Origin of the sequence: Paenibacillus sp. FSL R7-0345 (genome assembly GCF_038595055.1) — a bacterium.
Classification (GTDB): Bacteria; Bacillota; Bacilli; order Paenibacillales; family Paenibacillaceae; genus Paenibacillus_AQ.
The window spans coordinates 6382501-6440171 of sequence record NZ_CP152002.1; the positions used below are offsets into that span (position 1 = coordinate 6382501).

The following is a 57671-nucleotide window of genomic DNA, read 5'->3' on the forward strand; positions in this document are numbered from 1 at the left end:
TGTTTCCCTTTTGACAATGGATCTTAGCACTCACTGTCTGACTCCCGGCAAGAAGTTAATGGCATTCGGAGTTTGACTGAGCTTGGTAACCCTTGCGGGCCCCGCACCCAATCAGTGCTCTACCTCCATCACTCCATTCACCGAGGCTAGCCCTAAAGCTATTTCGGGGAGAACCAGCTATCTCCGAGTTCGATTGGAATTTCTCCGCTACCCCCACCTCATCCCCGCACTTTTCAACGTACGTGGGTTCGGGCCTCCAGTGCGTGTTACCGCACCTTCACCCTGGACAGGGGTAGATCACACGGTTTCGGGTCTACGTCCACATACTAAATCGCCCTATTCAGACTCGCTTTCGCTGCGGCTCCGGCTTCTCACCTTAACCTTGCATGTTAAACGTAACTCGCCGGTTCATTCTACAAAAGGCACGCCATCACCCATAGATCGGGCTCTGACTTTTTGTAAGCACACGGTTTCAGGTTCTATTTCACTCCCCTTCCGGGGTGCTTTTCACCTTTCCCTCACGGTACTGTTTCACTATCGGTCGCCAGGTAGTATTTAGCCTTGACAGATGGTCCTGCCGGATTCATACGGGGTTTCACGTGCCCCGCACTACTCGGGATCCGTCTCGGAGAGAACACAGTTTAGGCTACAGGGCTTTTACCTCTATCGCGGGCCTTTCCAGACCTCTTCGCCTACCATATTCCTTTGTAACTCCATGTGAGACGTCCCACAACCCCAGGAGGCAAGCCCCCTGGTTTAGGCTGTTCCGCGTTCGCTCGCCGCTACTGACGGAATCACTATTGTTTTCTCTTCCTCAGGGTACTTAGATGTTTCAGTTCCCCTGGTCTGCCTCTGCACACCCTATGTATTCAGATGTGAGTAACTGCGAATTACCACAGCTGGGTTTCCCCATTCGGACACCCCCGGATCAAAGCTTGCTTACAGCTCCCCGAGGCAGTTTCGTTGTTCGCCACGTCCTTCGTCGGCTCCTGGCGCCTAGGCATCCTCCGTGTGCTCTTATTAGCTTAACCTCGATTTTTCCTTCGGAAAATATCGGACATTGAATTGCTTCAAAGCCTTTATTTCCATTAGGATCATCGTTAGCACCGCCATTAATATTAAACTTGTTTACACAAGTTCAGCTTAAAGGAATGTTCTAAAACGCAAATTCGTTTCGGTATCCAGTTTTCAAGGATCAAGACATAACAAATTGATGAAGTTTGTTGGTGGAGCCAAGCGGGATCGAACCGCTGACCTCCTGCTTGCAAGGCAGGCGCTCTCCCAGCTGAGCTATGGCCCCTCAAATTCCATCAAAACTGAGCAAATGGATACGCGTTAATCAAAGCTTTTGGAAGCTTAGCTTCCGATTTGAATGTCATCATTGCAGATGACGATTCTCCATAGAAAGGAGGTGATCCAGCCGCACCTTCCGATACGGCTACCTTGTTACGACTTCACCCCAATCATCTACCCCACCTTCGGCGGCTGGCTCCCTTGCGGGTTACCCCACCGACTTCGGGTGTTGTAAACTCTCGTGGTGTGACGGGCGGTGTGTACAAGACCCGGGAACGTATTCACCGCGGCATGCTGATCCGCGATTACTAGCAATTCCGACTTCATGCAGGCGAGTTGCAGCCTGCAATCCGAACTGAGACCAGCTTTGCTGGGATTGGCTCCACCTCGCGGCTTCGCTTCCCGTTGTACTGGCCATTGTAGTACGTGTGTAGCCCAGGTCATAAGGGGCATGATGATTTGACGTCATCCCCACCTTCCTCCGGTTTGTCACCGGCAGTCACTCTAGAGTGCCCAGCACTACCTGCTGGCAACTAAAGTCAAGGGTTGCGCTCGTTGCGGGACTTAACCCAACATCTCACGACACGAGCTGACGACAACCATGCACCACCTGTCTCCAATGCTCCGAAGAGGGGCACTATCTCTAATGCTTACATTGGGATGTCAAGACCTGGTAAGGTTCTTCGCGTTGCTTCGAATTAAACCACATACTCCACTGCTTGTGCGGGTCCCCGTCAATTCCTTTGAGTTTCAGTCTTGCGACCGTACTCCCCAGGCGGAGTGCTTACTGTGTTAACTTCGGCACCAAGGGTATCGAAACCCCTAACACCTAGCACTCATCGTTTACGGCGTGGACTACCAGGGTATCTAATCCTGTTTGCTCCCCACGCTTTCGCGCCTCAGCGTCAGTTACAGCCCAGAAAGTCGCCTTCGCCACTGGTGTTCCTCCACATCTCTACGCATTTCACCGCTACACGTGGAATTCCACTTTCCTCTTCTGTACTCAAGCCACCCAGTTTCCAGTGCGACCTCAGGTTGAGCCCAAGGTTTAAACACCAGACTTAAATAGCCGCCTGCGCGCGCTTTACGCCCAATAATTCCGGACAACGCTTGCCCCCTACGTATTACCGCGGCTGCTGGCACGTAGTTAGCCGGGGCTTTCTTCTCAGGTACCGTCACTCCGGTAGCAGTTACTCTACCGGACGTTCTTCCCTGGCAACAGAGCTTTACGATCCGAAAACCTTCATCACTCACGCGGCGTTGCTCCGTCAGGCTTTCGCCCATTGCGGAAGATTCCCTACTGCTGCCTCCCGTAGGAGTCTGGGCCGTGTCTCAGTCCCAGTGTGGCCGTTCACCCTCTCAGGTCGGCTACGCATCGTCGCCTTGGTGAGCCGTTACCCCACCAACTAGCTAATGCGCCGCAGGCCCATCCCTTACCAGCAGATTGCTCCGCCTTTCATTCTCTTCTCATGCGAAAAGAGAAATTATCCGGTATTAGCTACCGTTTCCGGTAGTTATCCCAGACTAAGGGGCAGGTTGCCTACGTGTTACTCACCCGTCCGCCGCTAAGCTTATCCCGAAGGATAAACTCCGCTCGACTTGCATGTATTAGGCACGCCGCCAGCGTTCGTCCTGAGCCAGGATCAAACTCTCCAATAAGGTTTTTCCGAGCAGCTACTTCACCCGAATGACTCCGAGGAAATAACCATCCGAAAACTATCGAAAAGAGCGATTGCTCATTTTGAAACTGACGATTCATTAAATGAATCTTTGTAAAAATTAACGCGTTCCATTTGTTCAGTTTTCAAAGAACTTGCTTCCGGCATTCAACTTTCGTTTCTTGCCCGGAATTAGATAATATCATGTTTTCGTAATTCTTGTCAACTTATTTTTTTCTCGGCCCGTTTACTCGGCGTTGATGTCTCATAAGCACAAGAGATAATATATCATGCTGATTAAAGGATTGCAAGCCTTTTTTACAAAATTACGTTTCCGACTGTTTACGTCAGGTCCTCAGCATAATTTGATTCCCAGGAAGCCCTGACAGTGGCTACAATAGAATCTGTATTGCTTTTGCAAGCTATCCCCTAACTTCACTTGTATGGAAAGGATTATCGATGAATACTAACCTCAGGCAGGGTAACCCTGCATCTGCTCTTGAGACCCAAGAGCAGCGCAATCAGCAGCAGGCCACCATTTACAGAATATTGCTGGCTGTCAGCTTTGTTCATTTATTCAACGATTCTATTCAGGCAGTAATTCCGGCACTCTTCCCTACCCTCAAGGATAATCTGCATCTGTCCTTCACCCAGATTGGCTGGCTTGCCTTTGCCCTGAATATTACCTCTTCACTGATTCAACCGGTAATCGGGTTCGCTGCTGACCGTAAGCCAAGACCTATTCTGCTGCCGCTTGGCATGTGCTGTACGTTTGCAGGCGTCTTACTTTTAGCTTTTGCCGACAGCTACATTCTGGTGATTATCTCTATTATATTTGTTGGACTGGGATCAGCTGCCTTCCATCCGGAAGGCATGCGTGTAGCCCATATGGCGGCTGGTCAGCGCAAGGGCCTCTCACAGTCGATCTTTCAGGTCGGCGGGAACGCCGGGCAATCTCTGGGGCCTTTGCTGAACTACGCGGTATTCATTCCTTTCGGGCAGATCGGTGCGCTTGGGTTCACTCTTTTTGCCGCTGCGGGGATTGTCATTCAGACTTATATCGCCCGGTGGTACCGTGGAATGCTGAAGGCCGGATATACGTTCCGTAAAAAAGCCTCATCAGGTGCGATTGATCCTGCACGGCGGAAAGCAGTACTTATGGCTACCCTGATTCTGGTCTTTATCGTCTTCGTCCGTTCCTGGTACGGGGCATCGATCGGGGGCTATTATGCTTTCTATTTAATGGATCATTACGGCATGGAGCTTGACAGCGCCCAAATCTATATCTTTTTGTATCTGGCTGCTGGAGCTGTCGGCACATTCTTTGGCGGACCGCTTGCCGACCGCTTTGGACGGCGTAATCTGATTCTGCTTTCTATGGTAGGCACAGTACCGCTTGCGCTTATTCTTCCGTTTGCGAATGCTTTTTGGGCGGCTGTGCTGCTGATTATCTCCGGATTTGTTTTATTGTCCAGCTTCTCGGTTACCGTTGTCTACGCACAGATGCTGTATCCGGGAAATATCGGGACGGTTTCAGGCTTAATCACCGGACTTGCCTTTGGCCTTGGCGGGATCGGCTCTTTAGTCATCGGTAAGCTCATTGACCATACTGACATCACTACCGTGTTTGTAGCCTGCGGCTTTCTGCCGCTGCTCGGATTGGCCGCACTTCTGCTTCCCGGCGATAAGAAGCTGGAGCAATGGGCGGCTGAGTAACTTTTCTTTGAAATACCTGATTTTATGATATGGCCCAGCCTTCTCCCGACAAGAGAATACTGGGCTTTTTAATATCCTTTATATCGTACATCAGAGCCTGCGGCGGATCTTGCACGGCAGATTATTCAACCGCTGTTTTTTGCGGTACAATTAATTAATTCAAACTTGAAGTAAACTGGTAGCATTTGAAGCTGAAGGAGTGATATCCATGAAAAATAGGCTGGCTGGCATCCGTAAGGGGTATGGCAAAAAGCTCGTTTCCATTCACCGCTGGAATGCCTGGCTGGTGTTGTTTCTGGCTGTGAGCGGATTGCTGCTGGTAGGCGGCTTTTGGCGCGAGATACTGGGTGAGGGCAGAGTATGGCTGAAGTGGGCACATATCGGCTTCGGTCTGGCACTGCTTATCCCCGTTATTTATTATCTGCTGCTTGCCGCTAAGCACTGGAAAAGACTAGACGGAAAAACTGGCCAAAAGGCAAATGTCCTTTTCGTGCTGGTGCTTCTAATCGGTTGGCTTATATCAGGAATTGTGCTCTGGCAGTTCAGGCTTGCCGGTCCGCGAGCGGCAAATGCGGCGCTTTTGATTCATGATCTGCTGACCTGGATCGGGCTTCCAGTCATCATCTATCACTCTATTACCCGGGTGAAGTGGCTTAAAGAGCCGCGAAAGCGTTCATTGGTTGCCGAAACAGGAGGTCCTGCAGGCTCGGATACTGCTACTGACGTAAAACGTCCTGCAGCCGGACGTACTCCTCAGCCTGTATACACACGGCGCGGCTTCATCAAGCTGGCTGTCGGGGCAGGTCTGGCAGTTACGGTTGGACCGACCTTTGTCCGGTGGATCGGCAAGTCTCTCCAGTTGCCCGGTACTGCAGACTATGCTGCCAATAATGCTAACGCGCTTATTCCCGACCCCGTTCCGCTGTCAGCTTCCTCTCCGCCAATCGGCGGCGGTGCAGAGGGCAGCTTCCGGGTATACACGGTGACCGATATTCCGGCGTTTGATAACTCGAACTGGTCCTTTACGATTGATGGGCTGGTCGACAAACCATTCACCTGGAACTGGGAAGAGTTCGTGAAGCTGCAGCGTGAGGTATCGGTCAGTGATTTTCACTGCGTAACTGGCTGGTCCGTATATAAAAATACCTGGGAGGGCCTCCCATTGTATAAGCTGCTCGATATGGCTGGAGTGAAAAGCGAAGCGGTAATGGTCAAGCTCTACTCCGGCGACGGCGTCTACACCGACTCCCTGACCTTGCCGCAGGCCCGCATGGAAGATGTAATGGTCGCAGTAATGCACGACGGCGTACCGATCCCCAATCAGCTTGGAGGCCCTGTACGCCTGGTGACCCCTCAGATGTATGCCTACAAATCAGTTAAATGGCTTAACCGCATTGAGTTAATTGCGGAGGATCATGTCGGATACTGGGAACAGCGCGGTTATGATAAGGATGCCTGGCTGCCTGGTGCCAAGCGGGTATAGTTTATTCAAATAAGAAAGCCCTGTAATTCTTTGCCGTTAAGCATAGAAATTACAGGGCTTTTTAAGTTCGCAGGCTTTCCAAATTACTCTAAAGCAGCTACAGTTCCAGCAGCCGGATCAGTTCATCTTCGTCCTCGATGACCTGAATGCCGAGCTGCTGGGCTTTGGCCAGCTTGCTGCCTGCCTTTTCACCGGCAATGACCAGATCCGTCTTCTTGGAGACGCTGCCGGACACCTTGGCCCCCAGGGCCTCCAGCCGCTCTGCCGCCTCTTCACGGGTCAGCTTCTGCAGGGAACCGGTCAGAACAACCGTCTTGCCGCTGAAGAAGGAATCGGTACTAACCTGGCGTGGCGCTTCCGGTGCTTTGGCCTGTACGCCCAGCTCCAGCATCCGGTTAATACTCACCACTACAAAAGGATCTGCAAAGAAGTTTACGATACTCTCCGCCACAATTCCGCCGATGTCCGGCAGACCGGACAGCTCTTCTGCGGTTGCGTTCATAACAGATTCCAGGCTACGGTAGTGATCGGCCAGCATCCGTGTGGTTGCCTTGCCTGTGTTTGGAATACCCAGCGCATACAGGAAGGAGGCCAGATCCCGGCCTTTGCTCTCCTCAAGCGCTTTAAGCAGGTTGTCTGCCTTCTTCTCCCCAAAGCGGTCCAGCTTGACCAGCTGCTCAAAGGTTAGCTCGTACAGATCAGCCGGCTCACGCACATTCAGCTCTTCATGCAGCTGGCCGGCTGTCTTTTCGCTAAAGGTCTCAATGTCCATTGCATCCCGCGACGCGAAATGCGTGATCCGGCTGACAATCTGCGGTTTGCAGTCCAGCTTATTGTTGCAGAACAGGTGCGCTCCGCGCATTTCCAGCGGGAAGCCGCAGGATGGGCAGTTTTCCGGGAAAATAATCTCTTCGCCGTCACTCTCTTCCGTTACTTTGCCGAGAATTTCCGGAATAACATCATTGGAGCGGCGGATGAAGACACGGGTCCCCAGCGCATGCTTCAGATTTTTGCGTTCGATGTCGCCTACATTATTAAGTGTGCAGTTCTGCACGGTAACACCGGCAAGCTCCACTGCTTCTACACGGGCCAGAGGAGTTACCTTACCTGTGCGCCCCACGTTCCAGCTGACCGATTCCAGAATGGTCGTTGTTTCTTCCGCCTCGAACTTGTAGGCTACTGCCCAGCGCGGGAACTTATCCGTATAGCCCAGCGCTTCGCGGATCCTGAAATCAGTCACCTTAATGACTGCTCCGTCGATCAGATAATCCAGACCGGCACGCTTTTCCTCGATCTCCGCCAGCTGCTCGGTAACATCATCGAATTTATCATAATAGGTAAGATAAGGGTTCACCTTAAACCGGTTATTCCGCAGAAAATCCATCATCTGCTGATGATCGGCAAACTGCACCCCGTCGGCATAACCCACGTTATAAAAGAATGCGTTCAGCCTGCGTTCCGCGGTCGTCTTAGGATTCAGGTTGCGCAGTGCACCTGCTGCCCCGTTGCGCGCATTCTTTAGCGGCTCGGCCGCACGTGTGTTGTAATCGGCCAGTACGGACAGATTCATAATCCCTTCACCCTGGACTTCAATCAGGCCCTCCTTGAACGGGATGGTGAGCGGCACAGACTTGATCGTCTTGACCTGGGCAAGAATGCCTTCACCGGTTACCCCGTTGCCCCGTGTCGCAGCCTGCACAAGCCGTCCGTCCTGATATGTGAGGTTAAGCGTTAAACCATCAAATTTCAGCTCTACCGCATAGCAGGGCTCAGGCAGAGGATTGTCCGGATTTTTCGTATTATAGTCATTTACCAGCTTGAGTACACGGGTATTCCAGCTGCGCAGCTGTTCAATATTCTGCGCCTTGTCCAGGCTCCACAGGGACGCAAGGTGCCGGTGCGGGGTGAACCCCTTCAGCAGCTCGCCTCCAACCCGCTGGGTAGGGGAGTCGGGCAGAACTAGGCCGCTCTCTGCTTCCAGCTGAACAAGCTTATCGTAGAGCACATCATACTCCTTATCGCTGACTAACGGGGCATCCAAGGTGTAATAGTGGTAATTGTATTTATTCAGCTCAGCAACAAGCTCTTCCATGGTATGCATAACGTCCATCCGGGCATATCCCTCCGTTATAAGGATTGTATCTAGCAATAGAAATAACAGTTCTATATCTCTTTATTTTCTAAAATCGCCTGCGCTAACCCTGCGGTTACTCGACTTTGGTGATTGGCGCAAATCCGGCGAGCAGCCGTTTCACTCCAACCGGCGCCGGAAAAGCAATCTGCAGCTCCGTATCGTTGCCGGTACCCTTCACGGACACAATGGTGCCGGTGCCCCATTTGCCGTGGGCTACCTTGTCGCCGGCCTTGAACTCGCCGGCCGCCGCCGCAGCAGCCCCTCCCGTAGCGCGCTGCGCGCCGCTGCCGGTCGTTACCGTCACGCGTCCTGCCCCAGGGACAGCGGACGCGGTGCTGCCGCCCAGGCTGGCGCTTTTCCCGCCAGCCTGCGAAGTGCCGGCACCGCCTGTGGCCCGGCTGCCGAAGTTCCCCCGGCCGCCGCCGCCGAAGCCGCGGCCGCCATAGGCACCGCCCACCTCCGCGCCGCCGCGCCGGAAGCGGTCCGATTCCCGGACGGTGTCTTCCTTCAGCTCCTCGGGAATCTCCTCCAGGAAGCGGGACGGCGGGTTGGCCGTCGTCCGCCCGAACAGCGTGCGCATTCTTGCACAGCTGAGGAACAGCTGCTTCTCTGCGCGCGTAATGCCTACATACGCCAGCCGGCGTTCCTCTTCCAGTTCATCATTGTCCTGGAAGGCACGGCTGTGCGGGAACACGCCCTCCTCCAGGCCGATGATGAATACAGTCGGGAACTCCAGACCTTTGGCACTGTGCATCGTCATCAGCACAACCGCGTCGCTGCGGTCCTCTTCGTCGTTGTTCATGCTGTCGATATCGGCAATCAGCGCCAGATCCGTCAGGAAGGAAACCAGCGACTTGTCTTCGTTATTTTTCTCAAACTCCATCGTCACGGACAGGAACTCATCAATGTTCTCCAGCCGGGCGCGGGATTCCAGCGTATTCTCATTTTGCAGCTCCAGCCGGTACTGGGACAGCTCCAGAATCTTCTCGGTAAGCTCGGTTACCGACAGGAACTCCACCATCCGGTGCAGTGCTTCAATCATGTCATAGAATTCAACCAGCGCATTGCGCGTCCGGCCGGCAAAGCCGAGATCATCCACAGTCTGCAGCACCCGGAAAATCGAAACATTCCGTTCAGCCGCCGCCACAGCCAGCTTGCCAATGGTAGTATCCCCGAGTCCGCGCTTAGGTACATTGATAATCCGCGCCAGGCTGATATCGTCATCCGGGTTGGATAGGAGCCGCAGATACGCAAGGATATCCTTAATTTCTTTACGGTCATAGAACTTGATCCCGCCCACGATCTGATAAGGAATGTCGGACTTAATAAGAATTTCTTCTATTACACGGGACTGGGCATTGGTACGGTACAGAATGGCATGATTCTGGTACGCCTGTCCCTGCTTAACATTCTTACTGATCTCTCCGGTGATGAAGTATCCTTCGTCATGTTCGGTATCACCGCGGAAAACCTTGATCTTCGCACCTTCGTCCGAATCCGTCCATAGCTTCTTCGGTTTACGGCCTGTATTCAGTGCGATAACGCCGTTCGCTGCATTCAGAATATTGGAGGTCGAGCGGTAGTTCTGCTCCAGCAGAATGGTGGTTGCTTCCGGGTAGTCCTCTTCAAAGTTAAGAATGTTGGTAATGTCCGCTCCGCGCCAGCGGTAAATCGACTGGTCGCTGTCGCCGACTACGCAGATCCGGTGATGGCCGTCAGCCAGCATCCGGCAGAGCATATACTGCGCCCGGTTCGTATCCTGGTACTCATCGACATGGATGTACTTAAATTTCTTCTGGTAGAAATCCAGCACCTCAGGTACTTCTTTAAACAGCTGGATTGTCTTCATAATCAGGTCATCAAAATCAAGCGAGTTGTTGCTTCTCAGCCGCTGCTGGTATTTGGTGTATACTTTTGCCACCAGGCCTTCAAAATGATCGCCGATCTTCTGTTCATACTGCGCCGGTGTTATCAGTTCATTCTTCGCTGTGCTGATTACCGCCTGTACCGCTTTGGGCTCAAATTTCTTGGTATCGATATTCAAATCCTTCATACAATTGCGGATAACAGACAGCTGATCAGAAGAATCAAGAATGGAGAAATTAGAGGTAAAACCGATCCGTTCAATATCCTTACGCAGAATTCTTACGCACATGGAGTGGAAGGTGGATACCCAAATATCCCGGCCCTCCTCTCCGACCAGCTTGGAGACACGCTCCTGCATCTCACGGGCCGCTTTATTCGTAAAGGTGATCGCCAGGATCGCCCACGGCGGCGCCATACGGTTCGCAATCAGCCAGGCAATCCGGTGGGTAAGCACACGGGTCTTACCGCTGCCCGCTCCGGCCATAATTAAAAGCGGCCCTTCAGTCGTTTCTACAGCCTTACGCTGCGGAGGATTCAGCCGGCTTACGGCATCCTGTATGTTAATAAGTTGCATGGGTGACATGCTCCTTTCAAATAGTTGTCTTCAGCGTCTTCTTAACCGCCTGCACAGTAAGCAGCGCCTGCTGTACATCACGGTATATAATATTGCCCACAACGACGGTATCGCAAAGGGCTGCGGCCTGCTCAGCCTCAGCTTCCCCGGTAATTCCGCCCCCGTAAAAAAGCTGGCTGTGCTCGACCGACTCCCGCACTTCCCGGACAACATTCATATCACCGAACGTCCCGCTGTATTCAAGGTAAACGACCGGAAGTCCCATCAGCTTGTCCGCAATCTCCGCATACGCAGCAGCGGCACGGCCGCTCAAACTACTGTCAGCATTTGTAAGTCTTGCCACTGAGGAGTCTTCGTTTAAAACAATGTATCCTTCCGTCAGCACCATCTCCCACGGAATCAGACTGCCAAACCGCTCTATGGCTCTGCGGTGATGTCCGAGAATCCAGTCTGTGTGCGGCGTATTCAGCACCATAGGAATCATGTACAGGTCAAAGCCGGGAACAGCCGCCTCAAGCTCTGAAACCTCCAGTGCACAGGGAAGCTCATACCGCCGCAGCCTGGAGAGCAGTCCGGCCGTATTCTCATAAGTGACGCCGGTAGAGCCTCCTACCAGAATGGCATCCGTTCCGGACCGGCAAATAACATCAAGATCCCTGTCTCCAAGTTCACGGTCCGGGTCCAGCTTGAATACATGCCGCCAGGGCTGTATCATCTGCCGCATTTCGTTCATCCGTCGTCCATCCTTACTGTTTAAAAATACGAACACTTTTTCGCCTTTTAATTATAGTATATAACCGTCAGTTCACCAAGCTGATTTAATAAAAATCCGGCTGGAATTTATATCTCTATTTCAACTTGCAGGTAATCAGCGTACGCCCCGCATCCGGCCCAAGTCCTCTTCTGACACAAAATCCGTATAAAACCCGTCGACGCCCATCCGGGACAGCCTCGTGATTTCGTCCTCATCGTTAACGGTATGCACATAGACTCGGGCTCCCGCCTGTTTTAGCTTATGAACAAAGCTCTTGGTTGCTCTGGTCACCGGCATCGTAATCTCCACACCCGTTTCCTGTGCAAACTGAACCACCTGTTCATCACTGTCGTAGGACTGATATAACGTAAAGATCACTTCCGGAAAATCATAAACCTTCTTAACCACATCAAGCATATCACGGCTATAGATTTGAGGTACAATCCGCGAAAGCAGCGCAGGATCTTTACGGTTAGCAGCTTCTACGATGTGTTCAAACTGTCTGGTTACGAGCTCCGGCTCAAGCTCCTTTGTATCAGTCACGATGTAAGCATCCGGATAAGCCGCCATGAGGTCCATGATTTTATCGATATCCAGCGGGGAATAAAGCGTCAGTATCGGGCTGTCCATCACTTCCTCATAGCTGAGTACAGCACCCTGCTTGGCGGCCGGCAGCACATCGAGCTGACCAAGCAGCCGGCTCATATTCCCGGTCCATTCATGGCGGGCAACCAGCTTATCATCCGTAGTGAGCAGCAGATCCGTTTCAAATACACGGGTACCCTGTTCGTAGTTGGCAACAAAAGCATCCAGCGTGTTCGTATAGGTATGATTATTAATCCCGCCCATCGCATGGGCAATAACCTTGTGTGCAGTAAAACCGGTTGCCGGCTCCTCTTCCTGAGGCCAAAGCGTAATTACCAGCAGCAGGACGAGGGCGGCAGCCATGAGGATATATGCAGTCCGTTTTCTTTTATCCATAATAGAGGGTTTCCTTTACTGAAGATAGAGTAGAAAAAGCAAAAACGGCTGTGGCCTTATAGCAAGGAATTCAACCGTTTCTATGGGATCGTTATAAAATTAGTAGGCATTTTTGAAGCCGTTGCGGATTGTTCTGAAAATAATCCGGATATCAAACAGCAGTGACCAGTTCTCGATATAAAAGATGTCATGCTTGATCCGCTCCTCAATCGAGGTATCCCCGCGCAGACCGTTGCTCTGTGCCCAGCCGGTAATCCCCGGACGCACATGATGCTTAACCATATACTTGGGAATCTCGTCACGGAACTGCTCCACATAATACGGACGTTCCGGGCGCGGACCTACGACACTCATCTGCCCAAACAATACGTTAAAAAACTGCGGCAGCTCATCCAGGCTCGTTCGGCGGATAAAGGTCCCGAACCGCGTGCGGCGCGGGTCATCCTTGGTACTCCAGCCTGTGTCAACTTCAGAGTCCGTCTGCATTTTCATCGACCGGAACTTATACATCATGAAATTGCGGCGGTTCAGGCCTACCCGTTCCTGCTTAAAGATGACAGGTCCCGGTGATGTGAGCCGCACCCCAATGGCCACGATCAGCATAATCGGCGACAGCATAAGGATGGCGAACAGTGAGAAAACAATATCAAACGACCGCTTGGCCAGCCTGTTCCCGGCCATATCCAGCGGAATATCACGTACGTTAATCATCGGCATTCCGGCAAAATTATCGAAATACGGGCGCGCCGGAAGATAGTCAAAGAAGTCAGGGATGATCAGCGTCCGCATACCGGCTTTTTCGCAGGCAGCTATGATGGCAGGATATTTGGAGTGGGCATCCAGCGGCAGCGCCAGAATGACCTCATCGACCGGCAGCATTTCCAGGATCCCGGACAGCTCATCCACTGTGCCCAGAATCGGTTTGTAGCGCTGCTCCTCGATCCCGTCCCATTTATGGAAGTCATCCAGAAACCCGATCGTTTCATAACCCAGCTCCGGATACTGGATCAGGTTATTGTAGAATCTTTTGCCCAGAGAGCCTGCACCGATAATCAGCACAAACTGGCGGTTGTAGCCTTTTTCGCGTAATGATTTCAGCATCGTCTTCAACACATAGCGGTATAGCATAATGGACAAAATGTTAAAGCCCATATAAATGGCCAGATACTGGCGGGAAACATCAATTTCCTTCAGGAAGAACATCACGCCAAGCAGAATGAAAATCGCCATCACATGTACCTGGAAGATCTTCAAAAATTCATCGACAAAACGCTTCTTGCGCTTCGGCAGATAGAGTGAGAGCACAATCCCGATCAGCACGGAAATGGCACCGTACATAATGCTCCAGTAGGCATAAGATTCCACCGGGAGCGTGTTATAGGACTCCAGCCAGCCGCTGCGGAATTTCAGCCACCAGGCCGCCAGAAAGGACAGCTGGATTACCAGAAAGTCAGCAACCATATAAAGCTGGGTCAAAAACTTCTGATTACGGCGGATCATAATCTCACCTCAGCCTTCGATTCAATCTTTGGTCCCGCTTCTGCGGAAGCAGTAAGACTCTGTGCCGGAGTAGGCACCGGACGCGGTGCTCTCAGGGCATTGACGGCAAGTGACAGCATAAACTTGACGGCGACTCCGGCATACACCGTACCATTAACTATACTGTTGTACTGCCTGCTATAATGCTTACGGTGGAATAAGATCATCGCTCTGTGAAACTCATATACGATCTTGAACGGTCTGCGCCGCGCACTGCCGCCCTTCAGATGAATGATATGGGTCTGCGGATAATAATGAATTCCCCAGCCCGCTTCCTTAATCCGGTAGCACCAGTCCAGATCCTCACCATACATAAAGAATTCCTCATCCAGCCCGCCCACCTGATCAATCGTCTTACGCCGGACCAGCATAAAAGCCCCGACCAGGCAATCAACAGGATAAGCCTCATCCGGGTCCAAGTATCCTAACTGGTAACCGTTAAATCTGGGTTTGTCCGGAAACAGCTTGCTGAAGCCAAATGCGTAATAAAAAGAGGCGGCAGGTGTCGGGAACCCTCTCTTGCAGGCCTTATCCAGCGAGCCGTCCGGCAAAATAACCTTACAGCCCGAAGCCCCCAGATCGGGGCGGGTATCCATAAAGGCCACCATCGTCTCCAGCGTATCCCGGCGGATCACCGTATCCGAGTTCAGCAGCAGCACATAACGTCCGGAGGCAACCTCCATCCCCTGATTGTTGCCGCGGGCAAATCCGACATTCTCCTTATTCGCAATCAGCGTCACATCCGGAAACTCCCTGCTGATCTGCTCAACCGAATCATCGTGCGAGTTGTTATCTATTAAAATAATCTCATAGGAAAAGTTCGTATCCGACTCATACACCGACCTGATGCAGTCCATCGTCAGGCGGCAGGTGTTGTAATTGAGGATTAAAATACTTACATCTACATTCACTGCACTACGCTCCTGACAAATATAGTAATCTATCGACAACATTATAACATAAAAACCTCCCTGATAGGCAGCGGCCGGTTAGGGAGGTTTTTACAGAATTATTTTGGTTATTCCAGATTCGATGCTATTCATTAAGGAATTATATGCTAGCTTCTCTTACCAGCTGCCTTCTTCTGTACATATCGGCGTTTATCCTTCAGGCTGGTCAGCTGTGCCCGGAATGAGGACCAGGCTTTAATCAGGCCGGGTTCTTTAAGCAGCATATATCCATGTGCAGCAAGCTCATACGGTAGGGAGCGAATGAAGGTCTGAAGCAACGTGCGGGAGGGCTCATTCTTATAGATCATCTTATAGCGATTAATGTAGGAAATTCTGCGGATAAATATTGACTTGCCGCCCCGTCCGGCTGTCTTCCAGCCCCGCTCATGATAACCAATTGCTGCTGCATCAAAGTAAGCCTGCCAGCCGAACAGCTGAGCCCGCCATGCCACATCCACATCCTCTTTGTAGGCAAAGAAGTCTCCGTCAAAAAACTCTCCCTCAACGCTGATATCCTCAATCATCCGCCGGGAATACATTGCGGCTGCACCGGATACTCCGAATACGGCACCTGATTCCGTCCAATTCTCTGCCGGTTCTCCAGCCCCACGGTCGAATGCACGCCGGGCTTTGTTCATCCGCAGTCCTGTGCTGTCTACCAGGGTAGGGTCTGCCTTCAGGAGCAGCTTGCCTGTGGCACTGCCGATTTGCGGATTCTTTTCCATCTGGTTGACGAGTCTGGATACGTAGTCAGCGGCCAGGGCCAAGTCCGGGTTCAGTACTAGCACATAATCAGTATCAGTAGCAGTTATGGCCTGGTTATGGGCAGGGGCGAAGCCGGTGTTGACTTTTTTTTCAATAAGGATGAGCTTGGGCTTGGGCAGATCTGCACTGCTGTAAAATTCAGCCACCTTGCCAGCCGAGCCATCTCCGGAGGCATTATCCACTACAACAATGCTATGAATAGGATAATCCTGGGCAAGCACTGCGGTAAGGCATTCTGTAATATCATCTGCACTGTTATAGGTAACGATATGTATACTGACCGTTTTATGATTTAGCATGTCATAATAACCTCGAATCTTTGACATCATTTATAGGTTTGCTCAACCCATTATAACGAAAAAACAAAAAAACTCCCAGACCGCAGCAGCGGACCGGAAGCTCTATAGTTGAATCCCCCGTTGATTGGACTACTCTTTCAATTCCAGCAAAAAATCTCTAAGCCCTTCACGCCAAGGCCGGATATCCTGGAACCCGTTCGTCCGGATGGACAGGTGCTCCATCACAGAATAGCGTGGACGCGGCGCCGGACGGGGAAACTGCTCAGTACCGCAAGGCTCAAGCTTGGCAGTGAACTTCAGGCCGAGAAGGTCTTCCGCTTCTGCGAAGATCGCTTGTGTGAACTCATACCACGTGCAGGCTTCGGAGTTGGATGCGTGATAAACGCCATATTTTTCAGTCTGAATCAACTCAGACAGAAAATTGGCCAAATCCACAGTGTAGGTTGGAGAACCCTTCTGATCATCAACAACCTGCAGCTGCGGTTTTTCCTGGCCGAGCTTCAGCATGGTTTTTACAAAGTTATTGCCGTATTTACCATACACCCATGAAGTACGGACAATAAAGAACTTGGAAGATAAAGACTGTACCAGAATCTCTCCGGCCCGCTTGGACTTGCCGTAAATGCTCTGCGGATCGGTATTATCGTATTCGTGGTAAGGCTTGCTGCCCATCCCGTCAAAAACATAATCGGTACTAATGTATACCAGCTTTGCACCATTTTTTTCAGCAGCTACTGCCACGTTCCGGCTTCCGGTAGCATTAATCAGATAGGCTGCATCAATATCGGTCTCTGCCGCATCTACCGCTGTGTGGGCAGCGCAATGAATAACAGCATCCGGCCCGAAGCCGCCGATGACCTCCACACACTGCTCCAGATTAGTGATATCCATCTCCTGACGGTCACAGCCCAGCACCTCATGCCCCTGCTTTTGCAGCAGCAGAACGAGATCCTGCCCAAGCTGTCCCGCAGATCCGGTAACCAGCACTTTCAACTTAGGCATTACAGAGAATCCCCCAGACGGCTGCCGTATTGAAGCTCGGCATATTTCTGGTATTCCCCGGACTGGATACGAGTCCACCATTCTTTATTATTGAGGTACCATTGAATGGTTTCTTTGATGCCTGTCTCGAATGTGTGCTTTGGCTTCCAGCCAAGCTCATTTGTAATCTTAGCCGGGTCAATTCCATAGCGGCGGTCGTGGCCAGGACGATCCTGCACATAGGTAATTAAGGATTCAGGTTTGCCCAGCTCCTCCAGAATCGTCTTCACAATATGCATATTAGTCCGCTCATTATTGCCACCGATGTTGTAAACCTCTCCGATAACGCCATTATGAATGACAAGATCAATCGCGCTGCAGTGGTCTTCTACATACAACCAGTCACGGATGTTAAGCCCGTCACCATAAATCGGCAGCGCTCCATCATTCAGCGCGCGGGAAATCATCAGCGGAATCAGCTTTTCCGGGAACTGGTAAGGACCATAGTTATTCGAGCAGCGGGTAATATTCACCGGTAATCCGAAAGTCTCATGGTAAGCACGCACCAGCAGGTCTCCGCCAGCTTTACTAGCTGAGTAAGGACTGTTTGGAGTAAGCGGTGTTTCCTCAGTAAAGAGGCCCGTAGCGCCCAGTGTTCCGTATACTTCGTCCGTGGATACCTGGACAAACTTGGTTACGCTATATTTTTTGGCTGCATCCAACAGCACCTGTGTACCCAATACATTCGTCTTCACAAAAACGTCCGGCTCCAGAATACTCCGGTCCACATGCGACTCGGCGGCGAAGTTGACTACAACGTCAATGCCATCGCCAATCAGCTTATCCATCGCTTCCACATCTGTAATATCAGCTTTGACAAATGTGTAGTTTGGGTTTCCTTCGACTGATTTCAAATTTTCAAGGTTTCCTGCATACGTCAACGCGTCCACGTTAACAATCTGATACTCTGGATGCTGCTGCAGCATGTATATTACAAAGTTGCTGCCGATAAAGCCGGCTCCGCCGGTGACTAGAAGTTTCATGGGTTAGACCACCTTTAAATTATAAATAGAGATACTTTAATCGAAGTTCAGCTCAGCATCCTTAAGCACCGGATGTCTCTGATCCTTGTCAGACAGCACAGGATTGGATACCGGCCAATCAATACCTAAGGCCGGATCATTCCATAATATGCCGCGGTCATTCTCAGGGGAATAGTATTCGTCCACTTTGTAGAGGACTTGGGTGTTCGGAACGAGTGTACAGAAGCCATGGGCAAATCCTTTAGGCACCAGCAGCTGCTGCTTATTATATTCACTGAGAATTACACCGACCCATTGCCCAAAGGTAGGTGAGCTGCGCCGGACATCGACAATTACATCATAAATGACACCGGAAAGGACACGAATCAGCTTAGTCTGAGCTTTCGGGTTCAACTGGTAATGCAAACCTCTAAGCACTCCAACCTCTGCTGACAACGATTGATTATCCTGGATAAAATTAAACTTTACCCCGGCCTTCTGCATTACTTCTTCATTATAACTTTCCATAAAAAAACCCCGGTTGTCGCCATGGACCACCGGTTCGAGAATAGCAGCACCTTGCAAATGTAAGGATGTAACCTTCATAAGATAAGTCCCCCATACCTATAGTTTCAATTTACCGAATTCTTCACCAAACGTAATTTCCTGAGCTAAATTATTAGCTTTCGCAAGAGAAGTATGCGTACCTGCATCGGTCCACCAGCCCTGAAGAATATCGAATGTCAACTCTCCACGATTAATATATGCATTATTTACATCAGTGATTTCTAGTTCACCGCGTGCGGAAGGTGTTATCGTCTTAATTATTTTAAACACCTCGTTATCAAACATATAAATTCCCGTTACTGCGTAGTTTGATTTGGGTTTGGCAGGTTTCTCTTCTATAGATATAATACGTCCATCCTGTAATTCCGGAACCCCGAAGCGAGATGGATCATTGACATGTTGAATCAAAATTTTCGCTCCGTTTTTTTGTTCACGGAAATTATCAGCGAAAGCCGAAATATCATCTTCAAATACATTATCACCAAGAATAACAACCATTTGATCCTGACCTACAAACTGCTCTGCAAGATCAAGGGCTTGAGCAATTCCGCCAGCTTCATCCTGCACTTTATAGGTAAAGGTAACCCCCATCTCCCGACCGCTTCCGAGCAAATTAACAACATCACCCATATGTTCCTTACCAGTGACAATAAGAATATCTTTTACCTCAGCTTGCTTTAATTTGTATACAGAGTGAAAAATCATAGGATATTTGCCTACGGGGAGAAGATGTTTATTTGTAACCTTTGTTAAAGGATATAGGCGTGAGCCTGTACCTCCTGCTAGAATTATACCTTTCATATTTCAGCCTCCAAATTAAATATAAGCTTTTCTTCTTTCTCTTTATAATATTTACAAAGGTCACCGATTCCATCTTCTAAAGAATATTCAGGAGACCATCCCAATATTTTCTTTGCCTTTGAATTATCTAAGCAACTTTCTCTTATGTCTCCAACTCTTTCCTGATCAAAAATAGGGAGGATATCTGATGACATATTTCTTTTCAATAACGATAGCAGATAATTTATAGTAGATGTCTCACACATACTAAGATTCAATATTTCCCCATCGCCTAATTCTAATGCTTTAACATTGGCATTTACTATGTCACTCACATAAATGAAATCACGATACTGTTCACCATCTCCATGAATAATTGGAGCCTGCTTGTTAGCAAGTCTGTTGATAAAAATTGAAATAACCCCGGCTTCACCAATAGCACTTTGTCTAGGGCCATACACATTACTGTATCTAAATATAGTGTACTTAAAACCGCATTCTTCCGAGTATATCTTAATATAATTCTCTGGGGTATATTTAGATATACCGTAGAAAGATAACGGTTCAATAGGATGTGCTTCATTTACGGGTAGATATTTAGGAGTTCCATAGACTGCTGCTGAAGAAGCATAAATAATCTTTTTCCCTCCGAATTTCTTCATATTTTCTAATATGTTCAATGTACCTCTGATATTAATATGTTGATCATTCAAAGGGTTTTTCATTGAACTCCCAACGTCAATTTGAGCAGCATGATGAATAATAACTTCTGGACGTTCATAAGAAAAAACAGTAGATACCTCCTCAGAGTTTATGTCCATGTCATATATTTTTGAGTAAGCATTAACGTTTTCATGTGCTCCTGTAGAAAAATTATCAACTCCGACAACCTGATGATTTTGCGCCACTAAAGAATCAACAATGTGAGATCCAATAAATCCTGCAGCTCCAGTTACTAAAATTTTCATTTATCTAGTCCCCTCAAACATTTCTATCCTAATAGTATAAACTTCTCTAATATATCAATAGTAGGCTCCCACTTCCAATTATCTGCAGTAACCTTCCCATTTACAACCAATTTTCTTCTTAGCTCTTCATCTTCAATTAACCTTTTGACTGCTGCTTTAGCACCTGCAACATCTCCCATCTCTACTACTAATGCGTTATGTTCATTTATAATGTATTCATCGTACCCACTAACTTTGCTGACTACACATGCTCCGCCGCAGGCCATCATCTCAAGTGGAGGCCCAAAGAAACCTTCTACTCTACTCATTTTCAGAAGAATATCACAACTGGAATAAAATTCCCGCATTTTAATCATTGGAACCTTTTCAAAGAAATGATCACATCTCCATTCCTCTTTTGGTTTCCCCGCGGAGCTAATACACCAAATTTCACAATCCAAATCTTTTACAGCTAAAAAGGCATCCTCCATACCTTTAAATGGAATATCAATTGGTCCCTCTAATAAAACCCTTATTCTATCTTTTTTCGGAATTATTGGTATATCATGGTGTACAATTTCTTCATCTAAACCATTTGGTACATATACTGAACTCTTACCAAAGCTTTCTAACAACCATTTTTGAATCCATTTAGCTTCAGTCATGAGTTCATAATTTAATTTATAAGATTCTAACGCTCGCTTGCTATCTAGTGATCCAGCGGGGTAAAATCTGCTTTCATCTGATTGAACAAAATATATTTTTCTGGCAGCTGGTATTTCTGCAATAGTATAAGCTGTACTCCAACCTGTTGCTATTACAATATCAAGATTCTCAGGTGCTTCTTCCAGCCCAACAATCTGTACTTTTTGTTTTGGGAACCAACTAATCTCCTTTAAATTATCTTCTGTTATTAGAATGACATCATAGCCTCTATTTAATAATCTGTTGGCATGCTGGCATATTACAGCAATACCTCCAGATATTCCACATCCAGGGATAACATATGCAATCTTTGGTTTAAGACTAATTGTCTTTTTATGTTCTTCATTCATCAGATCAACCCAAATATTATCCTCATCTTTAAAGCTCAATTCTAAATTATTTTGATGCAACCTTAAATTCGTTAATATTAAGGGAATTGACTTAAACTTATACCCATTATATGCAAGCCTAAGCCATAGTTCATGGTCTTCTCTATATTTCATTGATGTTTTCAAACCGCCAACAGCTTTTACAGCGGCTAACCTCACCATTACTGTGCTTTGGCAAGGGACGCAAACTTCCAACAATTTTTCATAGTCACAATCAGGACTAAATACTTCTTGTCCATCTTGTATATCTATACTTCTTGTCCCATCTACCTTAGCTCTCCATCCTCCATAAACCACATCAGCCTTATATTTTTCAATATATTGCAGTGACAATTCTAACCTGTTACTTTCAGCGATATCATCACTATCCTGAAATGCCAAGAATTGTCCCCTAGATTCAACTATTGCTTTGTTTCTTCCTCTAACTGCGTTACCACTATTATTAAAAAATTTAAATATTCTAACTTTGGGATGTGTAGCGTATTCTTCAACAATAGACAAGGTTTCCTTAGGCGACCCGTCACATACTAGTAATAGTTCAAAGTTCTCGTAACTTTGTTGAAGGATAGAATTAATACTCTCTCTTAATACATCTGTACGATCATAAATGGGAATTACCACACTAATTAGTGGATTGTCATTATCAATCGATACTTTACTTTTTAAATCTTTTTTAACAGGACTGATCTTCACAGAATTTCTATAAACAATCTTTTTTAATGCCCACTTAGGATTACGCAAGGCTTTTTTTGACAACCTTTTTACATTCCTAATTTTCAATATAGCTTTCCATGCTCGCGAAGTATAAATTTGGCTTAGTTGCTTGTCCTTCTCTGCACACAACTCAAGAAGGTATTTAGAATTATTTTCCTTTTTATCCATTTCTTCCATTGTTTTTTTCTTATCTTCATTAAATTCAAGTTGTAACATTTTAATTTCATTGCTAAGTTGAGATACTTGAGCCCCTAATTCATTCGACATTAGAGTGGCTTCATTAATTTCCTGCTGTAAAGCTTGATTTCTTAGAACATATTCATTTACACTTTTAGATAATTCGTTTATTGTTTCTGTGCTTTTTTCAATACCAGCCTTAGTTTCTTTATTTACTTCTATTAAATAACGAATATTCTTTTCTTTATTAACTATTTCTTTTCCCGAATACATATATCCTGAGAAAAGGTATTCTGAAATTATTTTATATGAATCTTGTTTAACAATAACTATATGCTGAATGCCAGTATATATATTTATTATTTGATCTACAATAACCTGAATATCATGATACTTTTCAATTAATTCCAAATTCTGTTGCACAGTATCTTCAATATAAGCCTCTTTAATTCTCTCCACTATTTCCACTGGAGTAAAATCCCTCTTAAAGGCACGACCTGAAAAATTATTTTTTCTTATTTCATAATAATTGTTACTCGTAACAATATCATCTCCACCGTTATAATCAAAAACGAGTGGAATTCGTCCACAACTCATAGCTTCCAGGATCCCTCTACCTAAGGAGACGACAATGTCTGCATCAAGAATCTTATCTTCTACATTCCAAAGGTTACGAACTGATTGGCCGATTATTTCTAATTTCAAATTCATTTCAGAAGCAACTTCTAATAATACTTCTTCAACTTTTGGAGTAAAGCGGTTGGAAAGGAGCAGTAAATTTCGAGGGATTTTATTAATAGGACTCTTTGGATAAAAACGTTTTCTATCAATTCCATTCCTCACTATTTCAATGAGACTTTCAGGGATATTCCAATTAGTTATTAAACTGCTCTTGACCTCTTCGCTAACAGCTATATATTTTACGACTGAGGGAACTAGGATCGGTTGTTCCTGCCAAGGGATAATTCCATTAGCCGTAAACACCATTGGTACTAAAGGGTATCTTATATAGGCAAGGATAGCCTCCATCTGATGCTGAGCATGTATAATCTCTATATCATCAGGTAGTTCCATCAGGTTATCGACTACTACAACACCTAAATCAATGAATCTACCTGCTATATCGCCAATTCTAGACGTATATAAAAAAACTTGATGATTTCTAGAAATTAATTCTTTTAGTATTGTATAAGTCAATGTTTCTGTGCCACCTGAATACTGTAAATCAGCAATAGTAAATAATATTTTCATTAAACTCTCTCTCCTAGTCTAAGGACTGATATTTATTGCGTTTTCAAACAAAACAGTTCCCCATTCGTATAGAGGCATATCAAAATCAGATTTAACATGAATTGCTTTTCCTCTACGCTTTATCCATTTAGCTCCATACGGTTCGAATGGAAAATGATTAATATAATATTCGCAGGTTTCTTCCCAGTGTTGTATAGAAAGCGATTTTCCATAGTGTTGGCAATAGAACCGAGTTATGATTTTTTCGTTTGAGGTATATACTGGCTCTCTTGAATCCAAACCACGGAATTTTATATTCTCATTTAATCGCCACATCATAATTATATCTCTTCTTTCCGGTCCAAAAAAACGTCTAAAATTTAGTAGCTTCTTTCCGGAAGTTATAGGCTCATAATCATTTTGAGTCAAGTAGGCATCGAACAACTGTATTTTCACAATATCAACATCAATCGCCTCGTCACTATCTATGAACCCTTTAATGTCGCCTATATAGCGCTCATCTGCATCTGCGCAAAACACCCATTCAGGCTGATATGTCGAAGCCAAGTGAAGCAACTTATTTCTGTGTTCAGTTTCACAACTAATCCGTTCACTCGGTTTGGTCTTCCACTTATAGTTTCTAACAACAGCCAAAACTTTAGGATGATCTTTTAATATGTTAAAAGAACCATCGGTGCTCGCATCATCATAACAGACAATTCCATCTGCAAACATGCTTAACGAATCTAGAGTATCTTTAAGTATAAGGGCTTCGTTTCTAATTCTAATTATCGCTATTATTCTCACAACACCTAAATCACGTCTATAAGTAAAAAGCCTCTCATTATCTACCGTTAGATTAGACTCATTTAATAATCCCATTGGTGTTTACTCCTAAACATTCCATCAGCAATAGGAATCCCATTTTTGTTTCTTTTTGCTTCAACAGAAAATTTCGCCACGTAATCTTTTCGATCATATGGGAACATGGATAGTTCATCTGAAATACTAACAGTCACATAATATTTACCTCTAACAAAATCATTATTCGGAATAGTTAAAACAATTTTTTTATGGGTCGCTTCAAAATAGATGTCATCACGCACTGTATTATATAATGTAACAACAGCACCCGATGTATTATGAATAATAACACCTATACCATAATTGATAATATTCTCAACAAATTCTAGTTCAATAGAAACAGTAATATCGTCGTCAATAAAGTATTGATCTTTATTAACTTTAACATCTTTAATTATAATTTTGTTATTTGAAGTGTCGGGTTTAGCGTTATCGACGGTAAAGAGTTCCTCCTTCTGTTCATTTATATAATCTTGATATTCTGTACAAACGTCCTCTGCTCTGCCCATCATTTTAATTTTTCCATTTTCAATCCAAATGGCTCTGTCACAAAAGTTCCGAACACTAGAAATGGAATGGCTCACAAAAAAAATAGTTTTCCCTTCATTTCTAAATTGCTTCATTTTAGTAAACGACTTCTCTTGAAAGTGTGCATCTCCAACAGACAGAGCTTCATCTACTATCAATATATCCGGGTCAACATTAATCGCCACGGCAAAGGCTAATCTCGCAAACATACCGCTCGAATATGATTTCACTGGCTGAGTCACAAATTCACCAATATCCGCAAAATCCAAGATAGACTGCATTTTAGCGTCCATATCTGCTTTACTATATCCCATGATAGTTCCATTCATATATACATTCTCAATGCCAGATAATTCCGGGTTAAACCCCGCTCCTAATTCCAAAAGTGCAGATACTTTCCCATTAACTCGGACTTCTCCAGTCGTCGGTTGTAGAACTCCAGTTACAATTTTTAAAAGAGTAGATTTCCCCGAACCATTCTTGCCTAAGACACCTACCGTTTCCCCTTTCCCAACAGAGAAACTGATGTCATTTAAAGCCATAAAATCTCGGTGGAGTTTCTTTCTTAAAGGATGAAAAACCTCCTTAATTCTGTCAGTTGGCTTTTCGTAAATTTTGTATACTTTCGAAATTTTATTCACTTCAATTAATTTAGAATTATCAAATTCTTTCATATAAATGTCACCTCAAAGGATATCTGCAAAATGATGTGATAATTTTTTAAAGATTTTCGAACCTAAAGTTAAGATTAGCAAAAGTGTTCCCCAGAAAGTAAATGTGAGATACAAGTCCTTCTCCCAAAACCAATGATCATACAAAAAAGTGTTTCTATAGCCTTCAACTATATAATACATAGGCATTAACTTAAAAAGAGGTTGGAGTTTTTCAGGCAACATATCTATAGAATAAAAAATTGGTGTAAGCCAAAAAGCAATTTGCAAAAAAACGGAAACGATTTGAGCAGTATCTTTAAAGAAAATAACCACGGACGACGTAATCCAAGATAGGCCCAGTGAAAGAAAAAAATTAGCTACTAAAAAGTAAATTAGCTGCAGTTGATGTATATCAGGATATATACCATAGGCTAGAAGGAGGCAGAAAACAAAAAACACAAAAAATAAGTGTACATAAAAAGAAGAGAGCACTTTTACAGTAGGTAATATACTTACCGGGAATACTATTTTTTGAACTAAATAGCTATTTTCAGTAACTGAATTCGTAGAACTAGCCCAACTTTCTGAAAAGAAAAACCATGGAATGATACTTGAAACAAAATAAAGTATATACGGAATGTCATTTACAGGCGCCGACCTGAATCCAACCTGGAAGATAAACCAATAAATCAAGATCATTATAGTCGGTTGTACGAATGCCCATATTGCACCAAAATACGAACCTACATATTTTGACCTGAAATCTTTAAATGACAAATCTAATATTAGCTTTTTGTTTCGATATTGATCCTTCATACTTTCTAATAAGACCATTATTTCCTCACCTTTTTATTAAATTTCCGAAAATGATAAATACTCCACTTAAGGTTAGTTAAAATTATACTACTAAAGAAAGTAAATGGATTAGATTTGTATTTAGCTATTTTCATAGGATTTTCACAATATCTCAAAAGGTCTTCCATCACATTGCTCCATTTCAGTTGGCCATGAATATTGTCAAGATTCGATTTGTAGAAATCCAACTTAGTCATATCATTTGATAGATTTAAAATAACATCAGCTAATTCATTAGGATTCTCATAATCAACATTCACTCCAACATTCTTCTTCTCTATCAATACATCCGAAAGATAATCCCCCATCGTCGACACAATAGGGAGTGAACACCATATATAATCCAATACCCTTGTTCTGTGTGAATATCGAGTTTCTAATATATCAAAATGAGTTACAAGACCAATATCACTGTCTAGTAAATAGTCCTGTCGTTTGTTATATGGAATCCAATCTCCTAGTATAACATTTTTCCCCAAAACATCATACCTTAAACAGAGTTCTTTTAACTCCGCATTTTGTTTACCGCCCATTATAAAAAGCTTGACTTTTTCATTTTTAGTTTTGATTATTGAAAATGCTTTAATAACCGTCTCTATATCTAACCACTTCCAACTCCCCCCAGCCCACTGTACAATAAAATCATCATTAGAAAACCCCTCGGTTTTATCTCGTAGTACCCCTGGAGATGTTTGTTGCGGAACCTCTGAAGGTATTCCAAAGGGAACTATTCCAATAATGTCCGATATCTTTTTCCGTTTATAATAATTGTTCACATCAATCGCACCAACAATACTCAAAGACCCAATCCAATAATCAATCTGCCTCTGATTTGAACATATAAAAAAATCACCTGCTAATAATTGTTCCCTTAATATCTTCAGATCAATTCTATACAGTATCTTACCTACAAAATCCTTTTTTCTAATTTCTAAATTTTCTAAAATAAAGGGATCATATAGATCAATAACCAACACCTTTTTTGTGTTTTTAATAGAGGGATAATGGAATAAAGTTAGCCCTTGTGTGATTACTATATCGCACCAATTTAACATTTTTTTAACATTTTTTTTGTTTAGCATATAACAAGGAAGCGAGCGGGTAAATTCGTTTAATTCGGATAATAATACAATCACATCGTGTTTTTTCCCCAACTCAATTAAAAAGTTATAGTACCTTATGCTGGGACCTGCCATCTTATCATCAAAATTCGTGGGGGGTATGAGTAATATTTTCATTTCGTTCTCCTCATAAAACTCTAATTACAATTGCAGTTTAATATTTATTCCCCATACCAAAGCTTAATAAGCTTATACTGTATAAGTTAAGTAGAAATAGAATATACCCATATGCTAAAATATTGTCGTACCTACAGGAAAAGGAGATTAAAACGTGTCGAACCCAGTATACGGTAAAAATGCAGACCAGTCGAGAAATGTTGAAAAAATATCCAGCCCCATGTGGGCATTGGCTGTTGCTTTTATTTTGTTTCTGATCTGGACCCCGTTCCAGGTTGGGTTGTTTAACGGACAGCAGCTGGATTTTGAAAAGCCGATCTACATAGCTTCACTGCTTAGCAGCTTGTTGCTGCTTATCTGGATGGGCTTGTACTTTACAAAATTCAAGCTTGAGGAGCAGCGCGATTTAGTTGTAATTGCTGCGTTGTTACTTCCTATAACCTATGCCTTGTCGCTCTTTGGCGCAGCTTCGCATTATATGGCGATGAATCTTCTGCTTATTCAGAGCATGTATATTGCAATATTCATTATAGCGTTATATCTGCTCAAGCAAAAGCGACTAAATGTTGTCATACAGAATGCGGTTCTTGCCATTTCCTATTTCATTGTGATGTTTGGATTGATTAACTGGCTTGGAGGCGCGAAATTTGCCGGAGGAATGGTCGGCTGGTTCTCAAATACGGTGCGCGACGGTAAATATTTGGATGCCGTAATGACCGACTCCAACGGTCTTCGTCTAACCTCCATTTTCCAGTATGCAAATACGTATGCAGCCTTTCTAATGGCTTTTCTGTTCGTTGCTGTATTCGCCCTGATCCGCTCCAAGAAGTGGTACGGCACACTAACCCACGGGTTCATGCTAGTACCGATCATTGTATCACTGCTGCTCACTCTGTCCCGCGGTGGACTTGTCATGCTGCCTGTCGTGTTTATACTGCTGCTAGTTCTGCTAAAACCAGCCCAGCAGATTCTCTGGATCATTCATTTGGCAATTGCCGGTATTGCTGCGTTGGCAGTAACTAACCCTCTGACTACGCTGGGAACAGAACTGAATACAGCATTTACGTCCGGAGCTGCATTAAAGGGATGGGCTTATCTTATTATTGCTTCTCTCGTAGTAGCAGGGCTGGGGTGGGCAATACAACGTTTTGTAGCACCCCGGCTGGAGAACAAGCTAGGCGTTTGGGGATCGCGTAAAGGCTCTGGTCTCTGGCTTCCGCTTGGTTCACTCATTCTTGTGGGAATCGTTGCGTTCCTGCTGATCGGGACAAGCGTACGCAGCATTCTGCCTGCGAACATTGAAACCCGGCTGGAAAACATCAATTTTAAGCAGCACAGTGTATTGGAACGGTTCACTTTTTATAAGGATGCTATGAAAGTAGTTAAAGATTATCCTATTCTCGGAGCTGGCGGTGGCGGTTGGGCGTCCCTTTATGAACAGTATCAGAACAACCCATATACAAGCCGTCAGGCACACAACTTCTTTTTGCAGTACTTGATTGAGGTTGGGATTGTCGGTTTCATCGTGTTTATAGGCTTTATCGGATATGTGCTCTACAAATATATCCGCGGCTACTTGAAGCGTGAAAGAGACGACTTTGCCAATGGTTACTTCTATTACATTATTGCACTGTCCATTCTGATCCATAGCTTGCTGGATTTCAACTTAAGTTATGCGTTTATGGGCATCTTGGTCTTCCTGAGCCTTGCCGGTATGGGAGCTTCAATGGATAGTAAGGTACTGCGCCGTAACTGGAATAAGACTGGACTGCGGGTAGGTTATCTAGCGGTTGTTGCCGTTGGGACTGTCTTCCTTCTGTTCCTTTCCATTAATTATTTAAGCTCCAGTACTTCAGCAATGAAGGCTAAGAATCTTGTCGGTGTCAGTCAGTCCTATGAAGAGATCAAAGCACCGCTGGTGAAGGCACTGGACAAACGTTCGTACCATCCTGAATCGGTAATATACCTTTCATCCATGGATCAGCAGGTCTTTACGCAAACGCAGGATACCCAGTATCTTGATGAGGCTTATAACTTTGTAACTAGCGCGCTGGATGATGAGCCTTATAACAAAGATTTGTTGAAACAGCTTGTCGGTATTTACGATCTCAAGGGACAAGCCGATCTTGCATTTGCCGTATATGAGGATAATGCTTATAAGTTCTACTGGGATATTGATTGGTACGATGCTATTATCAGCCGGTCCTTCACTTTGGGCTATGCCGCCTATGAGCAAAAGGATGACGCCAAGAAACAAGAATATGTTACTAACGGTCTTGAAGCTTATAAGCACGTGACCGATGGAGTTGAACATCTTAAAACGCTGCCGCCTGAACAGCTGCAGGGCCGTCCGTTCTCCGTTACACCTAGCATCGCACTGAATTCCGGAAAGCTACAGCTGATGTCCGGGGATGATGAGCTTGCAGCTGCAACTCTCAAATCAGGTCTCAGCGAAGATTACGCAGATACTACTAACCGCGAAATCGCCCGTTGGTACCTGGCTGTGCTGAAGCGCAGCGGCGGACAAGATCAGGCTATTTATGATTTGCTGATTGCTGCTGATGCAGCGGAAGCAGCGGCAATTGATTCAATTGCTGCAATGCAGTTCTAATACGGATACTCACAAAAAAGGGACAAGGCTGATCATACAGCTTGTCCCTTTTTGTAACCTGTGCTTATGATGTTAGGATCATAAATTTACAACTTAGCAGTCTTCGCAGCTTCATTATTAATAACTTCTTTGAGATAATCCAGCAACCCTTCCTTTAACTCCTCATGCTGAAGCGCATAATGTATGGTCGTCTGAATAAAGCCCATCTTCTCGCCAACATCATGCCGTCTGCCCTCGAAATCATAGGCAATAATCCGCTCTACATCGCTCAAACGTGCGATGGCATCTGTAAGCTGGATTTCTCCGCCTACCCCGACCTGCTGTTCGCCCAGCATATCGAAGATACGCGGGGTCAGGATATAACGTCCCAGGATCGCCAAATTGGACGGAGCGTCTTCACGCTTCGGCTTCTCAACCAGCCGGTTGGCTTTGTAGACGCGATCTGCCAGCTGAGTGCCGTCTACGAGGCCGTAGCGGGATACTTCTTCCCACGGTACAGGCTGCACCCCGACAATGGAGGACTTATATTCTTCGTAGACTTCGATCATCTGCTTCAGACACGGTTTGTCCGCTTCGACGATATCGTCACCCAGTAGTACTGCAAACGGCTCATTACCGATGAATTTACGGGCGCACCAGATGGCATGTCCGAGACCGCGGGGCTCTTTTTGACGGATATAATGGATGTCAGCCATTTCTGAAGATTTGCGCACAGACTCGAGCAGCTCCCACTTCTGCTTCTCCGCCAGGTTAAACTCTAACTCAAACGAATTGTCAAAATGGTCCTCAATCGCCCGCTTGCCCTTACCTGTGACGATAATGATATCTTCAATCCCGGATGCAACGGCTTCTTCGACAATATATTGAATCGTCGGCTTGTCTACAATTGGAAGCATTTCTTTGGGCATCGCTTTAGTGGCAGGCAAAAAGCGGGTGCCCAGGCCAGCCGCCGGAATAATCGCTTTACGGATTTTCATGACATAGCTCCTTCTGTTTCAGTTCTTTAGCGCCGCTACAGTTCTCGAGAAACTTGGCATAATAAATTCAATTATAGCAGTTCAGGAAGTTTTTTGGCAGTTAAATTGTTATATGCTAGGAACAAAGACTGTTTATTCAAAAATAGCCAGGACACACTCACGTCCAGCATAAAATGCTCCTGAGTGGCCCTGGCTTTATATAAGGATCCGGACTTACTTAGCGTTAACCAGCTGTCCGCGTGTTACACCAAGCTGGTTGGTCGCCTTGAGACTCTTCCATACTTGGGTGCCAGAGATTTCTCCGCGCAGTGCACGGGTGTAGAGGCTGATAACCTCTGCCACCTGCTCCGGCGTTTCTTCCAGGAACTCTACACGGAAAGAAGAGACACCCAGATCGCGGAAATTGTTCAAATACTCTGCACCGGACTGTTCCACGGCGTTGTATACAGTGTTACGGCAGCCTTCGTCCACACGGACGGGATGAGACATGCCGATCCGGTCCTGCAGGGAAGCACGCTGCTCTTCACAAGGACGGCCACAGTTCGTGTAGTTGGTGCCTTCACTCATGAAGGTACAGTACACACAATGCTCTGTATGGAACATCGGCAGATGCTGATGAATCACGACCTCCATACGCGAGGTATCACTGCGTCCGAGCAGATCGACCATCTGCTGAATGTTCAGGTCATAGGAAGGCGTTACTGCATCCAGGCCGGATTCAAGGAACAGGTCTACGGCTTTGTGGTTGGCAATGTTCAGCGAGAAGTCACCGATCAGGCGCGGATGCTGTGCATCCGGGTGCTCCAACCGGTGCTTGAGATAGTAGTACAGCGCGCCTGTATTGCGCACCAGCACGGCATCCGGCTGCAGGCGCAGGATATTGGCGTGGTAGCCGTTCTCGCCCGGCATATGGATGCGCGGCGTGGCCAGCGCGATGCTGGCTCCCGCAGCCCGTACAGCGTCCACCGCTGCCGGGAACTGCTTGATGAACTCGAAATCGGCGTAAATGTTCGTTACGCCGGCTTCGAGTGCAGCCTGCACCTGCGGCAGGCTGCGGCACAGCGCGGTAAGCTCCGCTTCACCGCGCAGCCCGGCGTCGCCCCTGCGGACAGCGTCGCCGTAGACCTCTACCGCCCGTTTCACGTAGACGGGCGGCTTCGGGCGCTCGCCGGCAAGCAGCTCCACCGCCTGGCGGCGGATGCTGTTGAGCTCGCGCATAGGCACGATCACGTCTCCTTCCAGCTGCGACTCAAGCGCCTCAAGCTGGAACACGGTCCCGCCGAGGCGGCCGAATTGTTCTTCCAGCAGGGCGGTATCCATCGGACGCTTCTGTGCGGCTTCCAGCAGCAGCTCCGAGTTCACTTGGACCGTGACGTTCTTCTGAACGTCGGTCCACCAGGTCGCCAGCGGCTCGCCAACGCGGCCTTCGACCTTCACCTGTACCGGGAAGACGCGGTACGGCTTCTCGGTTTCGTAGGACTGACGCAGCGACTTATCGAGCGCCGGGTCATTGGTCTTCCAAATGCGGTCGCCGACGTGCAGTCTGCGTAAGTCTACGTCATTGCGACCAGGCACGATATCAACGATCCAGCCTTCACCGGCTTCGCCCTCAAGCTTCACGCCTTTACGGCGCAGATCGTAGACGCGTCCGCCTTCTTCCTTTTTGGTCGGATCACCGGCATCAAAAACAATCCCGTCCCCGCGCTTAAGCGGAGCATGGATACGGCAGACTACGCCATCGCGCAGAATCTGCTCGACTGTGCCCATGTACACGCCACGGCTTTTCGGAAAAGTCCCGTCCACCAGCTTCTTGTTGTTCGTCCCTTCAAGGAAACCATGCGTAAAGCCGCGGGAAAAGCTCTGCTGCAGCTCACGCATATCTTCCTTGGAAGTCGGTGACCAGTTCCCGTCAAAATAACGGTCAATCGCTTTGCGGTATTTACTGACCACGTTAGCCACGTATTCCGGGGTCTTGAGCCGGCCTTCGATTTTGAAGGAGGTTACTCCCGCCTCAATCAGCTCAGGCATCAGGTCAATCGCCGCCAGATCCTTGGGAGACAGCAGATACGTCACATCGCCCATCGGTTGAATAACACCATCCACCATCAGATCATACGGCAGACGGCAGGCCTGGGCACATTCACCACGGTTCGCGGACCGGCCGCCCCACATTTCCGAGGTCAGGCATTGACCTGAATAGGAGACACACAGGGCACCGTGCACAAACACTTCCATCGGCAGCCGGGCCTGATCTCCGATCGTCTTGATCTGCTTCAGGTTATTTTCACGTCCGAGTACCACACGCTCCATACCCCAAGGCTTAGTAAATTCCACCGCTTCCGGGGAAGTAATCGTCATTTGTGTTGAGCCGTGAATCGGGAAGTCGGGGGAGATTTCGCGGATCATCCGCACCAGCCCCAAATCCTGCACAATTACCGCGTCTACACCTGCATCAATACAAGCGTCGATCAGTTCCTTGGCATCTGCCAGCTCATTTTCAAACACCAGTATATTAAACGTCAAAAAGCCCTTCACTCCATAGCTATGAAGAAACGCCATAATCTCCGGCAGCTCGTCCATGCGGAAGTTGTTGGCTCTCGCCCGTGCATTAAACTTCTCTACGCCAAAAAAGACCGCATCCGCACCGTTCGCCACTGCTGCACGCATACACTCCCAGTCACCGGCCGGAGCCAACAGCTCCACGTCTTCTCTGCGTATTCCTTGCTCGTTCATTTATATCCTCCCAAACCGCTGTTTCGCGGGTCATTTCCTAACCATTAACTTATTAATTGTATCAAATATCACATCACTGCGCTATCTGTTTACCAACATTTGAGCTCATGAATGTGAAAAAGACACCTTTGTCTACGCCTGCAGCGTTTAAAGGAGTCTTTTGCGTATACAAGCATCTAAAGGTATTCTGGCATTTCAGCAAGACAGCGTTACTTTCAGCTGAACCAATTCATAATCATCGCATAATCCGAAACAGCAAACACCAGCAAACTGACCACACCAAAAGCAATCGCAAATTTATTTTTCTGGGGAGCACGGAGCAGACGGATGACACCGATAAAAATCAAAATAGTAAAGGCAATCATAAACAGATCAAAGGTATGAAATTTAGACGGTTCTTGTACGGCAGCTTCTGCCAGCAGCATGGCTTTACCTCCTCAAAAGGGTTGACAAGCAGGTTCATCTAATCCATATCTACCCTTATGTTATCGCTACCAATTGAGCGGCGCAATAGGAATTCGTTAAAAAAGCTGTAATTGTTGTAAAAAATTATTTTAAGTCACTATTCTCCGATGAAAAATGTGATTTTTGAAGTTGACGCTCACTCAAATGTACTCGAGCCACTATTAGATTTTCTTTTTTAACTATGGCTGCAAAAAGAAAGAACGCCGCAAGCGGATCCCCGCCTGCAGCGCTCTATGTTAACGTTATTTCATCTGTCCTGCAAAAGCAGTCCGACTCATTGCTCTATACTGTCGTCTCCGACTCCTGCAGCTGCATTGCTTCCGTCCGTGCGGTATCACGGATCAGAATCGGCTTCAGGTATCTGCCGGTGTAGGATTCCTCGACGGTAATCAGCTTCTCCGGTGTTCCGGTTGCCAGAACCGTTCCGCCGCCGCTTCCGCCTTCAGGTCCCATATCGATGAGATAATCCGCGGTTTTGATGACATCCAGATTATGCTCAATGACCAGAACGGATTCGCCGGAGTCGACCAGGCGGTGCAGCACCTCCAGCAGACGGCCGATATCGTCCACATGCAGCCCGGTAGTTGGCTCATCCAGAATGTAGAGCGTCTTGCCGGTGCTGCGGCGGTACAATTCGGAAGCCAGCTTCACGCGCTGTGCTTCGCCGCCGGACAAAGTCGTCCCCGGCTGTCCGATGTTGATGTAGCCGAGGCCGACATCCAGCAGGGTCTGCATTTTGCGGTGGATTTTCGGAATGTTTTTGAAGAACTCGGTTGCATCCTCCACAGTCATTTCCAGCACATCGGCAATGCTCTTACCTTTATATTTGACCTCCAGTGTCTCACGGTTGTACCGCTTGCCTTTGCAGACTTCGCACGGCACGTATACATCCGGCAGGAAGTGCATTTCAATCTTGATAATCCCATCCCCGCGGCAGGCCTCGCAGCGGCCGCCCTTCACGTTGAAGCTGAAACGGCCCTTTTGGAATCCGCGCACCTTAGCTTCGTTGGTCTTCGAGAACAGATCACGGATGTCATCGAACACACCGGTATAGGTGGCCGGATTGGATCTCGGAGTGCGTCCGATCGGCGACTGGTCGATCTCGATAACCTTGTCCAGATTCTCAAGGCCACGGATTTCCTTGTGCAGACCCGGGCGTACTTTTACCGCTCTATTCAGCTGGCGGGCAAGACTCTTGTACAGAATCTCGTTCACCAGTGAGGACTTGCCGGATCCGGAGACACCGGTCACAGCGGTAAAGACGCCCAGCGGAATCTTTACATTCACGTTCTTCAGGTTATTCTCTTTAGCGCCGCGGATTTCGATCCAGCGGTCATCTGTTGCCCGCCGCTTGGAGGTTACCGGAATGAACTTGCGTCCGCTGAGATACTCGCCGGTCAGGGAATTCGGGTCATCCATAATTTCCTGCGGTGTACCCTGGGCAATTACGCTGCCGCCATGAATCCCCGCACCTGGGCCGATGTCGATAATATAATCTGCCGCCATCATCGTATCCTCGTCATGCTCTACGACAATCAGCGTATTTCCCAGATCCCGCATATGCGCCAGGGTGGAAATAAGCCGGTCATTATCCCGCTGGTGCAGGCCGATACTCGGCTCGTCCAGAATGTACAAGACGCCCATCAGACTGGAACCAATTTGGGTTGCCAGCCGGATACGCTGTGCTTCGCCCCCTGAGAGTGAACCCGCCGCACGGCTGAGCGTTAGATAATTCAGTCCGACGTTAACCAGGAAGCCGAGCCGGCTGCTGATTTCCTTGAGGATCAGGTGGGCGATGGCTGTTTCTTTTTCATTCAGCACCAGATTCTCAAAAAAGGCCTGACAGTCTCCAATGGACAGATCCGTTACATCCGCTACGTTCCGTTCGTTAATGGTAACCGCAAGAATTTCTCTTTTCAGACGTTTCCCTTTGCAGACATGACAAGGTTTGGCGCTCATGAAGCCTTCGATAAACTCGCGGATGCCTTCCGAGGCAGTATCCCGGTAACGCCGTTCCAGGTTCGGAATGATCCCTTCAAAGGCGACAAGGGCATCCTTTTTCTGGCCAAAATCATTCTCATACCGGAAGCGGATCTTCTCGCTGCCTGTTCCGTGCAGCAGCTTGTTCATCTGATCCGGCGTCAGCGTGCTCACGGGCACGTTCTGCGGTATTTTGAAATGCTCACAGACTGATTTCAGAAACTGCGGATAGTAATTGGAGGTACTGCCTGTCCAGGCCAGAAAAGCCCCATCCTCCACCGATTTCTCAGGGTCAGGAATCAGCAGCTCCGGATCGACTACCATGTTCATTCCTAGGCCGTCGCATTCCGGGCAGGCGCCGAAAGGACTGTTGAAGGAGAACATCCTCGGAGCCAGCTCCTCAATACTGAAGCCGCACACCGGACAGGCAAAATTCGAACTAAACAGCAGCTCCTCCTGGCCGATGATATCAACCAGAATCTGGCCTCCGGACAGCTTGAGCGCTGTTTCCAGAGAGTCCGTCAGCCGGGTCTGCACATCGTCCTTGATGACGATACGGTCGACTACAACCTCGATGGTATGCTTCTTGTTCTTCTCCAGCTCGATCTCTTCGGTGACCTCACGCAGTTCTCCATCTACACGTACGCGGACAAAGCCCTGCTTGGAAATGTCGCTGAACAGGCCCTTATGCTCGCCTTTGCGGCCGGAAATAACCGGAGCCAGGATCTGCAGCCGGGTTTTCTCCGGGTATTGCATAATCCGGTCCACCATTTGTTCAACCGTCTGCGACGTAATCTCAATCCCGTGATCCGGGCAATGCGGATGACCGATCCGGGCGAACAGCAGGCGCAGATAATCGTATATTTCGGTTACTGTTCCTACCGTTGAGCGCGGGTTACGGCTGGTTGTCTTCTGGTCAATCGAAATGGCCGGGGACAAGCCGTCAATCGAATCGACATCCGGCTTCTCCATCTGGCCAAGGAACTGGCGGGCATACGCAGAAAGGGACTCTACATAACGCCGCTGCCCTTCGGCATAGATCGTATCGAACGCCAGCGATGATTTGCCGGAGCCGCTAAGTCCCGTCAGCACAACGAAGCGGTCCCGCGGGATCGTTACGTCGATATTTTTGAGATTATGCGCTCGCGCGCCTTTGATTACTATACTTTCGTTCGCCAACGGTAAAACCTCCAATTTCAAATGCGGAAATATTTTGGGAAAACATTTTCGATCCCTCCCAAACCCTCCCTTAGCCAAGGGAGGGCCCCAAGGGTTGCACCCTCTGGACACCCGCAAGGTTTGGCGAAGGAGTAGGGTTGGGGAGACTTAGTTACTTGGGTGCCGGGATCGCTTGTCCCTGCGGGACCGCTGGAACTTCGGCGCTCCGGGGGGGCTGTCCCTTCGGGATGCGCCAATTGCTTCAACTGCGGAGCTGTCCCTTCGGGATGCGCAAGTGCCTTAACTGCAGGGCTGTTCCTCCGGAATGCGCCAAGAGCTTTAACTGCGGGCTGTCCCTCCGGGATGCGCAAGTGCCTTAACTGCAGGGCTGTTCCTCCGGAATGCGCCAAGAGCTTTAACTGCGGGCTGTCCCTCCGGGATGCGCAAGTGCCCTAACTGCAGGGCTGTTCCTCCGGAATGCGCCAAGAGCTTTAACTGCGAAGCTGTCCCTCCGGGATGCGCAAGTTCCTAAAGCATTAGTGCTGTCAGCTTATCTAAAAAGAACGGCTATAATGAGCCGTTCTGTTGAATACATGGTGTGTCCTTACTCTGCACGCAGCTCCAGCAAAGCATCGCGAAGCTCGGCGGCGCGCTCGAATTGCAGATTCTTGGCAGCGTCCTTCATCTCGGCTTCCAGGCGCTGCATCAGGCTTTGCTTGTCTTTCTTGTTCAGCTTGCCGCCGGCACCGGTGAGATAATCGGCCTTGGATTCGGACACTTTGGTGGCCTCGATGATCTCGCGGATCTTTTTGTTAATTGTCGTCGGTGTAATGCCGTGTTTCTCATTATAAGCAATCTGGATTGCGCGGCGGCGTTCGGTTTCGCTGATCGCCTTCTCCATGGAATCCGTTATACGGTCGCCGTACATGATGACCCGGCCTTCCGAGTTACGGGCGGCACGGCCGATCGTCTGGATCAGCGAACGCTCTGAACGCAGGAAGCCCTCTTTGTCAGCGTCAAGAATAGTAACAAGGGATACCTCCGGAAGATCAAGGCCCTCTCTTAACAAGTTAATACCCACAAGGACATGGAATGTACCGAGCCGGAGATCACGCAGGATCGCCATCCGCTCCAGTGTCTTAATGTCGGAGTGCATGTAACGGACCTTAATACCAATTTCTTTAAAGTAATCCGTCAGATCCTCTGACATCTTCTTGGTCAGTGTAGTCACCAATACCCGTTCGTCCCGTGCCACACGTTCACGGATCTCATTGATCAGATCATCGATCTGTCCTTCCGTCGGCCGGACCTCGATAATTGGATCAAGCAGGCCGGTAGGGCGGATAATCTGCTGTACCATTGTATCGCAGTGTTCCATTTCATATGGTCCCGGTGTGGCTGAGACATAGACGATCTGGTCTACTTTGTCTTCAAATTCCTCAAACTGCAGCGGCCGGTTGTCCAGGGCGGACGGCAGGCGGAAGCCATGCTCAACGAGCACGGTTTTGCGCGCCCGGTCACCGTTATACATCGCCCGGATCTGCGGGAGTGTAACATGGGACTCATCAATTACGATCAGCATGTCATCCGGAAAATAATCCAGCAGCGTATACGGGGTCGCCCCGGGTTCACGGAAGGTCAGCGGTCCAGAGTAGTTCTCGATCCCCGAACAGAAGCCGACTTCCTTCATCATCTCAATATCGTATCGTGTCCGCTGCTCCAGGCGCTGCGCTTCCAGCAGCTTGCCGGCATCACGGAGCACCTCCAGCCGCTCCTCCAGTTCACGTTCAATATTAACCAGAGCGACTCGCATGGTCTCTTCCTGGGTAACAAAGTGTGAGGCCGGAAAGATGGCAATATGATCGCGCTCACCGATCAGCTCTCCGGTCAGCACATCAATTTCAGTAATCCGCTCAATCTCGTCACCGAACAGCTCGACCCGGATTGCGTGCTCACCCTGGGAAGCCGGGAAGATTTCGACAACATCGCCGCGGACACGGAATGTGCCGCGTACAAAGTTGAGATCATTGCGCTGATACTGGATATCCACCAGCCGGCTCAGAATCTGGTTACGCGGCTTCTCCATTCCGACACGCAAAGAGAGCAGCAGGCTGCCGTATTCCTGCGGCGATCCGAGACCGTATATACACGATACGCTCGCCACAATAATGACGTCACGCCGTTCAAACAGCGAGCTGGTTGCCGAGTGGCGCAGCTTATCTATCTCTTCATTTATGCTGGAATCTTTCTCGATGTAAGTGTCAGAGGAGGGAATATAGGCTTCTGGCTGGTAGTAATCGTAGTAGCTGACGAAGTAATCAACGGAATTGCTCGGGAAAAACTCCTTGAATTCACTGGCAAGCTGTGCGGCCAGCGTCTTATTATGTGCAATGACCAGTGTAGGCCGGTTAAGTTTAGAAATCATCTGTGCAATGGTAAAGGTCTTGCCTGTACCGGTTGCTCCCAGCAGCGTCTGGTGCTTCTTGCCCTGCCGGATGCCGTTCACTAATTCTTCAATGGCATGAGGCTGATCGCCCTGGGGTGTATACTCGGACTCCAGTTTAAAAGTCTTCGTACTGACGACAATATCACTCATTTGCCCGTCTCCCCTCTATCGTCTAAAATATATTAATGTACTATAATTGTGGTCTGTTTGCGCTAATCCCATACGGTTTAAAAAATATGGAAGATAAGAATGCGTGTTCCCGTTTATTATACAGTGTTGCCTACATGGATGCAAACCATAATATATAGAATGCTAAGGAGACTGATCCCATGGATATTACCTCGATTATCGGCCTCCTGGCCGGACTTGCCGCGCTGATTGGCGGTTTTTTTCTGGAAGGCGGAACCCTGTCCGGACTGCTTCAGCCGAACGCCGCACTGATAGTGTTCGGAGGCACGCTGGCCGCAGTACTCGTCAGCTTTCCCGCCTCCCGGCTGCGCTCTGTACCGGCTGCGCTGCGCTTCGCGTTTGGCAGACAAGCCGATACCAATACTGAAAGAGCCGCAGAGCTGGTGACCATGGCGGCAACTGTCCGCCGGGGCGGTGTCCTGGCACTGGAGCGGCAGGCCGAGGATCATTCCGACCCCTATACCCGTGAGGGCTTGCTGCTGATTGTGGACGGTGCTGACCCGGACCAGGTGCGGCAGATTCTGGAGCTTGATATGGATGCCAAAGAACTCAAATACGGCAGCTACGCCAAAATCTTTGAGGCAGCCGGGGGCTACGCTCCTACAATGGGCATTATCGGTACCGTCATGGGTCTTATACATGTGCTGGGCAGCCTCTCCGACCCGTCCACACTTGGTTCCTCCATTGCCGTTGCCTTTACGGCGACCTTGTATGGTGTAGCGAGCGCTAATTTAATATTTTTACCCATCGCTTCCAAAATCAAATCCCGCAGCCAGACGGAGCTGGCCACCATGGAAATGCTGCTGGTCGGTATCCTCGCCCTGCAGAACGGAGATCCTCCGCATCTGGTGCGCAAGAAGCTGAGCTCCTTCGTCCCGGATGATGCCGGCGCAGATTCAGACGGTCTGCCAAGAGGTCTGCTATGAGGCAGAGAAACCGGCGTGTACCGGGATTAGACGGGCATGAACCGCGGGACCGCTGGATGATAACCTATGCAGATCTGATTACGCTGCTGCTGATTTTTTTCGTCGTCATGTATGCTATGAGCAGTCTGGATACGGAGAAGTACAAGATTGTAACCGGCTCATTGTCCGAAACCTTCCGCAGCGGCAACCCTGTACTCGAAGGCGGGAGCGGTGTGCTGGACGGAGAAGACGGAAGTCAGGATACCCCAACTGCAGGAGGGCAAAACGAAGGAAGCAACAGCGGGAACGGTGCGGCTGATTCCGGTAACGACGGAACAGGCAATACAGGCACCGGCTCCGGAACAGCACCTTCAGCAGAAGGACAGGATGGAGATCAGCCGCCGTCCGCGCGCGAGCTGGCCTTCCGCGAGCAGGAAGCCAAGCTGAATGCGCTTATGGACGTGATCACCACCTATGTAGAGGATAACAACCTCGGTGACCAGATTTTTGTGGCGGACAAGCCGCAGGGCATTGCCATTACGCTTAGCGACCGCTTCCTGTTTGATGCCGGACGAGCCGAGCTGAAGCCGCCGGCTTTTCCGGCGCTGCGCCAGCTCTCAGGATTGTTCAGCGGGATTGGCGCGTCGATCAGCATTGAGGGGCACACAGACAATACACCGGTATCTGCCGGCTCGCAGTACAACGACAACTGGGAGCTTTCCGGAGACCGCGCCTTATCGGTACTGCGCTTTTTTCTGGACAATGAGGGGCTTGACCCCGGAACCTTTCAGTATGCTGGATATGCCGACACCCGGCCCGCTTACGATAACTCTACCGCAGAAGGGCGCCAGAAAAACCGCCGTGTGGAACTGATTGTGCTCCGTCAGCTTCAGGAGGAAGAATAGCAGATTCATTTCACCCAAGAGATCAGCAGAGTTTAATATCTAAATTTTGCTGATAGGGAGTCTGAAATTGAATGAATAAACTCCATGAAATAACAACTGAATCCTCACGATATTGGGGTATGATCCGACTATATATCTCTTTGCTGCTCACTGCTTTTGTCTCAACCTGGATTACTTTGGGGATTGGTTTTACATCCAATGTACTAATTATGTTTACTTCGCAGGATTTTTTCTGGGAGGAAATGGCCTACAGCTATCCCGTCAGCAAGCTGGTCTGGATGGCAGTGCTGTATGTGCTGGCCGGAGGAACGTTTGCCTTGGCCTGGTATGTCTATTGGCGGACACTTTCCAGTCATTCGGAGACCAGAGTCATCCGCTGCTTTCCACTGCAGCTACTGTTTGCTTACGTACCGCTGCTACTGCTTTTTTTGCAGATAAACCCTGTTTATAACCCGGATCAGATGATTCCCTTAGCCGCTGGCGAAGTGAAATATTTCCTCTGTTTAGGTATGTCTGCAGTACTGCTATTTCCGTTTTACTCTATTTTCACCTACCGTTTTGTGCTGCATGTCAACGCTTCGCCAAGCCGTACTATTAGGCTTCCGCTCCTCCTCATTTCATTTGCACTAATTGGCATCGGTCTGCTGCCGCTGTTATGGCGGCTCGCCCCATATCTTTACCCTGAGCTCAACAACTTCCCAAACCTTTATTAAGGACAGCTGTGTAAACAGCACAAAGAGACGAAATCGACGCGGCTGATTAAACCGCGCAGCAATTTCGTCTGCTATATTACAGGTACTCCTCCTTCTAAGAAGGCGAGAGCACCTGTTTTTTATTTGCACAAATGGTATGTCCTTTATTCCCCGATCAGTTCCCGGTAAGCAGCCGCATCCAGCAGTCCGGAGGCAGCCTCGCTGAACTCGCCGTCAAGCTCAAGCTCAAAAATCCAGCCGCCGCTGTAAGGCTCATCGTTAAGCAGCTCCGGGCTGGCTTCCAGTGCATCGTTGATCCGGGTCACCTTTCCCGAGACGGGTGAATATAATTCGGAAACTGTCTTTACAGACTCAATGCTGCCTACGCTGTCGCCTGCCGAAATAGCAGCCCCTACTTCAGGAAATTCCACAAATACGATATCCCCGAGCAGATGCTGGGCATGATCTGTAATCCCGACCCGTACTACGCGTCCTTCACCCTGCTGAGCCCATTCATGCTCTTCACTGTAACGCAGGTTGTCTAACACTTCACTCATTTCAAGCCGCCTCATTTCCGAATTTGGTGTTGTAAATGTAGTTATAGACTAAAATACGTGCTTGCGCAATGTCAATATAACTGACAGGAAATTTAATTTTGTCATCTTTTTGACGTTTTTTATGTTGACGGGCGGCTCAATACCCGGTTTAATGGAGACATTAGAAGTTCATATGGTTTGCGAATGATGGCATAGGGAGAGACTGCCTCCCGAAGACAGCGCCGAAGGAGTAAGCCCCGCGCGGGTGAATCTCTCAGGCAAAAGGACCTGTGCCGGACGCATCTCTGGAGAGCATCAGTCCCTGCATCCGCAGCGCACTGATCACCAACGGGGAAACCTGCCGAAATAGCTCCGGGCGGGGTAACTCTCAGGTACAAAGGACAGAGCGGAACGCTATTATGCACGTTAAGTGCGTATTTTAGTGACCGCTCTGTCCTTTTTTTGTTGTCTATCGGAACAGCCGCTTTGGCTTGTGTGTAATCAGATCAGGGGAGTGAGCACATGGATGCTTTGAAGAGAACGCCTTTTTACAGCCTTTATTCCGCTTATGCGGAGGCCAGATGCATCGATTTCGGCGGCTGGGAGCTGCCGGTGCAGTTTACAGGGATCGTCAAGGAGCATGAAGCGGTCCGCCAGCAGGCCGGATTGTTCGATGTATCGCATATGGGGGAATTCATGGTCAGCGGGAGCGGCTCAGAAGCCTTTCTGCAAAAGATGACGACGAACGATGTCAGCCGGCTGGCTGACGGTGCGGCACAGTACACCCTTATGCTGTATCCAAACGGCGGGGTCGTAGATGACCTGCTTGTCTACCGCCTTGGTGAGGAGCGCTACATGCTTGTTGTCAATGCCTCCAACATCGATAAGGATTTCCAGTGGCTGCAGGAACATTTAATTGCTGAATTCAGCGGAGTGAGCCTGAAGAATGTCTCTGATGATACGCTGCTGCTGGCACTGCAAGGGCCGCTGGCAGAAACGATTCTCCGTGAAGTTACCTCGGCAAATGTTGCTGGGCTTAAGCCTTTCCACTTCATCGAAAAAGCCGAGGTCTGCGGCGTAGAGGTACTGCTCTCCCGTACCGGCTACACCGGCGAAGACGGCTTCGAGCTGTACGCCCCGGTGGATACGGCCGCTGCTTTGTGGAACGGCCTGCTCGCAGCCGGCGCCCCGCATGGCCTGACGCCAGCCGGCCTCGGCGCACGCGACACGCTCCGCTTCGAGGCCAAGCTGCCGCTTTACGGACAGGAGCTGTCGGCAGACATCACCCCGCTGGAAGCGGGCGTGCAGTTCTTCGTCAAGCTGGACAAAACCGACTTCATCGGCAAGGATGCGCTGGTGCAGCAGAAGGAAGCAGGACTGCCCCGCCGCTTAGTCGGGCTTGAGATGATTGACCGCGGGATTCCGCGTTCCCATTATCCCGTATACGCGGACGGCGTAAAGATCGGTGAAGTAACAACCGGGACCCAGTCCCCGACGCTAAAGCGTAACCTGGGGCTTGCACTGATTGATGCGGCCTACAGCGGAATCGGCACAGAGGTTAATGTGGAGATCCGCGGCAAACAGCTGAAAGCAGCTGTGGTTAAAGCGCCATTTTATAAAAAGAGCCAAGGAGTGAAGCCGTAATGAAGCACCGCTATCTGCCCATGACCGAACAGGACCGCCAGGAGATGCTGGAAGCGGTCGGTATTCAGTCCGTAGATGAATTGTTCGCTGATATTCCGCAGTCTGTCCGCTACCAGGGTACTATGCCGATGTCGGAAGCGCTGGATGAATACGCACTGCTCCGCCATATGAAAGAGCTGGCTGACAAGAATGCCAGTTTTGATACTCACACCAGCTTCCTTGGAGCCGGAATTTATGACCATCATATCCCGGTTGTTATCAACCATGTGATTTCCCGTTCGGAGTTCTATACTGCTTATACCCCGTATCAGCCGGAGATCAGCCAGGGCGAGCTGCAGGCGATTTTCGAGTTTCAATCCTATATCTGCGAGCTTACCGGCATGAAGGTGGCCAACGCCAGCATGTACGACGGCGCTACTGCCTTCGCAGAAGCAGCAGTTCTGGCAGCAGGTGCTACCAAACGCAAAAAGCTGATCGTTTCCCGCACCGTCCATCCCGAAGCCCGCCAAGTATTGGCTACATCGGCCGGTGCCTGGGGACTTGAAGTTGTGGAAATTGATTATAAAGACGGCGTAACCGATCAAGCCAAGCTGGCCGAAGCAATCGACGCGGATACTGCAGCTGTACTGGTGCAGTCACCGAACTTCTTCGGAGCGATCGAGGATCTCGGTGCAATCGAACCGCTGATCCATGCGGTCAAAGGATTGCTCGTTGTCAGCGCCAACCCGCTGGCACTGGGCGTTCTGGAAACGCCGGGCAAGCTCGGAGCCGACATTGTAGTCGGTGACGCGCAGCCGCTGGGCATTCCTGCTTCGCTTGGCGGACCTACCTGCGGATTCTTTGCTGTAGCCGAGCCGCTGATGCGCCGGATGCCGGGCCGGATCGTCGGCCAGACCGTTGACCGTAACGGCAAACGCGGATTCGTGCTCACACTGCAGGCCCGCGAGCAGCATATCCGCCGTGAAAAGGCGACCTCCAACATCTGCTCCAATCAGGCGCTGCTGGCGCTCTGCGCTTCCGTCTACCTGTCCGTTATGGGAAAAGAGGGCATGCGTGAGGTCGGCGAGCTGAATATCCGCAAGAGCCATTATGCTGCCGGCAAACTTGGAAAGCTTACAGGCGCTGCTCCGGCATTCACCGCTCCGTTCTTTAATGAATTCGTGCTGAAGCTTCCTGAGGGAAGCAGTGTCAGTGAAATCAATTCGATGCTTGTTAAGGAGGGCTACCTCGGCGGTTACGACCTCGGCCGTGATTATCCCGAGCTGGCCGGACATATGCTGGTTGCCGTTACAGAGAAAAGAAGCAAGTCGGAGATTGATCAATTCGCAAGTGTACTGGAGGGCTGTTTATGAAACCGGAACAAAGTCTGATTTTTGAGCTTAGCCGTCCCGGCCGCTCAGCCTATTCCCTGCCGGTATGCGATGTTCCCGAAGATGAAGGTATTGATTCGCTGATTCCCGCCGGTCTGCTGCGCAGCGAACCTGTCGTTCTGCCGGAAGTATCCGAAGTGGATGTCATCCGCCATTACACTGCCCTTTCCCGCCGCAACTTCGGCGTCGACAACGGCTTCTATCCGCTCGGCTCCTGTACGATGAAATACAATCCGAAGATCAATGAGGATGTTGCCCGCTTCCCGGGTCTGGCTAAGATTCATCCGTACCAGCCGGAAGAGAGCATTCAGGGTGCCCTTGAATTAATGTATACTCTGCAAAAAGATCTGGCCGCCCTGACCGGCATGGATGCCGTCTCTCTCCAGCCTGCTGCCGGCGCCCACGGGGAATGGACCGGCCTGATGATGATCCGCGCCTACCACGAAAGCCGCGGCGAGAAGCGCACGAAGGTCATCGTGCCGGACTCCTCGCACGGCACCAACCCGGCCAGCGCTGCAGCTGCGGGTCTTGAAACCGTAACGATCCCGTCCAACGCCAAAGGCATGGTTGACCTGGAAGCCCTGAAGGCTGCAGTCGGCAGTGACACGGCTGCGCTGATGCTGACTAACCCGAGCACGCTCGGCCTGTTCGAAACGCAGATTGTCGAGATTGCCGAGATCGTTCACGAAGCAGGCGGCCTGCTGTATTACGATGGCGCAAACTCCAATGCCATCATGGGCATTACCCGTCCGGGCGACATGGGCTTTGACGTTGTGCACTTGAATCTGCACAAAACCATGAGCACCCCGCACGGCGGCGGCGGCCCGGGAGCCGGACCTGTCGGCGTGAAGTCGATCCTGATCCCATTCCTGCCGCAGCCAACTGTCGTCCAGAACGAAGACAGCAGCTACTCGCTGAACTACGGCGGGCCGGAATCCATCGGCCGGGTTAAAGCTTTTTACGGCAACTTCGGCATTCTTGTCCGTGCCTATGCTTACATTCGCACATATGGACCGGATGGCCTGCGCGAGGTATCCGAGAACGCTGTGCTGAATGCCAACTATATGATGCACCGGCTGGCACCGTATTTTGAAATCCCGTATCCGGGCGTCTGCAAGCATGAGTTCGTCATGTCAGGACGCAATCTCAAGCAATACGGGGTGCGTACGCTGGATGTAGCCAAACGGCTGCTCGACTTCGGCTATCACCCGCCAACTGTCTACTTCCCGCTCACCGTCGAAGAGTGCATGATGATTGAGCCGACCGAGACCGAAAGCAAGGAAACACTCGACGGCTTTATTGAAACGATGATCCAGATCGTCAAGGAAGCCCAGGAGACGCCGGAGATCGTCATCAACGCTCCGCACACGACCGAAATCAGCCGTCTGGATGAAACCCAGGCTGCACGCAAGCCGGTATTGAACTGCTCTTGCGGTTAACCTGTCTAAATACCTGTAATACAATTAATAGCCGGTCCGGATACCAAGTATCCCGGGCCGGCTTTTTCTGCCGCTTCCGTGAACAATACAATCCAACCAATCTGCTTACCCAATATATATTTCAGTTGCCGATCTATTCCGCCAGTTTTCGACAGTAAACAAGTGCTATATTTAATAGAATGTCGTTTTTGCAGCACTATTTGGAATAAAGGAGGAGTAGCCTTGAGTATTATAGAAGCCCGGGGACTGACCAAGTCCTTTGTGCAGGCTGTGAAAGAGCCGGGATTGAAAGGTGCGCTCAAGCATCTGATTGTCCCCAGGAACATTACAAAAGTGGCTGTTCATCCGCTGGATCTCAGCATCGAAACCGGTGAAACTGTCGCCTACGTGGGACCGAACGGTGCCGGGAAGTCCACGACGATAAAGATGCTAAGCGGCATCCTGAAGCCGTCCGGGGGCAGCATTTCTGTAAACGGTATCAATCCGTACAAAAAAAGAATGGAGAACGCCGCCGGGATCGGAGCCGTCTTCGGCCAGCGGACCCAGCTGTGGTGGGACATCCCGATTGTCGAATCCTTTTCGCTGCTGAAGGATATTTACCAGATCCCTGATCCGGTATACCGGAATAATCTGGAGCAGTTTATTGAACTCCTGGGCATGAATGAATTCATTCATTTATCCGCCCGGAAGCTCTCACTGGGGCAGCGCATGCGCGCCGATCTGGCTGCAGCCCTTTTACATAATCCGCCCATTGTCTATCTCGATGAGCCGACGATCGGGCTTGATGTATCCGTAAAGCAGAAAATCCGCGAATTTATCAAAAAGATTAATCAGGAGCAGCAGACCACCGTCATGCTGACCACCCATGATCTTGGCGACATTGAGGACCTGTGTAAACGGCTGATTATCATCGACCACGGCATGATTATTTATGACGGCAGCCTGAGCGAAGTGAAATCACGGTTTGCGAGGAGCCGGGTCATCTTCTTTCAGGTCGGTTCACCCATGCCGGAGCTGTTCGCAGAGCTGGAGCGGACTCCCGGAATCAGGCTTACGCTGCAGAATGATCAGGAATTCTCTGTTGCTTTTGACCGGTATGAATATACCGCCAGCGATGTGGTCAGCCGGGTGATGCGCCATGGCGAGGTGATTGACTTCCGGATGGAGGATGCCAACATTGAGCAGGTGATCAAGGCTGTATATGACGGTAATCTCGACCTCAATCAGCAGGCCCAATAAGAAAGGAGGACCTTCACAGCCATGTCTGCCATTTCACTAAAAAAATACAGAAGCATTGCAAACCGCTCCCTGCAAAATGTGCTGGCCTACCGTACCTCCTACGTGATCGGCTTTTTGGCTAATACCGTGAACCTGCTGGCGATCTACTTTTTGTGGCAGGGCATTTACAGCGGCCGCAGCGAGGTCGGCGGGTATACCTGGGATCAGATGAAGACCTACCTGCTGGTCACCTTTTTAGCCAACTCCGTACTCTCCTGGTATTCCGAAACCTCTATCTCCGGCAAAATCCTGGACGGCAGTGTAGCGATGGATCTGCTGAAGCCGCTTGATTTCCAGAGTGCCCGCTTCTCCGAGACACTGGGGGCCAGTCTGCTGGAGGGTGGAATGAGCGCGGTTCTGCTGACGCTTTTTGCTTCCTTTGTGTCCGGAATTACCCTGCCGCATTCGCCGCTTGTCTATGTGCTGTTTGCCGTAAGCCTGCTCTGCGCCGTTTTGGTCAAATTCGGTGTGGTGTATCTCGCGGCGTTGCTCTGCTTCTGGTCGACCGGCTCAATGGGTATCGTCTGGACGCGGATTGCTGTTACTAACCTGCTGTCCGGTGCGCTGGTGCCCTTGGCTTTTTTCCCGGACTGGCTGGAGCGGCTGGCCTTGTGGCTGCCGTTTCAAAGCATCATCCACACGCCGACGATGATCTTTTTGCAGCAGGCCGGTACTGCCGAGAGTCTGAAGCTGATTGCCTTGCAGGCATTCTGGGGAATCGCCCTGTGGTTCGCCGGCAAAGCGATGTGGAACTGGGCGGTCCGCCAGGTAACGATTCATGGAGGTTAAGCTGAAAGGAGTGAGAACCGGTGCGGGTGTCACGGATGTTTTATCTGTATAGAAGGCTGTACGTACAGCAGCTCAAAGCTATACTCGAATATAATAAGGATTTCTATATATTAATGTGTTCTGCCGCGTTAACGCAGGTGCTCGGCTTTGTGTTCCTCTGGGTCATTTATGACCGGATACCCGACATCAACGGCTGGCAGTTCTGGGAAGTGACGTTTATGTATGCGATGATTTTTGTGACGGAGGGCGTCGGATCGCTGTTCTTTGAAGGCACCTGGCGGATGAGCCGGCTGGTTAATCTGGGCGAAATGGACCGCTACCTGCTGCGTCCGGTACCTGTTGTGCTGCAGGTCTTCTGTACAGGGATCGGGATTAATGGTCTCGGCAACCTGCTGATCGGCGGAGTCATCATCTGGCAGTCGCTGGTCCATGGCAATGTGAACTGGACTCCAGGTAAAATCGCCATTATCCTCCTGCTCCTGATAACGGCGGTGATTATCCGCGTATCAATCAATCTGGCAGCCAATTCAGCCGCCTTCTGGATCAAGAATGCCGGCAACGCCTTTCCGCTGATGGTCCATAACCTGGCCGATCTGGCCAAGTACCCGCTGTCGCTTTTTCCGCAGGCGATCCGTGTATTTGTCTCCACCGTGCTGCCGTATGCTTTTATCAGCTTCTACCCGGCTACTTATATTTTCGGCAAAAGCGGCTGGTCCGGCTGGTGGATGCTCGCCCCTGTTGCCGCAATAGGGAGTATGGCAGCCGCGTACGGCATCTTCCGTTTCGGACTGTCACGTTATGAGAGCACGGGCAATTAGCCGCGCGGGCGCTTGCTGACCTTACTGATGCGGCGCATCTCAAACTACAGGGGCAGTGCGGAATTTCCGCACTGCCCCTGGCCTTTATCCTGAAATGTTTGACTGTATCATATTCCGCTTCACAATCAACCCATCCTTACAATGCCGCTTCGGCCTTCTTCCCCGCTTCCTTCCGCTCCTTGGCCGATCTGCGGAAATACAGCAGCTCATATACCGCCGGTACAACCAGCAGCGTCAGAACGGTTGCTGCCGTCAGGCCGCCGATTACGACAATCGCCAGGCTCTGGGAGACGATGCTGCCCTGCTCGGAATGTCCGAACAGCAGCGGCAGCATGGCGCAGACGGTGGCAATTGCGGTCATCAGAATCGGGCGCATCCGTGTTCCCGCCGCTTCAAGAATGGCCGCACGGATGGTCATATGCTCTTCATTCTGCTTAATCCGGTCTATCAGAACAACCGCATTAGTGACTACAATACCGATCAGCATCAGGGCACCGAACAATGCGGTAAAGTCAGGCGTTATGCCCGAGATGATTAAGGCCACAATGGCTCCGATTGCCGCCAGCGGCAGCGAGAACATGATTGCAAGCGGCGCACGCAGTGTCTTGAAGGTCAGCACCATGATCAGGTACACCAGACCGATCGAGATCAGGGCTGTCATTCCAAGATCGCCGAAATCGCCGGCCTGGTCAGCGGAGGCTCCCCCGGCAAACAGGGTTACGCCTTCAGGCAGGACAAGACCGTCTGTCTGCTTTTTGATCTCTGCCCCGATTGCCGACACCTTCTTCGCATCCACCTCTGCGGTAATCCGCACATAAGGCTTGCCGTCCTTATGGTAGAGCATCGCAGGCTGCTCCGTTACCTCAAGCGAAGCTACAGCCGAGAGCAGCTGCGGCCCTCCGGAGGTCATTACCGTAATCTGCTTGAGGTCCTCCTGCGACTGCGGCTGCAGCACCGGCTCCAGCATAACCGCCGCCGGTGAGCCCTCCAGCTCCATCTGCCCTAGCGGAACCGGATTAAGCATGGCTGCAAGCTGCATGGAGATTTCCTGGGCATTTGCTGCTGCGGGATCAACGTTGAAGGCAAATACCGGCTTCGTATCCTCCATATTGCTGCTGACTTTTTGTACACCATCCACAGCCTCAATCTTAACAATCGCTTCTTCCGCGACCGTCCGGATTGCCGCAAGGTTATCACCGGAAATATCCACATACTCACTTGTAGAACCAGATCCCATCATACTGGCTTCATTTGCCGTCAGTGTGGCTCCTTCATAGCTGTTCTGCAGACCGCGGACATGATCGAGGAACTGCTGGGCGTCGGCATCCTCCTTCATCAGCACCGTGTAGTCTACCTGAGTGAGTGAGCTCACTGTACCCCATCTGGCCATATCGGCACTGTTGCCGGATTGCATAATAACCGTCTCTGCCTCCGGCCGGCTGATCATCTCCTGCTCCAGCTGTTTGCCCTTCTCCAGCACCTCGGCTACCGGCACATCATTCGGATATACGAGCTGGACGCTGACCATACTGGCGTCCGCAGCATCAAGCGCCCCCTTTGGCATGGCAACGTAAGCGGCGATGGAGCCGGCAAGCAGCACCAGACCAGCCGTCAGCGTAATCCACTTGCGGTGCAGATTCCAGTCGAGAAAGCGGATAAACCATTTGGCAGGCTCATGCTCCTTCATGGATGTTCCGCGTAACAGCCATGCGCTCAGCAGCGGCACTACCGTTAGCGCTACAACCAGCGAGGTCAGCAGCGAATAGGTTACCGTCAGCGCAAACGGCAGCAGGAAATCCTGCAGGCTGCCGCGCAGCAGACCCATCGGCAGGAACACCGCAACGGTGGCAATCGTCGAGGTGGTGATGGCTCTGGCGACCTCGCCGGTTGCGCTGATTACCATATCACGGGACAGCGGCTCCTTTTGCAGCCGGCGGTATATATTCTCAATTACAACGATGCTGTCATCGACCAGCCGGCCTACCGCAACGGCAACACCGCCTAGTGTGACGATATTCAGCGTGATGCCGGAAACCTTGAGCAGATACAGCGTCACGGCCAGAGACAGCGGGATGGATACTGCCGTTATCAGCGTAGCCCGGATGTTGCGCAGGAACAGCAGAATGACAACTGTAGCGAACAAAGCACCAAGCAGCACCTCACGCATCATGCTGTTGACCGAGGTGACGACCATGTCAGAGGTGCTGAAGATAACGGAAAGCTCGGCACCCGGCACACTTTTATTAATATCATCCGCGGCGTCCCGCACCTTCTCACCGACATCAACCGCATTCGCACCGGCTTCCTTGGTAATAATCGCGAACAGCACATCCTTGCCGTTGGAGCGGCTGACGCTCTCCTGATCCGCTTTGACCGTAACCGCAGCAATATCCTGCAGCGTTACGCCGGCGGCTAACGGGAGACTCTTTAACGTGTCCAGGCTGTCAATGGAAGACGTAATATTTACATTCCCCGTCTGCCCGCCGATTGTCTGCTCCCCGATAGAAGCTGATACGCTGCGGCCTTGGAGCAATCCCAGTACCTGTGCTGTGGTGACACCCTTTGCCGCCATCGCCTGCGGGTCCAGCTTCACATTCACCTGCGGGCTGGTTTTGCCGTAGAGCGCTACACTGGCTACGCCGTCTATCTTTTGCAGCTGAGGAATAATCGTATTCTCGGCAACCTCCACATTCTCCTTGGTCAACCCGTCCTCGAAAGATAACGTTGTCTGAGCGACCGGAATCATGGAGGTGTTCAGCTGCACAATGAAAGGGTCCATTACTCCTTCCGGGAATTGCAGCGCACCGACCGCCTTTTCAACTTCCTGTGAGGCCTCCTTCATATCGCTTTTTCCGTCAAAAAAAAGATCCACCTTCGCATACCCGTCCCCCGAGGTGGACATCTGCCCGGTTTTACCTTTTAACGCTGCAGTTGCCGCCTCGATCGGCTTCGTAACCTTACTTTCCATCGAATGTGCGTCCTGGCCCGGACCCAGTACCGTAACGGTCACCTGCGGATTGTCAGCCTCCGGCATGAATTCCATTGGCAGTGTGGTATAACTCAGCATCCCCACTACAAGCGCCATTACGACGAGAAGACCTACTGCCCCTTTATTGCCGAAGGACCATTTTGTAAACCAATTCATTGTTCCTGTACCCCTTCCACTCTCCTGATTTGAGAAGCCTTATGTCTGCGTTCCTTATGTATGAGCTGCTTTCTTGCTTTAGTGTAGTGTCTTTAACAGAATGCCAAAACCGCCCGGCGGCTGGTTTCCGGCCCGGTCTCAAGACGGAGCGTGTCTCACTCCCTGGACAGAGGAAGGCAGAGGGAGCAGACCATCTAAGGGAATACGGCGCAAAAGGCCCCTCTGCATACACAGAAGGGCTTACAGTAATCGGTCTCTGATTCGGGAAAGCGCTGTTCCCTGTTAGCGGACAGCCCTACACCGCCCTCAGGCGCTGACGCCCGCTTCATTCGGACGCAGAGTTGCCGAACCGAGCGCGAGCAGGATGACCGCCATCAGGCCAAGGACCGCAAAGGGCAGCCACAGCTCGTTCCAGCCGCCGCCCGTAGCCGCAATATCCACCGCCTGAATAGCCCATTTCTGCGGTGTGAAGTTGGCTGCCTTCTGCATGTATTCCGGCATAATGGACAGCGGCCAGAAGCAGCCGCCCAGCATGCAGGTCGGTGTAAGAATGAGCGCGTTCAGCATTCCGGCATTGCGCGGATTGCGGATCAGTCCGGCTACCGTGCCGGCGATGCCCATTGAAACAAGCATAAAGGCGGCCAGTACCAGGAAGTACAAATACATCGGGACTTCATAATCATAGCGCAACACCCATTTGCCGAGGACAAGCACAACGGCGATCTGGATGATGCCGACCAGAAAGCTGCCACAGAAGTTGCCCAGCGTAATCTCATAAGCGCGGACCGGCGCGCTGTACATCCGCATCATCGTCCGGCCTTTGCGGTCATCCATGATCTGATTGACCGTGCTTGTTACCAGACTCATCAGGAACATCAGGGTCATTCCGGTGATAACCCCCAGCGTTTGTCTGGGATACAGGTCATAATCCGTCCGCACGCTTCCGGCATTATGCTGCTCGGCCTGCTGCAGAATGGCAGCAAACTGTCCTGCCGGATCAGCAGAGCCCGCTCCCTTCACCGTGGCTGCGGTCACCAGCATCTGCCTCGCGATGGCGGCGGCTTTCATTTTGACCAGTACCGAATCCTCCGTAATCTTCAGCTCATATACCGTTAACTGCGGCTCTTTGCCGTCCAGCAGCTGTGCCGTGTAGTCCTGCGGAATCAGCAGACCGGCAATCCCGTCCTGGCCGATTACGCTTTCCTTCATATCCTGTTCACTACCGCTCTCGGCCAGCTTGTAATCCCCGGAACTCTCCAGCTCAGCCAGCAGATGTCTGCTTCCCGCACCGTTGTCCAGATTGGTATACAGCAAGGTGGCCGTTGAGCTATTTTCAAGGCCACCGGTAATGGAAATAATCCCTGCTACTACGATACTCGGCAGCAAAATATACAGCATCAGTCCTTTACGCGAGCCAATCGTCCGCTTTACCATATGCCAGCCGATTGTCCAGATATTACTCATGATAACCCACCTTCCGGTATGTGATGACCACTCCGCCGATCAGCACAAGGCACATTGCTGACATCACCAGCAGGTTCGGCAGAATCTGCTCAAAGCCGGAGTGCAGCATCATGCGGATAATCGCCTGCAGCTCCCAGTGGTTGATTGTAAACGCCCCGACACTGTTCACCCAGGAATCCGGCAGGGGAGCCATCCCTCCGCTGAGGAAGGTCATTCCTACCGTTACAACGTTAACGATATTCGTAGCGGTCGCATTTGTTTTGCTGAACATGCAGACCAGAATCGAGAACATCATCGAAGCAATGATCATCAGCAGGCAGAACAGCATCAGCAGCCACGGGCGGTTGCCCCAATAAACCCCGAACAGCACATTGGTACAAATAATAATCGCCGCACACTGCAGCACCGTAATGACGCCGACACCCAGCATTTTGCCGATGAACAGCTGCGAGCCCTTAACCGGCATCGAGTTGATCCGGAATAACGTATGATTATCCTTTTCGCTAAAAAGAGAGCCCGTAACCGTAAGCCCGCTGTACAAAAGAAACATCAGCAGCATGGACGCCGCATAGAACTGGGAGGCCGTATAGCTTTTCCCTCCATTATTTAGATTCCCCAGCTGTACTGCAGACTGGTCTCCCGTCACCGGCTGGACTGCCGCCAGGGCCTCAGGTCCCAGCGTCATTGCTGTCGCCTGCTTATAATTAATTTCGCTTAGGAAGTTGTCAAACACTGTGCCTGCGGTGGTATTGTCACTGTGGTTTTTACCGAGGATGAACTCCAGCTCCGCCTGGCCGCCGCTCTGGATCTCACTGTCGAATCCCTGCGGCACAATGACCGCATAGCCGTATTTTCCCGTGCGCAGCCCGCTTTCCGCTTCCTCACGGCTTGTTACCTCCACAGGGTTGATATAATCCTTAACCTCATCCGATTTCACAAAAGCATTCAGCATCGCTGATTGGGCCGGGGCCGCAGCTGCCGTATCGACAATAGCAACTTTCACCGGATTCACCGTCTCGGCGCCCTCTACCCCGACAACCCCTGAGAGTGAAGCCCCCAGCAGGAAAATCAGCACCACCGGCAGCAGGATCATATTGAGCAGCCAGGTGCGCGAACGCAGCTGCCGGCGCAGCTCATAGGTCATTATGGTCCAGATATTCATTCAGCGCTCCGCTCCTTCCTCAGTCCCGCAGGGTCCGTCCGGTCAGGCTAAGAAACAGCGTCTCCAGATCCGGCTCTTCGATATGCAGGGAAACAATGCTTCCTTCATGCCTGGAAAATATAAATAAAATATCCTGCAGCTCACTCTGTGAGGACGGCAGATACAGCTCAACAGTATCCTCTACAACCTCCACCCGGTTAATCCGCGGATGTCTGCCCAGCTCGCTGATCAGGCCTGGTGTAATATGGGTTGCTTTTATGACGATTTTTTCTTCATGGGCGACCCGGTCGCGCAGCTCCTTCTCGGTACCGCAGGCAATGATATGCCCTTTATCCATAATGGCTACCCGGTCGCAGATCGCTGCAACCTCCTCCATATAGTGGCTGGTGTAAATAATCGTCGAACCGAGCCTGTTCAGCGCCTTGACCGACTCCAGAATATGATTGCGCGACTGCGGGTCAATGCCGACGGTCGGCTCATCCATAATAATCAGCTTCGGGCGGTGCATGATCGCACAAGCGATATTCAGACGCCGCTTCATTCCTCCCGAGAACGTAGACGGCTTCTCTTTAGACCGGTCGCTGAGTCCGGTAAAAGCAAGCGCCTCCTCTGTCCGTTCCTTCAGCAGGCTGCCCCGCAGCCCGTACAGCTTGCCGAAGAACCGTACATTCTCCGCCGCGGTCATGTTGGCATAAAGCGCCAGATCCTGGGGAACGAGGCCAATCCGCTTTTTAACCTCAATCGGCTGCTCCTTCACGGATATCCCGTCGATCCGGATCTCACCGGAATCATATTTAAGCAGGCCGCAGATCATGCTGATGGTCGTGCTTTTCCCCGCTCCGTTTGGTCCCAGCAGCCCGAAGATTTCGCCTTCTTCAATACTGAAATTCACATGATCGACCGTAAGCTTCTGGTCATACCGTTTAACAACATCACTCAGCACTGCAAGAGTCATCCGCTCATCTCTCCTGTTCTTCTTGCTTCTATGGTTTCATTGTAGCGCATGGGGCGATCCGCCGGAGGTACGTTAAGTCATGAGCTGGTGGTGACTTAAGTCATCTCCTGAACCGGGAGCCGGGTATGCTAAGATGAATATAGACACTGACGGCCTTATATTATGATAAAAAGGATGAATCCCTTGACCAGAGAACTGCAGATCATCCGCTACGGACTGCTCATTATTCCGGCCATACTCTCCGTATATGTTTATGATTATCCGGACTACGGCTTGTTCACCTTCTACTTTCTGCTGCAGCTGCTGCTGGCGACCGCAGGCAGCCGGCTGCCCAGATCTTGGCCTGTG

Annotated in this window: 40 protein-coding genes, 1 tRNA gene, 2 rRNA genes and 1 riboswitch (2 of these 44 only partly in view); of the genes, 13 read left to right on the forward strand and 30 right to left on the reverse strand. The window is 49.7% G+C overall.

The window, feature by feature from the left end:
* The 3 genes from NST84_RS27755 to NST84_RS27765 all read right to left on the reverse strand — a co-directional run.
* Positions 1–1031 (reverse strand): 23S ribosomal RNA (locus tag NST84_RS27755) (it extends 1895 nt beyond the left edge of the window).
* Between the two features lie 193 nt (positions 1032–1224).
* Positions 1225–1300 (reverse strand) — tRNA-Ala (locus NST84_RS27760).
* Positions 1301–1404: 104 nt separating this feature from the next.
* A 16S ribosomal RNA gene (locus tag NST84_RS27765) occupies positions 1405–2952 on the reverse strand.
* Together the 16S and 23S rRNA genes with 1 tRNA gene alongside form the textbook arrangement of a ribosomal RNA operon.
* 458 nt (positions 2953–3410) lie before the next feature.
* Between NST84_RS27765 and NST84_RS27770 the strand changes: the two genes are divergently transcribed.
* Entirely contained in the window at positions 3411–4667 is a 1257-nt protein-coding gene (locus NST84_RS27770) for an MFS transporter (protein WP_342563240.1), read from the forward strand.
* A gap of 208 nt (positions 4668–4875) precedes the next feature.
* Positions 4876–6150, forward strand: a complete 1275-nt coding sequence (locus NST84_RS27775) for a molybdopterin-dependent oxidoreductase (protein ID WP_342563241.1) — start codon at positions 4876–4878, stop codon at positions 6148–6150.
* Positions 6151–6247: 97 nt separating this feature from the next.
* Here NST84_RS27775 and ligA read toward each other — a convergent pair whose 3' ends face one another.
* The 17 genes from ligA to NST84_RS27860 form a co-directional block, all read right to left on the reverse strand.
* Positions 6248–8260 carry an NAD-dependent DNA ligase LigA gene (ligA, locus tag NST84_RS27780; RefSeq protein ID WP_342563242.1) on the reverse strand — a complete coding sequence of 671 codons (2013 nt, stop codon included), beginning with the start codon at positions 8258–8260 and terminating at the stop codon, positions 6248–6250.
* 97 nt (positions 8261–8357) lie between these two features.
* Positions 8358–10724 carry a DNA helicase PcrA gene (gene pcrA, locus NST84_RS27785; RefSeq protein ID WP_342563243.1) on the reverse strand — a complete coding sequence of 789 codons (2367 nt, stop codon included), beginning with the start codon at positions 10722–10724 and terminating at the stop codon, positions 8358–8360.
* 16 nt (positions 10725–10740) lie between these two features.
* Positions 10741–11448, reverse strand: a complete 708-nt coding sequence (locus NST84_RS27790) for a heptaprenylglyceryl phosphate synthase (RefSeq protein ID WP_342566536.1) — start codon at positions 11446–11448, stop codon at positions 10741–10743.
* A 144-nt stretch (positions 11449–11592) separates the two neighbouring features.
* Positions 11593–12459, reverse strand: a complete 867-nt coding sequence (locus NST84_RS27795) for a phosphatidylinositol-specific phospholipase C/glycerophosphodiester phosphodiesterase family protein (RefSeq protein WP_342563244.1) — start codon at positions 12457–12459, stop codon at positions 11593–11595.
* A gap of 99 nt (positions 12460–12558) precedes the next feature.
* Complete coding sequence (locus tag NST84_RS27800; protein WP_342563245.1) at positions 12559–13959, reverse strand: undecaprenyl-phosphate glucose phosphotransferase; 1401 nt, start codon at positions 13957–13959, stop codon at positions 12559–12561.
* Entirely contained in the window at positions 13956–14909 is a 954-nt protein-coding gene (locus tag NST84_RS27805) for a glycosyltransferase family 2 protein (RefSeq protein ID WP_342563246.1), read from the reverse strand. Before NST84_RS27805 ends, NST84_RS27800 begins: the two co-directional genes overlap by 4 nt.
* Positions 14910–15055: 146 nt before the next feature.
* Complete coding sequence (locus tag NST84_RS27810) at positions 15056–16012, reverse strand: glycosyltransferase family 2 protein (RefSeq protein ID WP_342563247.1); 957 nt, start codon at positions 16010–16012, stop codon at positions 15056–15058.
* A 129-nt stretch (positions 16013–16141) separates the two neighbouring features.
* Positions 16142–17005 (reverse strand): dTDP-4-dehydrorhamnose reductase, encoded by an 864-nt coding sequence (gene rfbD, locus NST84_RS27815; RefSeq protein ID WP_342566537.1) that lies wholly within the window; start codon positions 17003–17005, stop codon positions 16142–16144.
* An 8-nt stretch (positions 17006–17013) separates the two neighbouring features.
* Positions 17014–18036: a dTDP-glucose 4,6-dehydratase gene (gene rfbB, locus NST84_RS27820; RefSeq protein WP_342563248.1), complete on the reverse strand. Its 1023-nt coding sequence runs from the start codon at positions 18034–18036 to the stop codon at positions 17014–17016.
* 36 nt (positions 18037–18072) lie between these two features.
* Positions 18073–18621, reverse strand: a complete 549-nt coding sequence (gene rfbC / locus NST84_RS27825) for a dTDP-4-dehydrorhamnose 3,5-epimerase (RefSeq protein ID WP_342563249.1) — start codon at positions 18619–18621, stop codon at positions 18073–18075.
* A gap of 18 nt (positions 18622–18639) precedes the next feature.
* On the reverse strand, positions 18640–19383 hold the full coding sequence (locus NST84_RS27830) for a sugar phosphate nucleotidyltransferase (RefSeq protein WP_342563250.1): 744 nt from the start codon (positions 19381–19383) through the stop codon (positions 18640–18642).
* Entirely contained in the window at positions 19380–20330 is a 951-nt protein-coding gene (locus NST84_RS27835) for an NAD-dependent epimerase/dehydratase family protein (RefSeq protein WP_342563251.1), read from the reverse strand. Before NST84_RS27835 ends, NST84_RS27830 begins: the two co-directional genes overlap by 4 nt.
* A gap of 23 nt (positions 20331–20353) precedes the next feature.
* On the reverse strand, positions 20354–23545 hold the full coding sequence (locus NST84_RS27840) for a glycosyltransferase (protein ID WP_342563252.1): 3192 nt from the start codon (positions 23543–23545) through the stop codon (positions 20354–20356).
* Between the two features lie 18 nt (positions 23546–23563).
* A complete protein-coding gene (locus NST84_RS27845) occupies positions 23564–24406 on the reverse strand; it encodes a glycosyltransferase family 2 protein (RefSeq protein WP_342563253.1) in 843 nt (280 codons plus the stop codon).
* Positions 24394–25590, reverse strand: a complete 1197-nt coding sequence (locus tag NST84_RS27850; protein ID WP_342563254.1) for an ABC transporter ATP-binding protein — start codon at positions 25588–25590, stop codon at positions 24394–24396. The genes NST84_RS27845 and NST84_RS27850 overlap by 13 nt, the downstream gene beginning before the upstream one ends.
* Before the next feature lie 12 nt (positions 25591–25602).
* Positions 25603–26403: an ABC transporter permease gene (locus NST84_RS27855; protein ID WP_342563255.1), complete on the reverse strand. Its 801-nt coding sequence runs from the start codon at positions 26401–26403 to the stop codon at positions 25603–25605.
* A complete protein-coding gene (locus tag NST84_RS27860; RefSeq protein WP_342563256.1) occupies positions 26403–27662 on the reverse strand; it encodes a glycosyltransferase in 1260 nt (419 codons plus the stop codon). Before NST84_RS27860 ends, NST84_RS27855 begins: the two co-directional genes overlap by 1 nt.
* Before the next feature lie 154 nt (positions 27663–27816).
* Here NST84_RS27860 and NST84_RS27865 point away from each other — a divergent pair, with 154 nt between their 5' ends.
* Positions 27817–30273, forward strand: a complete 2457-nt coding sequence (locus NST84_RS27865) for an O-antigen ligase family protein (protein WP_342563257.1) — start codon at positions 27817–27819, stop codon at positions 30271–30273.
* 86 nt (positions 30274–30359) lie between these two features.
* On the opposite strand, the gene galU is transcribed toward NST84_RS27865, so the two are convergent.
* The 5 genes from galU to uvrB all read right to left on the reverse strand — a co-directional run bounded on the left by galU (position 30360) and on the right by uvrB (position 40182).
* On the reverse strand, positions 30360–31250 hold the full coding sequence (galU, locus tag NST84_RS27870) for a UTP--glucose-1-phosphate uridylyltransferase GalU (RefSeq protein WP_342563258.1): 891 nt from the start codon (positions 31248–31250) through the stop codon (positions 30360–30362).
* 213 nt (positions 31251–31463) lie between these two features.
* The gene (locus NST84_RS27875; protein WP_342563259.1) at positions 31464–33983 is read right to left on the reverse strand and encodes a DUF3656 domain-containing protein; all 2520 of its coding nucleotides are present in this window, start codon (positions 33981–33983) and stop codon (positions 31464–31466) included.
* A 215-nt stretch (positions 33984–34198) separates the two neighbouring features.
* Complete coding sequence (locus NST84_RS27880) at positions 34199–34408, reverse strand: hypothetical protein (RefSeq protein WP_342563260.1); 210 nt, start codon at positions 34406–34408, stop codon at positions 34199–34201.
* 322 nt (positions 34409–34730) lie between these two features.
* Positions 34731–37607, reverse strand: a complete 2877-nt coding sequence (uvrA, locus tag NST84_RS27885) for an excinuclease ABC subunit UvrA (RefSeq protein ID WP_342563261.1) — start codon at positions 37605–37607, stop codon at positions 34731–34733.
* A gap of 583 nt (positions 37608–38190) precedes the next feature.
* Positions 38191–40182, reverse strand: a complete 1992-nt coding sequence (gene uvrB, locus NST84_RS27890) for an excinuclease ABC subunit UvrB (RefSeq protein WP_342563262.1) — start codon at positions 40180–40182, stop codon at positions 38191–38193.
* A gap of 179 nt (positions 40183–40361) precedes the next feature.
* On the opposite strand from uvrB, the gene NST84_RS27895 reads away from it, so the two are divergent.
* From NST84_RS27895 to NST84_RS27905, 3 genes are all read left to right on the forward strand, one after another.
* A complete protein-coding gene (locus NST84_RS27895) occupies positions 40362–41147 on the forward strand; it encodes a flagellar motor protein (RefSeq protein WP_342563263.1) in 786 nt (261 codons plus the stop codon).
* Complete coding sequence (locus NST84_RS27900; protein WP_342563264.1) at positions 41144–42031, forward strand: flagellar motor protein MotB; 888 nt, start codon at positions 41144–41146, stop codon at positions 42029–42031. Before NST84_RS27895 ends, NST84_RS27900 begins: the two co-directional genes overlap by 4 nt.
* Positions 42032–42273: 242 nt before the next feature.
* Positions 42274–42744, forward strand: a complete 471-nt coding sequence (locus tag NST84_RS27905) for a hypothetical protein (protein ID WP_342563265.1) — start codon at positions 42274–42276, stop codon at positions 42742–42744.
* 143 nt (positions 42745–42887) lie between these two features.
* Here NST84_RS27905 and gcvH read toward each other — a convergent pair whose 3' ends face one another.
* The gene (gene gcvH, locus NST84_RS27910; protein WP_342563266.1) at positions 42888–43280 is read right to left on the reverse strand and encodes a glycine cleavage system protein GcvH; all 393 of its coding nucleotides are present in this window, start codon (positions 43278–43280) and stop codon (positions 42888–42890) included.
* A 183-nt stretch (positions 43281–43463) separates the two neighbouring features.
* Positions 43464–43559: riboswitch (glycine riboswitch) on the forward strand.
* 222 nt (positions 43560–43781) lie between these two features.
* Here gcvH and gcvT point away from each other — a divergent pair.
* From gcvT to NST84_RS27940, 6 genes are all read left to right on the forward strand, one after another.
* Positions 43782–44903, forward strand: a complete 1122-nt coding sequence (gene gcvT / locus NST84_RS27915; RefSeq protein WP_342563267.1) for a glycine cleavage system aminomethyltransferase GcvT — start codon at positions 43782–43784, stop codon at positions 44901–44903.
* The gene (gene gcvPA, locus NST84_RS27920; RefSeq protein ID WP_342563268.1) at positions 44903–46255 is read left to right on the forward strand and encodes an aminomethyl-transferring glycine dehydrogenase subunit GcvPA; all 1353 of its coding nucleotides are present in this window, start codon (positions 44903–44905) and stop codon (positions 46253–46255) included. The genes gcvT and gcvPA overlap by 1 nt, the downstream gene beginning before the upstream one ends.
* A complete protein-coding gene (gene gcvPB / locus NST84_RS27925) occupies positions 46252–47712 on the forward strand; it encodes an aminomethyl-transferring glycine dehydrogenase subunit GcvPB (RefSeq protein ID WP_342563269.1) in 1461 nt (486 codons plus the stop codon). Before gcvPA ends, gcvPB begins: the two co-directional genes overlap by 4 nt.
* Positions 47713–47934: 222 nt before the next feature.
* On the forward strand, positions 47935–48951 hold the full coding sequence (locus NST84_RS27930) for an ATP-binding cassette domain-containing protein (protein ID WP_342563270.1): 1017 nt from the start codon (positions 47935–47937) through the stop codon (positions 48949–48951).
* A 21-nt stretch (positions 48952–48972) separates the two neighbouring features.
* A complete protein-coding gene (locus NST84_RS27935) occupies positions 48973–49779 on the forward strand; it encodes an ABC-2 family transporter protein (protein WP_342563271.1) in 807 nt (268 codons plus the stop codon).
* A gap of 35 nt (positions 49780–49814) precedes the next feature.
* Positions 49815–50597, forward strand: coding sequence for an ABC-2 family transporter protein (locus NST84_RS27940; protein ID WP_342563272.1), 783 nt, complete (start codon positions 49815–49817; stop codon positions 50595–50597).
* Positions 50598–50733: 136 nt separating this feature from the next.
* Here the strand turns inward: NST84_RS27940 and NST84_RS27945 are convergent, their stop codons facing one another.
* From NST84_RS27945 to NST84_RS27960, 4 genes are all read right to left on the reverse strand, one after another.
* On the reverse strand, positions 50734–53742 hold the full coding sequence (locus tag NST84_RS27945) for an efflux RND transporter permease subunit (RefSeq protein WP_342563273.1): 3009 nt from the start codon (positions 53740–53742) through the stop codon (positions 50734–50736).
* 306 nt (positions 53743–54048) lie between these two features.
* Positions 54049–55206 (reverse strand): ABC transporter permease, encoded by a 1158-nt coding sequence (locus NST84_RS27950; protein WP_342563274.1) that lies wholly within the window; start codon positions 55204–55206, stop codon positions 54049–54051.
* Complete coding sequence (locus NST84_RS27955; RefSeq protein WP_342563275.1) at positions 55199–56368, reverse strand: ABC transporter permease; 1170 nt, start codon at positions 56366–56368, stop codon at positions 55199–55201. Before NST84_RS27955 ends, NST84_RS27950 begins: the two co-directional genes overlap by 8 nt.
* Before the next feature lie 19 nt (positions 56369–56387).
* Positions 56388–57323, reverse strand: a complete 936-nt coding sequence (locus NST84_RS27960; RefSeq protein WP_342563276.1) for an ABC transporter ATP-binding protein — start codon at positions 57321–57323, stop codon at positions 56388–56390.
* Between the two features lie 174 nt (positions 57324–57497).
* Between NST84_RS27960 and NST84_RS27965 the strand changes: the two genes are divergently transcribed.
* On the forward strand, positions 57498–57671 hold the start of the coding sequence (locus tag NST84_RS27965) for a histidine kinase (protein ID WP_342566538.1). The gene runs 993 nt beyond the window's last position; the window shows 174 of its 1167 coding nt (coding positions 1–174); it begins with the start codon at positions 57498–57500; its stop codon lies beyond the right edge, outside the window.

Excerpts from the sequence above, each read along its gene's own strand:
- rfbC (WP_342563249.1), bottom strand. The coding sequence starts at position 18,621 with ATGAAGGTTACATCCTTACATTTGCAAGGTGCTGCTATTCTCGAACCG.
- gcvT (WP_342563267.1), top strand. The coding sequence starts at position 43,782 with ATGGATGCTTTGAAGAGAACGCCTTTTTACAGCCTTTATTCCGCTTAT.
- galU (WP_342563258.1), bottom strand. The coding sequence starts at position 31,250 with ATGAAAATCCGTAAAGCGATTATTCCGGCGGCTGGCCTGGGCACCCGC.
- NST84_RS27860 (WP_342563256.1), bottom strand. The coding sequence starts at position 27,662 with ATGAAAATATTACTCATACCCCCCACGAATTTTGATGATAAGATGGCA.
- gcvH (WP_342563266.1), bottom strand. The coding sequence starts at position 43,280 with ATGAGTGAAGTGTTAGACAACCTGCGTTACAGTGAAGAGCATGAATGG.
- NST84_RS27940 (WP_342563272.1), top strand. The coding sequence starts at position 49,815 with ATGTTTTATCTGTATAGAAGGCTGTACGTACAGCAGCTCAAAGCTATA.
- NST84_RS27790 (WP_342566536.1), bottom strand. The coding sequence starts at position 11,448 with ATGCGGCAGATGATACAGCCCTGGCGGCATGTATTCAAGCTGGACCCG.
- NST84_RS27845 (WP_342563253.1), bottom strand. The coding sequence starts at position 24,406 with ATGGGATTATTAAATGAGTCTAATCTAACGGTAGATAATGAGAGGCTT.
- NST84_RS27770 (WP_342563240.1), top strand. The coding sequence starts at position 3,411 with ATGAATACTAACCTCAGGCAGGGTAACCCTGCATCTGCTCTTGAGACC.
- pcrA (WP_342563243.1), bottom strand. The coding sequence starts at position 10,724 with ATGCAACTTATTAACATACAGGATGCCGTAAGCCGGCTGAATCCTCCG.
- NST84_RS27850 (WP_342563254.1), bottom strand. The coding sequence starts at position 25,590 with ATGAAAGAATTTGATAATTCTAAATTAATTGAAGTGAATAAAATTTCG.
- NST84_RS27935 (WP_342563271.1), top strand. The coding sequence starts at position 48,973 with ATGTCTGCCATTTCACTAAAAAAATACAGAAGCATTGCAAACCGCTCC.
- NST84_RS27950 (WP_342563274.1), bottom strand. The coding sequence starts at position 55,206 with ATGAGTAATATCTGGACAATCGGCTGGCATATGGTAAAGCGGACGATT.
- NST84_RS27855 (WP_342563255.1), bottom strand. The coding sequence starts at position 26,403 with ATGGTCTTATTAGAAAGTATGAAGGATCAATATCGAAACAAAAAGCTA.
- rfbB (WP_342563248.1), bottom strand. The coding sequence starts at position 18,036 with ATGAAACTTCTAGTCACCGGCGGAGCCGGCTTTATCGGCAGCAACTTT.
- NST84_RS27875 (WP_342563259.1), bottom strand. The coding sequence starts at position 33,983 with ATGAACGAGCAAGGAATACGCAGAGAAGACGTGGAGCTGTTGGCTCCG.
- uvrB (WP_342563262.1), bottom strand. The coding sequence starts at position 40,182 with ATGAGTGATATTGTCGTCAGTACGAAGACTTTTAAACTGGAGTCCGAG.
- NST84_RS27775 (WP_342563241.1), top strand. The coding sequence starts at position 4,876 with ATGAAAAATAGGCTGGCTGGCATCCGTAAGGGGTATGGCAAAAAGCTC.
- NST84_RS27795 (WP_342563244.1), bottom strand. The coding sequence starts at position 12,459 with ATGGATAAAAGAAAACGGACTGCATATATCCTCATGGCTGCCGCCCTC.
- NST84_RS27955 (WP_342563275.1), bottom strand. The coding sequence starts at position 56,368 with ATGAATATCTGGACCATAATGACCTATGAGCTGCGCCGGCAGCTGCGT.
- gcvPA (WP_342563268.1), top strand. The coding sequence starts at position 44,903 with ATGAAGCACCGCTATCTGCCCATGACCGAACAGGACCGCCAGGAGATG.
- gcvPB (WP_342563269.1), top strand. The coding sequence starts at position 46,252 with ATGAAACCGGAACAAAGTCTGATTTTTGAGCTTAGCCGTCCCGGCCGC.
- NST84_RS27960 (WP_342563276.1), bottom strand. The coding sequence starts at position 57,323 with ATGACTCTTGCAGTGCTGAGTGATGTTGTTAAACGGTATGACCAGAAG.
- NST84_RS27945 (WP_342563273.1), bottom strand. The coding sequence starts at position 53,742 with ATGAATTGGTTTACAAAATGGTCCTTCGGCAATAAAGGGGCAGTAGGT.
- NST84_RS27905 (WP_342563265.1), top strand. The coding sequence starts at position 42,274 with ATGGCCTACAGCTATCCCGTCAGCAAGCTGGTCTGGATGGCAGTGCTG.
- ligA (WP_342563242.1), bottom strand. The coding sequence starts at position 8,260 with ATGGACGTTATGCATACCATGGAAGAGCTTGTTGCTGAGCTGAATAAA.
- NST84_RS27900 (WP_342563264.1), top strand. The coding sequence starts at position 41,144 with ATGAGGCAGAGAAACCGGCGTGTACCGGGATTAGACGGGCATGAACCG.
- NST84_RS27895 (WP_342563263.1), top strand. The coding sequence starts at position 40,362 with ATGGATATTACCTCGATTATCGGCCTCCTGGCCGGACTTGCCGCGCTG.
- NST84_RS27880 (WP_342563260.1), bottom strand. The coding sequence starts at position 34,408 with ATGCTGCTGGCAGAAGCTGCCGTACAAGAACCGTCTAAATTTCATACC.
- NST84_RS27830 (WP_342563250.1), bottom strand. The coding sequence starts at position 19,383 with ATGAAAGGTATAATTCTAGCAGGAGGTACAGGCTCACGCCTATATCCT.
- NST84_RS27835 (WP_342563251.1), bottom strand. The coding sequence starts at position 20,330 with ATGAAAATTTTAGTAACTGGAGCTGCAGGATTTATTGGATCTCACATT.
- NST84_RS27810 (WP_342563247.1), bottom strand. The coding sequence starts at position 16,012 with ATGCTAAATCATAAAACGGTCAGTATACATATCGTTACCTATAACAGT.
- NST84_RS27840 (WP_342563252.1), bottom strand. The coding sequence starts at position 23,545 with ATGAAAATATTATTTACTATTGCTGATTTACAGTATTCAGGTGGCACA.
- NST84_RS27800 (WP_342563245.1), bottom strand. The coding sequence starts at position 13,959 with ATGATCCGCCGTAATCAGAAGTTTTTGACCCAGCTTTATATGGTTGCT.